At 56.1% G+C, this 57,671-nt stretch carries 49 protein-coding genes (2 of these 49 only partly in view); 16 read left to right on the forward strand and 33 right to left on the reverse strand.

Features of this window, described 5'->3' with window-relative positions; translation table 11 throughout:
• Positions 1–2,105: the 5' portion of a DNA topoisomerase (ATP-hydrolyzing) subunit A gene (gyrA, locus tag EoCCA6_RS04605; RefSeq protein ID WP_152081678.1), read on the reverse strand. The gene continues 532 nt to the left of window position 1, outside the view; 2,105 of the gene's 2,637 nt are visible here — the first part of the coding sequence; it begins with the start codon at positions 2,103–2,105; the stop codon falls past the left edge of the window.
• A 146-nt stretch (positions 2,106–2,251) separates the two neighbouring features.
• On the opposite strand from gyrA, the gene ubiG reads away from it, so the two are divergent.
• The 4 genes from ubiG to yfaE all read left to right on the forward strand — a co-directional run bounded on the left by ubiG (position 2,252) and on the right by yfaE (position 7,105).
• Positions 2,252–2,980, forward strand: coding sequence for a bifunctional 2-polyprenyl-6-hydroxyphenol methylase/3-demethylubiquinol 3-O-methyltransferase UbiG (gene ubiG / locus EoCCA6_RS04610; RefSeq protein ID WP_152081679.1), 729 nt, complete (start codon positions 2,252–2,254; stop codon positions 2,978–2,980).
• 347 nt (positions 2,981–3,327) lie between these two features.
• Entirely contained in the window at positions 3,328–5,613 is a 2,286-nt protein-coding gene (nrdA, locus tag EoCCA6_RS04615) for a class 1a ribonucleoside-diphosphate reductase subunit alpha (protein ID WP_152081680.1), read from the forward strand.
• A gap of 107 nt (positions 5,614–5,720) precedes the next feature.
• Complete coding sequence (nrdB, locus tag EoCCA6_RS04620; RefSeq protein WP_152081681.1) at positions 5,721–6,851, forward strand: class Ia ribonucleoside-diphosphate reductase subunit beta; 1,131 nt, start codon at positions 5,721–5,723, stop codon at positions 6,849–6,851.
• A complete protein-coding gene (gene yfaE / locus EoCCA6_RS04625; protein ID WP_152081682.1) occupies positions 6,851–7,105 on the forward strand; it encodes a class I ribonucleotide reductase maintenance protein YfaE in 255 nt (84 codons plus the stop codon). The genes nrdB and yfaE overlap by 1 nt, the downstream gene beginning before the upstream one ends.
• Before the next feature lie 83 nt (positions 7,106–7,188).
• On the opposite strand, the gene glpQ is transcribed toward yfaE, so the two are convergent.
• Positions 7,189–8,250, reverse strand: a complete 1,062-nt coding sequence (gene glpQ, locus EoCCA6_RS04630; RefSeq protein WP_152081683.1) for a glycerophosphodiester phosphodiesterase — start codon at positions 8,248–8,250, stop codon at positions 7,189–7,191.
• An 11-nt stretch (positions 8,251–8,261) separates the two neighbouring features.
• Positions 8,262–9,614: a glycerol-3-phosphate transporter gene (glpT, locus tag EoCCA6_RS04635; RefSeq protein ID WP_152081684.1), complete on the reverse strand. Its 1,353-nt coding sequence runs from the start codon at positions 9,612–9,614 to the stop codon at positions 8,262–8,264.
• A gap of 254 nt (positions 9,615–9,868) precedes the next feature.
• Here glpT and glpA point away from each other — a divergent pair, with 254 nt between their 5' ends.
• Genes glpA through glpC form a run of 3 tightly spaced genes read left to right on the forward strand, consistent with a single transcriptional unit; the run spans position 9,869 to position 13,891 of the window.
• A complete protein-coding gene (gene glpA / locus EoCCA6_RS04640) occupies positions 9,869–11,497 on the forward strand; it encodes an anaerobic glycerol-3-phosphate dehydrogenase subunit A (protein WP_152081685.1) in 1,629 nt (542 codons plus the stop codon).
• Positions 11,487–12,704 carry a glycerol-3-phosphate dehydrogenase subunit GlpB gene (gene glpB / locus EoCCA6_RS04645; RefSeq protein ID WP_152081686.1) on the forward strand — a complete coding sequence of 406 codons (1,218 nt, stop codon included), beginning with the start codon at positions 11,487–11,489 and terminating at the stop codon, positions 12,702–12,704. The genes glpA and glpB overlap by 11 nt, the downstream gene beginning before the upstream one ends.
• Positions 12,701–13,891, forward strand: a complete 1,191-nt coding sequence (glpC, locus tag EoCCA6_RS04650) for an anaerobic glycerol-3-phosphate dehydrogenase subunit GlpC (protein WP_152081687.1) — start codon at positions 12,701–12,703, stop codon at positions 13,889–13,891. The genes glpB and glpC overlap by 4 nt, the downstream gene beginning before the upstream one ends.
• A 30-nt stretch (positions 13,892–13,921) precedes the next feature.
• On the opposite strand, the gene EoCCA6_RS04655 is transcribed toward glpC, so the two are convergent.
• The 4 genes from EoCCA6_RS04655 to tctD all read right to left on the reverse strand — a co-directional run bounded on the left by EoCCA6_RS04655 (position 13,922) and on the right by tctD (position 17,957).
• Positions 13,922–15,121 (reverse strand): nicotinamide mononucleotide deamidase-related protein YfaY, encoded by a 1,200-nt coding sequence (locus tag EoCCA6_RS04655; RefSeq protein WP_152081688.1) that lies wholly within the window; start codon positions 15,119–15,121, stop codon positions 13,922–13,924.
• A 92-nt stretch (positions 15,122–15,213) separates the two neighbouring features.
• Complete coding sequence (locus EoCCA6_RS04660) at positions 15,214–15,756, reverse strand: YfaZ family outer membrane protein (RefSeq protein ID WP_152081689.1); 543 nt, start codon at positions 15,754–15,756, stop codon at positions 15,214–15,216.
• A gap of 130 nt (positions 15,757–15,886) precedes the next feature.
• The gene (locus EoCCA6_RS04665) at positions 15,887–17,296 is read right to left on the reverse strand and encodes a sensor histidine kinase (RefSeq protein ID WP_152081690.1); all 1,410 of its coding nucleotides are present in this window, start codon (positions 17,294–17,296) and stop codon (positions 15,887–15,889) included.
• The gene (gene tctD / locus EoCCA6_RS04670; protein ID WP_152081691.1) at positions 17,283–17,957 is read right to left on the reverse strand and encodes a transcriptional regulator TctD; all 675 of its coding nucleotides are present in this window, start codon (positions 17,955–17,957) and stop codon (positions 17,283–17,285) included. Before tctD ends, EoCCA6_RS04665 begins: the two co-directional genes overlap by 14 nt.
• Before the next feature lie 150 nt (positions 17,958–18,107).
• Between tctD and EoCCA6_RS04675 the strand changes: the two genes are divergently transcribed.
• From EoCCA6_RS04675 to EoCCA6_RS04685, 3 genes are read left to right on the forward strand one after another with little or no spacing between them, the layout of a single operon-like run.
• Positions 18,108–19,088 (forward strand): Bug family tripartite tricarboxylate transporter substrate binding protein, encoded by a 981-nt coding sequence (locus EoCCA6_RS04675; RefSeq protein ID WP_152081692.1) that lies wholly within the window; start codon positions 18,108–18,110, stop codon positions 19,086–19,088.
• Positions 19,089–19,099: 11 nt separating this feature from the next.
• Positions 19,100–19,531: a tripartite tricarboxylate transporter TctB family protein gene (locus EoCCA6_RS04680; RefSeq protein ID WP_152081693.1), complete on the forward strand. Its 432-nt coding sequence runs from the start codon at positions 19,100–19,102 to the stop codon at positions 19,529–19,531.
• A gap of 11 nt (positions 19,532–19,542) precedes the next feature.
• A complete protein-coding gene (locus tag EoCCA6_RS04685) occupies positions 19,543–21,057 on the forward strand; it encodes a tripartite tricarboxylate transporter permease (protein WP_152081694.1) in 1,515 nt (504 codons plus the stop codon).
• On the opposite strand, the gene menE is transcribed toward EoCCA6_RS04685, so the two are convergent.
• The 8 genes from menE to EoCCA6_RS04725 form a co-directional block, all read right to left on the reverse strand.
• The gene (menE, locus tag EoCCA6_RS04690; RefSeq protein ID WP_152081695.1) at positions 21,058–22,419 is read right to left on the reverse strand and encodes an o-succinylbenzoate--CoA ligase; all 1,362 of its coding nucleotides are present in this window, start codon (positions 22,417–22,419) and stop codon (positions 21,058–21,060) included.
• Positions 22,416–23,381 (reverse strand): o-succinylbenzoate synthase, encoded by a 966-nt coding sequence (gene menC / locus EoCCA6_RS04695; protein WP_152081696.1) that lies wholly within the window; start codon positions 23,379–23,381, stop codon positions 22,416–22,418. Before menC ends, menE begins: the two co-directional genes overlap by 4 nt.
• Positions 23,381–24,238: a 1,4-dihydroxy-2-naphthoyl-CoA synthase gene (gene menB / locus EoCCA6_RS04700; RefSeq protein WP_080328564.1), complete on the reverse strand. Its 858-nt coding sequence runs from the start codon at positions 24,236–24,238 to the stop codon at positions 23,381–23,383. Before menB ends, menC begins: the two co-directional genes overlap by 1 nt.
• Positions 24,235–25,005 (reverse strand): 2-succinyl-6-hydroxy-2,4-cyclohexadiene-1-carboxylate synthase, encoded by a 771-nt coding sequence (gene menH / locus EoCCA6_RS04705; RefSeq protein WP_152081697.1) that lies wholly within the window; start codon positions 25,003–25,005, stop codon positions 24,235–24,237. Before menH ends, menB begins: the two co-directional genes overlap by 4 nt.
• Positions 25,002–26,672: a 2-succinyl-5-enolpyruvyl-6-hydroxy-3-cyclohexene-1-carboxylic-acid synthase gene (gene menD, locus EoCCA6_RS04710; RefSeq protein WP_152081698.1), complete on the reverse strand. Its 1,671-nt coding sequence runs from the start codon at positions 26,670–26,672 to the stop codon at positions 25,002–25,004. The genes menH and menD overlap by 4 nt, the downstream gene beginning before the upstream one ends.
• A gap of 88 nt (positions 26,673–26,760) precedes the next feature.
• Positions 26,761–28,056, reverse strand: coding sequence for an isochorismate synthase MenF (gene menF, locus EoCCA6_RS04715; RefSeq protein WP_152081699.1), 1,296 nt, complete (start codon positions 28,054–28,056; stop codon positions 26,761–26,763).
• Between the two features lie 96 nt (positions 28,057–28,152).
• Positions 28,153–28,458: a stress response protein ElaB gene (elaB, locus tag EoCCA6_RS04720; protein ID WP_152081700.1), complete on the reverse strand. Its 306-nt coding sequence runs from the start codon at positions 28,456–28,458 to the stop codon at positions 28,153–28,155.
• Between the two features lie 53 nt (positions 28,459–28,511).
• The gene (locus tag EoCCA6_RS04725) at positions 28,512–28,973 is read right to left on the reverse strand and encodes a GNAT family N-acetyltransferase (RefSeq protein ID WP_152081701.1); all 462 of its coding nucleotides are present in this window, start codon (positions 28,971–28,973) and stop codon (positions 28,512–28,514) included.
• A 71-nt stretch (positions 28,974–29,044) separates the two neighbouring features.
• Here EoCCA6_RS04725 and rnz point away from each other — a divergent pair, with 71 nt between their 5' ends.
• Both rnz and EoCCA6_RS04735 read left to right on the forward strand, forming a co-directional pair.
• Entirely contained in the window at positions 29,045–29,962 is a 918-nt protein-coding gene (rnz, locus tag EoCCA6_RS04730) for a ribonuclease Z (protein WP_152081702.1), read from the forward strand.
• A gap of 64 nt (positions 29,963–30,026) precedes the next feature.
• Entirely contained in the window at positions 30,027–31,031 is a 1,005-nt protein-coding gene (locus EoCCA6_RS04735; protein ID WP_152081703.1) for a chemotaxis protein, read from the forward strand.
• Between the two features lie 99 nt (positions 31,032–31,130).
• Here EoCCA6_RS04735 and nuoN read toward each other — a convergent pair whose 3' ends face one another.
• The 14 genes from nuoN to lrhA form a co-directional block, all read right to left on the reverse strand.
• Positions 31,131–32,588 carry an NADH-quinone oxidoreductase subunit NuoN gene (gene nuoN, locus EoCCA6_RS04740; protein ID WP_114977649.1) on the reverse strand — a complete coding sequence of 486 codons (1,458 nt, stop codon included), beginning with the start codon at positions 32,586–32,588 and terminating at the stop codon, positions 31,131–31,133.
• A 6-nt stretch (positions 32,589–32,594) separates the two neighbouring features.
• Positions 32,595–34,124 (reverse strand): NADH-quinone oxidoreductase subunit M, encoded by a 1,530-nt coding sequence (gene nuoM, locus EoCCA6_RS04745; RefSeq protein WP_152081704.1) that lies wholly within the window; start codon positions 34,122–34,124, stop codon positions 32,595–32,597.
• Positions 34,125–34,283: 159 nt separating this feature from the next.
• Positions 34,284–36,125, reverse strand: coding sequence for an NADH-quinone oxidoreductase subunit L (gene nuoL, locus EoCCA6_RS04750; protein WP_014832758.1), 1,842 nt, complete (start codon positions 36,123–36,125; stop codon positions 34,284–34,286).
• On the reverse strand, positions 36,122–36,424 hold the full coding sequence (gene nuoK / locus EoCCA6_RS04755) for an NADH-quinone oxidoreductase subunit NuoK (protein ID WP_003861496.1): 303 nt from the start codon (positions 36,422–36,424) through the stop codon (positions 36,122–36,124). Before nuoK ends, nuoL begins: the two co-directional genes overlap by 4 nt.
• Entirely contained in the window at positions 36,421–36,975 is a 555-nt protein-coding gene (gene nuoJ / locus EoCCA6_RS04760) for an NADH-quinone oxidoreductase subunit J (RefSeq protein WP_006811379.1), read from the reverse strand. Before nuoJ ends, nuoK begins: the two co-directional genes overlap by 4 nt.
• Before the next feature lie 10 nt (positions 36,976–36,985).
• Positions 36,986–37,528 carry an NADH-quinone oxidoreductase subunit NuoI gene (nuoI, locus tag EoCCA6_RS04765; protein WP_010433353.1) on the reverse strand — a complete coding sequence of 181 codons (543 nt, stop codon included), beginning with the start codon at positions 37,526–37,528 and terminating at the stop codon, positions 36,986–36,988.
• A gap of 14 nt (positions 37,529–37,542) precedes the next feature.
• Positions 37,543–38,520, reverse strand: a complete 978-nt coding sequence (gene nuoH, locus EoCCA6_RS04770; protein WP_152081705.1) for an NADH-quinone oxidoreductase subunit NuoH — start codon at positions 38,518–38,520, stop codon at positions 37,543–37,545.
• The gene (nuoG, locus tag EoCCA6_RS04775) at positions 38,517–41,240 is read right to left on the reverse strand and encodes an NADH-quinone oxidoreductase subunit NuoG (protein WP_152081706.1); all 2,724 of its coding nucleotides are present in this window, start codon (positions 41,238–41,240) and stop codon (positions 38,517–38,519) included. Before nuoG ends, nuoH begins: the two co-directional genes overlap by 4 nt.
• 54 nt (positions 41,241–41,294) lie before the next feature.
• Positions 41,295–42,632, reverse strand: a complete 1,338-nt coding sequence (gene nuoF, locus EoCCA6_RS04780; protein WP_152081707.1) for an NADH-quinone oxidoreductase subunit NuoF — start codon at positions 42,630–42,632, stop codon at positions 41,295–41,297.
• Positions 42,629–43,129: an NADH-quinone oxidoreductase subunit NuoE gene (gene nuoE, locus EoCCA6_RS04785; protein WP_006176513.1), complete on the reverse strand. Its 501-nt coding sequence runs from the start codon at positions 43,127–43,129 to the stop codon at positions 42,629–42,631. The genes nuoF and nuoE overlap by 4 nt, the downstream gene beginning before the upstream one ends.
• Positions 43,130–43,131: 2 nt before the next feature.
• Positions 43,132–44,934: an NADH-quinone oxidoreductase subunit C/D gene (gene nuoC, locus EoCCA6_RS04790; protein WP_152081708.1), complete on the reverse strand. Its 1,803-nt coding sequence runs from the start codon at positions 44,932–44,934 to the stop codon at positions 43,132–43,134.
• Positions 44,935–45,023: 89 nt separating this feature from the next.
• A complete protein-coding gene (gene nuoB / locus EoCCA6_RS04795) occupies positions 45,024–45,698 on the reverse strand; it encodes an NADH-quinone oxidoreductase subunit NuoB (protein ID WP_003861482.1) in 675 nt (224 codons plus the stop codon).
• Between the two features lie 15 nt (positions 45,699–45,713).
• Positions 45,714–46,154 carry an NADH-quinone oxidoreductase subunit NuoA gene (nuoA, locus tag EoCCA6_RS04800; protein ID WP_014171000.1) on the reverse strand — a complete coding sequence of 147 codons (441 nt, stop codon included), beginning with the start codon at positions 46,152–46,154 and terminating at the stop codon, positions 45,714–45,716.
• Between the two features lie 631 nt (positions 46,155–46,785).
• The gene (lrhA, locus tag EoCCA6_RS04805; RefSeq protein ID WP_152081709.1) at positions 46,786–47,724 is read right to left on the reverse strand and encodes a transcriptional regulator LrhA; all 939 of its coding nucleotides are present in this window, start codon (positions 47,722–47,724) and stop codon (positions 46,786–46,788) included.
• 945 nt (positions 47,725–48,669) lie between these two features.
• On the opposite strand from lrhA, the gene alaA reads away from it, so the two are divergent.
• Both alaA and yfbR read left to right on the forward strand, forming a co-directional pair.
• Complete coding sequence (gene alaA / locus EoCCA6_RS04810; protein WP_008500204.1) at positions 48,670–49,884, forward strand: alanine transaminase AlaA; 1,215 nt, start codon at positions 48,670–48,672, stop codon at positions 49,882–49,884.
• A 118-nt stretch (positions 49,885–50,002) separates the two neighbouring features.
• The gene (gene yfbR, locus EoCCA6_RS04815) at positions 50,003–50,602 is read left to right on the forward strand and encodes a 5'-deoxynucleotidase (RefSeq protein ID WP_028013935.1); all 600 of its coding nucleotides are present in this window, start codon (positions 50,003–50,005) and stop codon (positions 50,600–50,602) included.
• A gap of 53 nt (positions 50,603–50,655) precedes the next feature.
• Here the strand turns inward: yfbR and EoCCA6_RS04820 are convergent, their stop codons facing one another.
• The 4 genes from EoCCA6_RS04820 to yfbV all read right to left on the reverse strand — a co-directional run bounded on the left by EoCCA6_RS04820 (position 50,656) and on the right by yfbV (position 54,288).
• On the reverse strand, positions 50,656–52,497 hold the full coding sequence (locus EoCCA6_RS04820; RefSeq protein WP_152081710.1) for an SLC13 family permease: 1,842 nt from the start codon (positions 52,495–52,497) through the stop codon (positions 50,656–50,658).
• Between the two features lie 77 nt (positions 52,498–52,574).
• Complete coding sequence (locus EoCCA6_RS04825; protein ID WP_152081711.1) at positions 52,575–53,234, reverse strand: sugar phosphatase; 660 nt, start codon at positions 53,232–53,234, stop codon at positions 52,575–52,577.
• A gap of 11 nt (positions 53,235–53,245) precedes the next feature.
• Complete coding sequence (locus EoCCA6_RS04830) at positions 53,246–53,740, reverse strand: YfbU family protein (RefSeq protein WP_152081712.1); 495 nt, start codon at positions 53,738–53,740, stop codon at positions 53,246–53,248.
• A gap of 92 nt (positions 53,741–53,832) precedes the next feature.
• Entirely contained in the window at positions 53,833–54,288 is a 456-nt protein-coding gene (gene yfbV, locus EoCCA6_RS04835; protein WP_061097539.1) for a terminus macrodomain insulation protein YfbV, read from the reverse strand.
• A gap of 337 nt (positions 54,289–54,625) precedes the next feature.
• Here yfbV and ackA point away from each other — a divergent pair, with 337 nt between their 5' ends.
• Both ackA and pta read left to right on the forward strand, forming a co-directional pair.
• Positions 54,626–55,828 carry an acetate kinase gene (gene ackA / locus EoCCA6_RS04840; RefSeq protein ID WP_152081713.1) on the forward strand — a complete coding sequence of 401 codons (1,203 nt, stop codon included), beginning with the start codon at positions 54,626–54,628 and terminating at the stop codon, positions 55,826–55,828.
• Positions 55,829–55,904: 76 nt separating this feature from the next.
• Positions 55,905–57,671, forward strand: the 5' portion of a protein-coding gene (pta, locus tag EoCCA6_RS04845; protein WP_152081714.1) for a phosphate acetyltransferase. It continues 375 nt past the right edge of the window; 1,767 of the gene's 2,142 nt are visible here — the first part of the coding sequence; its start codon is at positions 55,905–55,907; its stop codon lies off the right edge, out of view.

A 57,671-nucleotide genomic window follows, 5' to 3' on the forward strand; every position in this document is an offset into this window, starting at 1 on the left:
TTACCGGCCGCAGAGAACAGCATCACTTCATCAGAACCGGAGGTCAGATCCACGCCGATCAGTTCGTCACCTTCGTTCAGGTTCACGGCGATAATACCGGCTGAACGCGGACGGCTGAACTCGGTCAGCGCGGTTTTCTTCACGGTACCGCTCGCGGTCGCCATAAAGACGTTCACGCCCTCTTCGTACTCGCGTACCGGCAGGATAGCGGTGATACGTTCGTTCGCTTCCAGCGGCAGCAGGTTGACGATTGGGCGGCCACGCGCGCCACGGCTCGCTTCCGGCAGCTGATAAACCTTCATCCAGTACAGACGACCACGGCTGGAGAAGCAGAGGATCGTGTCATGGGTATTCGCCACCAGCAGGCGGTCAATAAAGTCTTCTTCTTTAATACGTGCCGCAGATTTGCCTTTACCGCCACGACGCTGTGCTTCGTAGTCGGTCAACGGCTGATACTTCACATAGCCCTGGTGAGACAGGGTGACCACCACATCTTCGCGGTTGATCAGATCTTCAATGTTGATATCAGAGCTGTTCGCAGTGATTTCAGTGCGGCGCTCATCGCCGAACTGATCGCGGACCAGTTCCAGCTCTTCGCGGATCACTTCCATCAGGCGCTCTGCGCTACCGAGGATATGCAGCAGCTCGGCAATCTGCTCCAGCAGCTCTTTGTACTCGTCGAGCAGTTTTTCGTGCTCAAGGCCGGTCAGTTTCTGCAGACGCAGATCCAGAATCGCCTGGGCCTGCTGCTCAGTCAGGTAGTACTGACCGTCACGCACGCCGAATTCAGGCTCCAGCCACTCAGGACGCGCCGCGTCATCGCCCGCACGTTCCAGCATCGCAGCCACGTTGCCCAGATCCCACGGACGGGCAATCAGGGATGCTTTCGCTTCTGCTGGCGTCGGCGCGCGACGGATCAGCTCGATGATCGGGTCGATATTAGCCAGAGCAACGGCCAGTGCTTCGAGGATATGCGCACGGTCGCGCGCTTTGCGCAGTTCGAAAATAGTACGGCGAGTCACCACTTCACGGCGGTGACGCACAAACGCGCTCAGGATCTCTTTCAGATTCATGATCTTCGGCTGACCATGGTGCAGCGCAACCATGTTAATACCGAAGGAGACCTGAAGCTGAGTCTGAGAGTACAGGTTGTTCAGGACAACCTCACCCACTGCGTCGCGTTTGATTTCAATCACAATGCGCATACCGTCTTTATCAGACTCGTCACGCAGGGCGCTGATACCTTCAACGCGTTTTTCTTTTACCAGCTCGGCGATTTTTTCAATCAGACGAGCCTTGTTCACCTGATACGGGATCTCATGAACAATGATGGTTTCACGGCCGGTTTTGGCGTCCGCTTCCACTTCCGCGCGGGCACGGATGTAAATCTTGCCGCGACCGGTGCGGTACGCTTCTTCAATACCGCGACGACCGTTGATGATCGCCGCCGTCGGGAAGTCCGGGCCAGGAATGTGTTCCATCAGGCCTTCAATGCTGATGTCTTCATCGTCGATGTAGGCCAGGCAGCCGTTAATCACTTCCGTGATGTTGTGCGGCGGAATGTTGGTTGCCATACCCACGGCGATACCGGACGAACCGTTCACCAGCAGGTTAGGGATTTTCGTTGGCATAACGTCAGGAATTTTTTCCGTGCCGTCATAGTTATCAACGAAATCAACCGTCTCTTTTTCCAGGTCGGCCATCAGCTCATGGGCAATCTTCGCCAGACGGATTTCCGTATAACGCATTGCCGCGGCGGAGTCGCCGTCGATAGAACCAAAGTTACCCTGGCCATCTACCAGCATGTAACGCAGCGAGAAAGGCTGCGCCATACGGACGATAGTGTCGTACACCGCGGAATCACCATGGGGATGGTATTTACCGATTACGTCACCAACGACACGGGCAGATTTTTTGTAGGCTTTATTCCAGTCATTGCCCAATACGTTCATGGCGTATAGTACGCGACGGTGTACCGGCTTCAGGCCATCGCGGACGTCCGGCAGCGCACGGCCAACAATGACCGACATCGCATAGTCCAGATAGGAGCTCTTCAGCTCTTCCTCGATGTTAACCGGTGTAATTTCTCTCGCAAGGTCGCTCATCTAACCGCTATCCCTCTACTGTATCCCGGATTCAAAGGTCGCAAATTATAACACAGCCGCGGTGATTGAGGTAAACCTATACGCTTTATTCACTCGCGTAGCCTGATATACTCCGAAGTCTTGCAAAATAAGGAGTAAAAGCGCCCATGAATGCCGAAAAATCCCCGGTGGCTCACAACGTTGACCACGAAGAGATTGCCAAATTTGAAGCGGTGGCGTCCCGCTGGTGGGATCTCGAAGGTGAGTTCAAGCCTCTGCATCGCATCAATCCGCTGCGTCTGGGCTATATCGCGGCGCGTTCCGGCGGTCTGTTCGGTAAGAAGGTGCTCGACGTTGGCTGTGGCGGCGGTATCCTCGCAGAGAGCATGGCGCGCGAAGGGGCCACGGTCACTGGCCTCGATATGGGTTTCGAACCGCTGCAGGTGGCGCGCCTTCATGCGCTGGAATCCGGTGTGCAGGTAGAGTATGTGCAGGAGACCGTGGAAGAACACGCGGCAAAACATGCCCACCAGTACGATGTGGTGACCTGCATGGAAATGCTGGAGCACGTCCCCGATCCGCAATCCGTGGTGAGTGCTTGTGCAAAACTGGTGAAGCCGGGCGGCCAGGTCTTTTTCTCCACCATCAACCGTAACGGAAAAGCCTGGCTGATGGCCGTCGTCGGGGCGGAATATGTCCTGCGCATGGTGCCGAAAGGCACACACGACGTGAAGAAATTCATCAAGCCTGCCGAATTACTGAGCTGGGTTGATCAGACGTGGCTCAAAGAGCAGCACATGACCGGACTGCATTACAATCCATTAACGGACAAATTCAAACTCGCACCGGGCGTGGATGTTAACTATATGTTGCATACAACCGCCAAAAACGACTAACGTCATAAACTATTCTTATAAAGATTGCGCGACATCATGTTGCGCAATTCTGACCTCTCGTTGAAGAAATCAGCACTCGATCAAATTTTGAATTTTTTTTCTTAATTATTGACATCTCTTCCAGGCCTTACGGTACGAGGACTTAGCCTTTTTTACCCTTTCACAACCTCAATTTAACCTCAAAATCAACTCTTGTACTGAAAAGAATCCTTACTAGAATACTCACCATATAGCGTTCTTCTTATCGCAAACCCCCTATATGTAGTATTTATCCACAGAGTTAGTCACAAGGCGGATCTGTGGATAAACGGGGGATATTTTTTATTTCACGGACAGGTAAAACCCACATGAATCAGAGTCTGCTGGTGACAAAACGCGACGGTACTACCGAGCGTATCAATCTGGACAAAATCCATCGAGTTCTCGACTGGGCAGCAGAAGGCCTGAACAACGTATCTATCTCCCAGGTTGAACTGCGATCCCACATCCAGTTCTACGACGGCATTAAAACGTCTGATATCCATGAAACCATCATCAAGGCTGCGGCGGATCTGATCTCCCGTGAAGCGCCGGATTATCAGTACCTCGCTGCACGTCTGGCGATTTTCCACCTGCGTAAAAAAGCCTACGGCCAGTTTGAGCCGCCAGCGCTTTACGATCACGTGGTGAAAATGGTTGAGCTGGGCAAATACGACACGCATCTGCTGGAAGACTATACGGAAGAAGAGTTCGAGCAGATGAACGGGTTTATCGATCACTGGCGCGACATGAACTTCTCCTACGCGGCGGTGAAGCAGCTCGAAGGTAAATACCTGGTTCAGAACCGTGTGACCGGCGAAATCTACGAGAGCGCTCAGTTCCTCTATATTCTGGTGGCCGCCTGTCTGTTCTCTAACTACCCGCGTGAAACGCGTCTGGAATACGTGAAGCGTTTCTACGATGCGGTGTCGACGTTCAAGATTTCTCTGCCTACGCCAATTATGTCTGGCGTGCGTACCCCGACTCGTCAGTTCAGCTCCTGCGTCCTGATTGAGTGTGGTGACAGCCTGGATTCCATCAACGCCACCTCCAGCGCCATTGTGAAATACGTCTCCCAGCGTGCCGGTATCGGCATCAACGCGGGTCGCATCCGCGCTCTGGGTAGCCCGATTCGCGGCGGTGAAGCGTTCCACACCGGCTGTATTCCATTCTACAAACACTTCCAGACTGCGGTGAAGTCCTGCTCGCAGGGCGGCGTGCGTGGTGGTGCAGCAACCCTGTTCTATCCGATGTGGCACCTGGAAGTGGAAAGCCTGCTGGTACTGAAAAACAACCGTGGCGTGGAAGGCAACCGCGTGCGCCACATGGACTACGGCGTGCAGATCAACAAACTGATGTACACCCGTCTGCTGAAAGGTGAAGAGATCACCCTGTTCAGCCCATCCGACGTTCCGGGGCTGTACGACGCATTCTTTGCCGATCAAGATGAGTTCGAACGTCTGTACACCAAATACGAAAAAGACGACAGCATCCGCAAACAGCGCGTGAAAGCCGTCGATCTGTTCTCGCTGATGATGCAGGAACGCGCCTCCACGGGCCGTATCTATATCCAGAACGTTGACCACTGCAACACTCACAGCCCGTTCGACCCGGTTGTTGCGCCAGTGCGCCAGTCTAACCTGTGCCTGGAAATCGCCCTGCCGACCAAACCGCTGGACGACGTCAACGACGAAAACGGCGAAATCGCCCTGTGTACGCTCTCTGCGTTTAACCTGGGTGCGATTAAGAGCCTGGACGAGCTGGAAGAATTGGCCGTGCTTGCCGTGCGTGCGCTGGATGCCCTGCTGGACTACCAGGATTACCCCATCCCGGCGGCAAAACGTGGTGCAATGGGCCGTCGTACCCTGGGTATCGGCGTGATCAACTTTGCCTACTGGCTGGCGAGAAACGGTAAGCGTTACTCTGACGGCAGCGCAAACAACCTGACCCACGAAACGTTCGAAGCCATTCAGTATTACCTGCTGAAAGCCTCTAACGAGCTGGCAAAAGAGCAAGGTGCATGTCCGTGGTTCAACGAAACCACCTACGCGCAGGGCATTCTGCCGATCGACACCTATAAGAAAGACCTGGATGCGATTGCGAATGCACCACTGCGTCTGGACTGGGAAGCACTCCGTGAGTCTATTAAAACTCACGGCCTGCGTAACTCCACGCTCTCTGCCCTGATGCCGTCTGAGACCTCTTCGCAGATCTCCAACGCCACCAACGGTATCGAGCCGCCGCGTGGTCACGTCAGCATCAAAGCGTCGAAAGACGGTATTCTGCGCCAGGTCGTGCCGGACTACGAACTGCTGAAAGACAACTACGAGCTGCTGTGGGAAATGCCAAACAACGACGGCTACCTGCAGCTGGTGGGTATCATGCAGAAGTTTATCGACCAGTCGATCTCTGCGAATACCAACTACGACCCGACGCGCTTCCCGTCTGGCAAGGTTCCGATGCAGCAGTTGCTGAAAGACCTGCTCACTGCCTATAAATTTGGCGTGAAAACCCTGTACTATCACAACACCCGTGATGGTGCGGAAGACGCGCAGGACGATATGGTGCCGTCAATTCAGGACGATGGCTGCGAAAGCGGCGCATGTAAGATTTAATAAATCCCCTCACCCTAACCCTCTCCCACAGGGAGAGGGAACTCTTTCCCCTTCTCCCTGTGGGAGAGGGCCGGGGTGAGGGAAATAACACCACAGGACTCACCTTAATGGCATACACCACCTTTTCACAGACGAAAAACGACCAGCTCAAAGAGCCAATGTTCTTCGGCCAGCCGGTCAACGTGGCACGCTACGATCAGCAAAAATATGACATCTTCGAAAAGCTGATTGAAAAGCAACTCTCCTTCTTCTGGCGTCCGGAAGAGGTTGACGTTTCCCGCGACCGTATCGATTTCCAGGCGTTGCCGGACCACGAAAAACATATCTTCATCAGTAACCTGAAGTACCAGACGCTGCTGGACTCCATTCAGGGACGTAGCCCTAACGTGGCGCTGCTGCCGCTGATCTCCATTCCGGAGCTGGAAACCTGGGTGGAAACCTGGGCGTTCTCTGAGACGATCCACTCCCGCTCATACACCCATATCATCCGCAACATCGTTAACGATCCGGCGGTGGTGTTCGACTATATCGTCACCAACGAACAGATCCAGAAACGTGCGGAAGGCATTGCGCACTACTACGACGAGCTGATCGAGATGACCAGCTACTGGCATCTGCTGGGCGAAGGCACCCACAACGTGAACGGCAAAACCGTTACCGTGAACCTGCGCGCGCTGAAGAAACAGTTGTACCTGTGCCTGATGAGCGTCAACGCGCTGGAAGCGATCCGCTTCTACGTGAGCTTCGCCTGCTCCTTCGCGTTTGCCGAGCGCAAACTGATGGAAGGCAACGCCAAAATCATTCGTCTGATCGCCCGTGATGAAGCCCTGCACCTGACCGGCACTCAGCATATGCTGAACCTGCTGCGCAGCGGCGTGGACGACCCGGAGATGGCGGAGATCGCCGAAGAGTGCAAACAGGAGTGTTACGATCTGTTCGTGCTGGCCGCGCAGCAGGAGAAAGAGTGGGCAGATTACCTGTTCCGCGACGGCTCCATGATTGGCCTGAACAAAGACATCCTGTGCCAGTATGTGGAGTACATCACCAACATCCGTATGCAGGCTGTCGGCCTCGACCTGCCGTTCCAGACGCGCTCTAACCCGATTCCGTGGATCAACACCTGGCTGGTGTCCGATAACGTGCAGGTAGCACCGCAGGAAGTGGAAGTAAGCTCTTACCTGGTCGGTCAGATTGATTCTGAAGTCAACACCGACGATCTGAGTGACTTCCAGCTCTGATGAGCCGTGTGACGCTACGTCTTTCCGGCACGGAAGTGCTGTGTCGGGAAGAGCACCCTTCTCTGCTGGTGGCGCTTGAAGCGCACCAGGTTGAAGTAGAGTACCAGTGTCGCGAAGGGTATTGCGGCTCCTGCCGCTGCCGTCTGGTCGCAGGCCAGGTGGACTGGCTGACCGAACCGCTGGCCTTTATCAGCGAAGGGGAAATTTTGCCCTGCTGCTGCCGGGCAAAAGGCGATATTGAGATCGAGATGTGATTGTGTCGGGTGGCGCTTCGCTTACCCGACCTACAAAACCGCAGTTCGTAGGCCGGGTAAGGCGCAGCCGCCACCCGGCAATTTCAGCGCTTATCTTTCAAAAAACTCACTGCTTTATCCGGAAAATCCGTAAACAATCCATCCACGCCCGCCTGGTTATACAGCACGTCGTAAAGCTGATTCACGTCCGTCGCATATTCCGGCAGTTGGTCCGCTCGTACCGTATACGGATGCACCTGCATCTTGCTGGCGTGCGCCTCTTTCACCATTGCCGTCAGCTTCACGTGGCCCGGCGTTGAGCCTTCCGCTACCAGCATATGGTAATCCGGCCCGATACCGTCGGCGTATTGGGCAATCTGCTTCATCGCGCCCGGCTTAAACATCCAGTCGTAGTTGTAGTTGACCCACTTCCCGTCCGGCTGTTTCTCCTGGGTTTCGTTCCAGTCGGTGTAGGCAATCAGCTGTACCAGATTGAGATCCATCCCCATCTTCGGCTCCAGCTCGGTTTTGATGCGCTTCAGCTCAGCGGCGTCAAAACACTGCAGGTAGACCTTGTCCTGCTTGCTGGTGTAGCCGTACTGTTTCAGCACCTCCAGCGTCTTCGCGGCTATGTCCTTCCCTTCCTGGTGGTGGAACCACGGTGCTTTGATTTCCGGGTAGATACCGATATTTTTCCCGGTTGAGTGGTTCAGCCCCTGAACAAACTCAATCTCCTCTTCGAAAGTGTGAATGCGGAAGTCAGACTTGCCCATCGGGAAACGTCCCGGATAGACCTGCACCTTCTTGCCGTTCTCAATCTCAAAACCTTCGGTAAACTTCAGCGAGCGAATTTCCGCCAGCGTGAAGTCGATGGCATAGTAGCGGCCATCCTTACGGGCGCGATCCGGGAAACGCTCTGCGACATCCGTCACGCGGTCAAGATAGTGGTCATGCAGGACGACCAGCTGGTCATCCTTCGTCATGACTAAATCCTGCTCAAGATAATCCGCGCCCTGCGCATAGGCCATCGCTTTCGCCGGAAGCGTGTGCTCCGGCAGATAGCCGCTCGCGCCGCGATGGGCGATGACGATTTTATCCGCCGCCAGCGCGGAGCCTGTCATCAGGCCCGCCAGCAGCAGACCCGTTGCTATGTGAGTCAGTTTCATCGCAATGCTCCTTATTGACGACGTGCCTGCACTTCGGCATGGTGACGTTTCTCACCGATCATCACGACAATCAGCAGCAGTACCGCCAGCACGCTACCGCCAATCATCACCATAAAGCCGCCGTCCCAGCCAAAGAAGTCAACGGTATAGCCCACAATCGCGCTCGCCGCGACAGAGCCGCCCAGGTAGCCGAACAGACCGGTAAAGCCTGCCGCCGTGCCTGCCGCTTTTTTCGGTGCCAGTTCCAGCGCGTGCAGACCAATCAGCATGACCGGGCCATAGATCAGGAAGCCGATGACGATCATACACGCCATATCCACGCCTGGGTTGCCCGGCGGGTTAAGCCAGTAAACAACGGTAGCAATGGTCACCAGCGTCATAAAGAAGACACCCGTTGCACCGCGGTTGCCTTTAAATACTTTATCCGACATCCAGCCGCAGATCAGCGTGCCCGGAATTCCCGCATATTCGTAAAGGAAGTAGGCCCAGGACGATTTATCCAGTGCGAAATGCTTCACCTCTTTCAGGTAGGTTGGTGACCAGTCAAGAATGCCGTAGCGCAGCAGGTAAACGAACACGTTCGCCACCGCGATGTACCACAGCAGTTTGTTTGGCAGCACGTACTTCATGAAGATCTGCTTTGCCGTCAGTTCTTCTTCATGCTGCTCGCTGTAATCATCCGGATAGTCGTTTTTGTACTCTTCAATCGGCGGCAGACCGCAGGACTGCGGCGTGTCACGCATCAGGGCAAAAGCAAAAATAGCCACCAGAATCGCGCCAAAGGCTGGCATGTAGAGCGCCGCGTGCCAGTCGTTGAACCAGGCCATCCCCAGCAGGAACAGCAGTGGCGGAATCCCCCCGCCAACGTTATGCGCGCAGTTCCAGACGGACACAATGCCGCCACGCTCTTTCTGCGACCACCAGTGCACCATGGTGCGTCCACACGGCGGCCATCCCATCCCCTGGAACCAGCCGCAGAGGAACAGCAGCACGAACATAATCGCAATGCTGGAGGTTGCCCACGGCACAAAGCCCATAAACAGCATCACCGCGGCCGCGAGGATCAGACCGGCAGGCAGGAAAACGCGCGGATTCGAGCGGTCCGACACCGAGCCCATAATGAACTTCGAAAAACCGTAGGCGATAGAGATCCCCGACAGCGCGAATCCCAGATCGCCACGCGAAAAGCCCTGCTCCACCAGATATGGCATAGCGAGAGCGAAGTTTTTACGTACCAGATAGTAAGCCGCGTACCCGAAGAAGATCCCCAGGAAGATTTGCCAACGCAGACGACGGTATAGCGGATCAATTTCTGCCTCAGGCAGACGCGCCCGATGCGGCGCAGGTTTAAAGATACTGAGCATGACAGCCTCCGTGGCCAGGTATTGAATTTTTGGGGTTTTACTGCCCCACACTCCAGAGAGGCGGCGATGTTAAAAAATCACGGTGATTGTTACTGTGAATCAACGCACAGATTGTTACAGAAATATGACAGTGTGCGCAAAAAGGCGCATGGAATCACATTTCACTTTCGAATAACGCTCGTTTATGTTCGAAATCAAACAAACCACAATTTCAGTGTGGCTAAATGATAAAAAACGAACATAGAGGGAAGACAATGACAATTCACGATCCTCGTTACAGCGATGTGATTATCATTGGCGGTGGCGCAACCGGAGCCGGGATCGCGCGTGACTGCGCCCTACGGGGTTTACGCGTCACGCTTCTGGAGCGTCATGATATTGCAACGGGTGCGACCGGGCGAAATCACGGCCTGCTGCACAGCGGCGCGCGGTATGCGGTGACTGACGGCGAATCCGCCCGCGAATGTATTGCTGAAAACCAGTTCCTTAAGCGCATCGCCCGCCACTGTATTGAGCCAACCGACGGCCTGTTCATTACGCTTCCCGAAGATGACCTCGCGTTTCAGCACACGTTTATTTCAGCCTGCGCAGCAGCAGGCATACCGGCCGAGGCCATTGATCCCGCGCAGGCGCGCCGTATTGAGCCTTCCGTGAACCCGGCACTCACGGGTGCCGTCAGGGTCCCTGATGGCACCGTCGATCCCTTCCGTCTGACCGCTGCCAATATGCTGGACGCCCGCGAGCATGGCGCGCGCATCCTCACCGGACATGCAGTGACCGGGCTTATCCGTGAAGGCCATCGCGTCCGCGGCGTGCGGGTTTTTGACACACAATATAACGAAGCTCACGACCTGTTTGCCGCCGTCGTCATTAACGCAGCAGGCATCTGGGGGCAGCGTATCGCTGAGTACGCTGACTTATCCATCCGCATGTTCCCGGCGAAAGGCTCGCTGCTGATCCTCGATCACCGCATCAATAACCACGTGATCAACCGCTGCCGCAAACCCTCGGACGCCGACATTCTGGTGCCGGGGGATACCATTTCACTCATCGGCACCACTTCAACCCACGTCGACTACAGCGAGATTGACGACAATAGGGTAACTGCTGCTGAGGTGGATATTCTGCTGCGCGAAGGGGAAAAACTGGCACCGGTAATGGCGCAGACCCGTATTCTGCGCGCCTATGCTGGCGTGCGTCCGCTGGTGGCCAGCGATAACGATCCGAGTGGTCGTAACGTCAGCCGTGGCATCGTGCTACTCGACCACGCAGAACGCGACGGCATGGACGGTTTTATTACCATCACCGGCGGCAAGCTGATGACCTATCGCCTGATGGCGCAGTGGGCAACCGATGCCGTCTGCCGCAAACTCGGCAACACCGAACCGTGCGTGACGGCGGAGCAGCCCCTGCCCGGCTCGCGACAGTCTACCGAAAAGACACTGCAAAAAATTATCTCACTGCCCGCTCCGCTGCGCGGTTCCGCCATTTATCGCCACGGCGACAGAACGCCTGCGTGGCTGGGTGAAGGTCGGCTGAGCCGCAGTCTGGTATGCGAGTGTGAAGCGGTAACCGCAGGCGAAGTGCAATATGCAGTGGAGAACCTGACGGTCAATAACCTGCTCGATTTGCGCCGCCGCACGCGCGTCGGCATGGGGACCTGCCAGGGTGAACTGTGCGCCTGTCGCGCCGCCGGGCTGCTGCAGCGTTTTCATGCCACCACCTCAACCCAGTCGCTTGCTCAGCTCAGCGAGTTTTTAAATGAGCGCTGGAAAGGTATTCAGCCTGTTGCCTGGGGTGATGCCCTGCGCGAAAGCGAATTTACCCGCTGGGTCTACCAGGGGCTTTGTGGTCTGGAGAAGGAGCAACACGATGAAATTTGATACCGTGATTATCGGTGGCGGGCTCGCGGGTTTGCTCTGCGGCATCAAACTTACACAGCAAGGGCTACGCTGCGCGATTGTCACCCGTGGTCAGAGTGCCCTGCACTTCTCGTCAGGCTCGCTGGATCTGATGGATGAAAATTACCGCGATAAACTGCCCCCGGAGCATCCCTGGCACCTGACAGGTGCGCATAATATTGACCGCTTTGCCCTGGAAACCGAAGCGCTACTGGCGAATTGCGGCGCACGTCTGAAGGGGAGCGCAAGGCAAAACCATCAGCGGGTCACGCCGCTCGGCACTCTGCGTTCTGCCTGGCTCAGCCCGGAGGAGGTACCCGTCGCGCCCTTCAACGCCGCGCATGTGCTGGTGGTCGGCATCAGCGGTTTTCTCGATTTCCAGCCGCATCTGGCGGCAGCCTCACTCAACAAACAGGGTATACACGCTGAAACGGCGGAGATTGACCTTCCTGAACTGGATGTGCTGCGCGAAAACCCGAGCGAATTTCGCGCGGTGAATATTGCCCGTTTTCTTGATTACGAGGAAAGATGGCCGCTGCTGTATGAAGCACTCAGGCCACTCGGCGAGAAGTGCGATACGCTGTTTATGCCCGCCTGCTTTGGCCTAACGGACAACCGGCTCTGGCGCTGGTTGTCCGACCGCCTGTCCTGCACCCTCTGGCTGTTGCCCACGCTTCCCCCTTCCGTTCCCGGCATTCGTCTGCATACCCAGCTTCAGCGCCAGTTTGTTGCTCAGGGCGGCGTGTGGATGGCGGGTGACGAGGTGAAAAAAATCACGCTGAATAACGGTGAAGCCAGCGATGTGTGGACACGAAACCACGGGGATATTCCTCTTCACGCACGTTACACGGTGCTCGCCAGCGGCAGCTTCTTCAGCAACGGACTGTTAAGCAGCCGGGACGGCATTCGGGAGGCCATTCTCGGGCTGGATGTCCGGCAAAGCCGCTCCCGCACGGACTGGTATCAGAGCGATTTCTTTACACCACAACCCTGGCAGCAGTTCGGCGTCATCGTGGATAACCACCTTCACCCACAACTTTCCGGGAAACCTGTTGAGGATCTCTACGCCATCGGCTCGGTTCTGGGCGGTTACGATCCCATCGCTCAGGGCTGTGGTGGTGGCGTCTGCGCGGTAACGGCGCTCCACGTTGCAGAGCAGATTATCCAGCGCATGGAGGCTGAACAATGAACGACACCCGATTTGAAAGCTGTATTAAATGCACCGTCTGCACCACGGTCTGCCCGGTTAGCGGCGTAAACCCGCGCTACCCTGGTCCGAAACAGGCCGGGCCTGACGGTGAACGTCTGCGCCTGAAAGACGGTGCGCTGTACGACGATGCGCTGAAATACTGCATCAACTGCAAACGCTGCGAAGTGGCCTGCCCGTCTGACGTCAAAATTGGTGACATCATTCAGCGTGCCCGCGCGCGCTACAGCACGCAAAAGCCAACCCTGCGCGATGCTATCCTCAGCCATACCGACCTGATGGGCAGCGTCTCGACCCCCTTCGCCCCGTTAGTCAATGCCGCCACGTCGCTAAAACCGGTGCGCCAGCTGCTGGATACAGCGCTCAAAATCGACCACCATCGCAGCCTGCCGACGTATTCCCACGGCACCTTCCGCCGTTGGTACAAATCAGTGGCTGCCGAACAGGCGCAGTTTGCCGGGCAGGTCGCCTTTTTCCACGGCTGCTATGTGAACTACAACCATCCGCAGCTAGGGAAAGATCTGCTGAAAGTGCTCAACGCGATGGGCACGGGCGTGCAGCTCCTCAGCAAGGAGAAATGCTGTGGCGTCCCGCTGATTGCCAACGGTTTTACCGATAAGGCGCGTAAGCAGGCCAAAAGCAACGTGACATCGCTGCGTGAGGCGATTATCGACAAAGGTATTCCGGTGCTGGCGACCTCGTCCACCTGCACCTTCACACTGCGCGACGAGTATCCGCATCTGCTGGACGTCGATAACACCGGCCTGCGCGACCACATCGAGCTGGCAACGCGCTTTCTGTGGCGCAAGCTGGATAGCGGGCAGACGCTGCCGCTGGGTAAATTGCCCCTGAAGGTGGTCTATCACACGCCGTGCCATATGGAAAAAATGGGCTGGTCGCTCTATACGCTGGAGCTACTGCGACTTATTCCGGGGCTGGAGCTGACGGTGCTGGATTCACGCTGCTGCGGCATCGCAGGCACCTACGGCTTTAAACGTGAAAACTACGAAACGTCGCAGGCGATTGGTGCGCCATTGTTCCGCCAGATTGAGGAGAGCGGTGCCGATCTGGTCGTGACTGACTGCGAAACCTGCAAATGGCAGATTGAGATGTCCACCAGTAAACGCTGCGAACACCCAATAACGTTACTGGCAAAGGCGCTGGGCTAAGTTTTGCCGGGGCGATCCCCGGCAAACCGGTTACTCCACGAACAGCGATTCCACGACATTAATCCAGCCATGTTCGCTGGCGACCTCTTTACCGTTCAGCCAGCGGCGCAGCATGTTCAGTGCCATCATGGCGCACACTTCCTGACGCACCGGCAGGCTGTGACGGGTAATACTCATTTTCACCCGCAGCGCATGGGTGCCTTCCGGCGTCGCCAGGGCAAAATTAAGATGCTCACCATCCACACCGCCAACGGCCAGCGCCAGCCCGGCGAAATGATTCACTCTGCGCTCTGACGCCCAACGCGCCGTCTGCGCCAGCGTCTCCTGCTGGAAAGGCACCACTTCACTGGCCAGCAGCGGCGCATTCGCACGCGAAAGCTGCAGCGCCAGCAGCCCGCCAGTGAACTGCTCGCTTAAAGTGACGCTCAGTTGACGAGACTGGAGGCACTGTGAAATCTGTGCAGGTAACCCTTCCGTTCCTTCAAAGATCAGGCTTTCACCCGCCACGCGCTGCACTTCCGGCCACAGCGCCAGCATGGCGGCTTTCTGCGTTGCCGGACCGGTCAGTTTCAGCTCAATAATCGGCATCGAGGAGCGATAGCCCATCGAGACACCCGGCGGTAGCGGCAGGTGGTCAAGGCTCTGAGCCAGATCGCTTTCCGAGCGGCCAAAGGTGGTCAGACGCAGGCACACCGGCGGCTCAGGCAGAGTAAACCGTTCACGCAGGCGTGGCAGGATCTGCTGTTCGACCATCACTTTAAATTCAGACGGTACGCCCGGCGTGAAGAACATCAGGCAGCGGTTCAGCTGAACGGCAAACCCGCAGGCAGTGCCAACCGGATTATCGACCAGTTCCGCACTGGCCGGAATTTCAGCCTGCTTGCGGTTGCTCGGGGCCATCACGCGGCCACGTTCTGTAAAGAAGCGTTCCATTTGAGCCAGCCACGCTTCATGCAGTACCAGCCCTTCACCTTTCGCGGTTGCGGCAGCCAGCGCACTGAGATCGTCACTGGTAGGCCCCAGCCCACCGTTCACAATCAGCACGTCGCACTGTTCGCTGCGCTCGCGCAGAATGCTGACCAGTGACTCAAGGTTGTCGCCCACCGTGTTGCGACGCGTTAACGGTAATCCCTGCTCAAAGAATAAATCGGCAAGCCAGGCGGCATTGGTATCAATAATTTGCCCATGCAGCACTTCGTCGCCGGTGGATAACATTTCCACGTTTATCATTGTGTTCTCCCACTTCGATGGTCAAAACACTATAGCGCAATTGCATGTGGGGAGACGAGAAACTGGCGCGACAGAACGCCGCGCCGGAGAGATTAGAAGCCTGCGCTCACACCCACGTATGGGCCGTCTGCCAGCGCGTTGTCGCGGTTGCCCTCTTTACCCGCCAGGTTCAGATAACGGTAGCCTGCTTCGATGGTAATCGGACGCATGATGGTCCAGCGCGCACCGGCGTTAGCCTCTTCATAGCTGTCGATTCCGCTGGAGAGCGAATCCGGGGAGTAGTAATACTCGCCAAACAGACCAAAGCTGTCGCCGATTTTCCACTGCAGGCCGCCGCCCACTGCCGCCGCGTAGCCTTCATCACCGTCGTTCGGGTTGGTGTAGATACCTTTACCGCCGACGGTCGCCAGGAATGGACCCAGCGGAATGTTCAGACCAAGGCCGAGGCTGGCGGCATCGCCGTCGTCATCGTTATGCGTCCAGCCGCCGGTCATCGCCAGGCCGGAGGTTTCCGTGCCCAGACCAAAACCCAGGTGGGTGTAATCTTCACCCGCCGAACCGTTGAAGGAAATCGCGTTTGCCGCTGCCGAAACAAACATCAGGCCGCCTAAGCCCAGTAATGCCACTTTTTTCATTGTCGTGATCCCGCACAATTTATGTAGAGTTGTCCCAAAACCGCGAGATTTTAACCTGAGTCTCTTCAGGATCAATGCACTCTGTGTGCGTCAGACAATTAGTTTGTAACGATTTGATACCCTCAGGTTTTTAGAGCATCGGCAAAAACCGCATTTTCACACTCAGCCCTCCCAGCGTTTCGCTGCGTGTTAGCTGCAGGTGGCTCCTGTGTAGCCGGGCGATATCGCTCGCCAGCGCCAGGCCAATGCCTGACCCGGCAGTGTCACCCACGTTATCCAGCCGGTGAAAAGGGAGCATCGCCTGAGAGATCTGATTTTCTGCAATCCCCGGTCCGCTGTCCTCCACGCACAGCTCAACGGCACCGTTATCCGTGCGCAGGAATACCGTCACGACGCCCTGCTCCGGCGTATATTTGATTGCGTTTTCCAGCAGGTTAGCGCAAAGCTCACCGAGCAAGACGTCATCCCCCTCAATCATCACCGGCTGGTGGAGCCCGTCATAGCCGAGATCGATACCTTTGCTGCGCGCCTGCGTCAGCCGGGAAAAACAGCAGTTTTGCACAATCTGCACCAGATCGACGGGGGCAAACTGACGTTCACCCTGCTCTTTACGCTTCACCGCCGAGAGCTGTAACAACCGTTCAGTCAGCAGAATCGTGTTATCCAGCGTCACGTTCATCGCCCGCAAACTCTCCAGCCACAGCGCCGGATCGTCCCGCGTCAGGGCAACAGAAACCTGCGTTTTCAGTACCGCCAGCGGCGTTTTGAGCTGGTGAGACGCATCGGCGTTAAAGCGCTCCTGGCGTGACAGCACTCCGCGTAATCGGTCGATATAGCGGTTAAATGCCACGATCAGCAGACGTGTCTCCGACCAGGGCAGCAGCTCGGGCAGCGGAGCCAAAAGCCCCGGCTCACGGCGTACCATCAGGGAAGAAAGCTGGCGCATCGGGCGCAGTACGCGGCGCAACAGCCAGGCCGTTAATACCAGCGTCAGCAGGACCAGCAGCCCCTGAGAAACCCAGGATGAGAAGAGCAACTGGCTGGCGAGATAGCGGCGGGACTGCAGGGTCTCGGCGACATAAATTTCCGCCATCCCGACAATATTGCCTTCGTTGACAGGCTGCAGCAGCTTCGCCACACGGATGGCCTGTCCGCGATATTCCGTATGATAAAACCAGGCCAGTGCCGGGTAGAGCGTGGTCCGCGAGGTTGAAGGCGGCATCTTTGGCAGATCGTCATAACCGGAGATCACCCGCCCGTCCGGGTCGACCACTTTGTAGTACAGCCGATCGTTCATATTCAGTTCAAAGCTGTCGAGTACCACCCAGGGGACATTCACCTCCAGCTTGCCATCGTGAACCACCAGCCGCTCCGACACCGTTCGCGCGGACGATAACAGCGTGCGATCGTATGCCTGCGTCGCCGCCTGCAGTGCGCTGACGTAGCTGTTAAAGGCCGATAATCCCCACAGCAACAGCAGTGGAAGCCCCAGAAAGAGGAGTAATTGCAGGTAGAGCGACTGCGGCTTAACCCACTTCATCACCGCACTCCAGCACGTAGCCCAACCCGCGCAAGGTGGTGATCCGCACCCCGCTGCCGGTGAGTTTTTTGCGCAAGCGGTGAATATACAGATCGATACTTTCCGGGCTGACGTCATCGTTCAGGCTAAACACCTGGTCAAAAAGCTGCTGCCGGGAGACGGGACGGGTCCGGCGGTGCATCAACACTTTCAGCAAAGAAAGCTCGCGCGGCGTCAGGGAAAGCGGCTCATCGCGCAGCAGAAAGAAGCCATCGTCATCGTACTCCAGCTCCCCCAGACGCTGCCGCTCCTGGGTTCGTCCTTCACTCCGGCGCAGCAAGGCGCGCAGCCGCGCATCCAGCTCCTCCAGCTCGAACGGCTTCGGCAGATAGTCATCCGCGCCGGCATTTAACCCTTTTACCCTGTCCGCCACGTTGCTGCGGGCGGTGAGAAACAGCACCGGTAGCGTCTGCCCGCGCTTTCGCAGGCGATGAACCACCTCCAGCCCGTCGAAGCCCGGCATACCGATATCGAGGATCGCAACCGCGTAGTTTTCCCCCTGTAGCAGATGATCCGCCGCGCGTCCGTCATGAACGCAATCCACGGCAAAGCCTCCCTGTACCAGCGCTTTCTCCAGCCAGTGAGCCAGCTCACGATTATCTTCCGCCAGTAAGAGACGCATATCACATCCTGTAAAGTTGGTGTCGCAGTGAAAGGGAAATGAAAGGTTAATGTTTTAACAATCACGCAACGGAACCGCTACAAGGTGGTTCACATAATCAGAAAAAAGACCTGTACCCGTACTCCCGGTTCACCGGCGTGAGGATAAACGATGAAAAAACAATTACTTTCGACCCTTGCTGCAAGCGTATTGATGTTGAATGCCTCTGTCGTCCAGGCGCAGGACGCCCCGTCCCGCACCGAGTGCATCGCTCCAGCCAAACCCGGCGGTGGTTTCGATCTGACCTGCAAGCTCATTCAGGTGAGCATGCTGGAGACAGGCGCTATCGAAAAACCGATGCGCGTAACCTACATGCCGGGCGGCGTGGGAGCCGTCGCCTATAACGCGATTGTCGCGCAGCGCCCTGCTGAAGCGGGCACCGTGGTGGCTTTCTCCGGCGGATCGCTGCTGAACCTGTCTCAGGGCAAGTTTGGCCGCTACGGGGTGGATGACGTGCGCTGGCTCTCTACCGTGGGTACGGACTACGGCATGATTGCCGTTCGCGCCGACTCTAAATGGAAAACGCTGAAAGATCTGCTCACCGCCATGGAGAAAGATCCTAACAGCGTGGTAATTGGCGCGGGCGCGTCGATTGGCAGCCAGGACTGGATGAAAGCCGCGCTGCTGGCGCAGCAGGCAAAAGTGGACCCGCACAAGATGCGCTACGTGGCCTTTGAGGGCGGCGGTGAGCCCGTCACGGCGCTGATGGGCAACCACGTGCAGGCGGTGTCCGGCGATCTCAGTGAAATGGTGCCTTACCTCAGTGGCGATAAAATCCGCGTGCTGGCCGTTTTCTCCGAAAACCGTCTGCCGGGCCAGCTGGCGAACGTCCCTACCGCCAAAGAGCAGGGCTATAACCTCGTCTGGCCGATCATTCGCGGTTTCTTCGTCGGACCGAAAGTGACCGATGCCGAATATCAGTGGTGGGTGGACACCTTCGCAAAACTCCAGCAAACCGACGAATTCAAAAAGCAGCGCGACCTGCGCGGGCTGTTTGAGTTCAACCTGAACGGTAAGCAGCTGGATGAATATGTCAAAAAACAGGTGAATGACTACCGCGAGCAGGCGAAAGCCTTTGGCCTGGCGAAATAACCGGAGGCGCTATGAGCGATCGTATTTTTGCCGGAATATGGCTGTTGCTCTGCATCGGCGGGCTGTTCGTCGCCTGGCAGATCCACAGCGAATACAGCTATGAACCCGTGGGGCCGCGCCCCTTTCCGATGGGGATTGTCGGCCTGATGCTGCTCTGCTCGGTCGCCCTGCTACTGCGTCATCCCGACGCCGTGGACTGGCCGCCTGGGCGCATTCTGCAACGCCTGCTGGTGATGGTCATTATGCTGCTGATGTACGCATGGGGTTTTGAGTGGCTCGGCTTCCCGGTTGCCACCGCCATTCTGACGATGGTGATCGGCATGTTGTTTAACGCCACGCTGCCCGCGGCGGGTCTCTCAGGGGCGGTACTGGGCATTTTACTGTGGTACGCCTTCGACCGCCTGCTGGATGTGACGTTACCCCTTGGCGCATGGTTTAACTAACGGAGCACGCTATGGATACCTGGATTTATCTCTCTCAGGGGTTCGCGGTAGCGATGACCCCGGAAAACCTGGTGATCGCCCTGATCGGCTGCTTCGTGGGCACGATCGTCGGCCTGCTGCCCGGCCTTGGTCCCATCAACGGTGTGGCGATTTTACTGCCGCTGGCCTTTGCCCTGCACCTGCCCGCGGAATCCGCGCTAATCCTGCTGGCGACGGTCTATATCGGCTGCGAGTATGGCGGGCGCATTTCATCAATACTGCTTAACGTGCCCGGCGATGCCGCCGCCATTATGACCGCGCTCGACGGCTATCCGATGGCGCAACAGGGGCGCGGCGGCGTGGCGCTCTCCATTTCTGCCGTCAGCTCGTTCTTTGGTTCGCTGATTGCCATTGGCGGGATTATTTTGTTTGCCCCTGCCCTGGCGCAGTGGTCACTGGCGTTTGGTCCGGCGGAATATTTTGCTCTGATGGTGTTCGCCATTGCCTGCCTCGGCAGCATGATGGCGCAGAATCCACTGAAGTCGTTTTTGTCCGCGCTGATTGGCTTAGGGTTAGCCACCGTCGGCGTGGATGCCAACACCGGGGTTTATCGCTTTACCTTCGACAGCGTTCACCTGTCTGACGGTGTACAGTTTATCGTCGTCGTGATCGGGCTGTTCTCTGTCTCAGAAATTTTACTGATGCTGGAACATACCAGCAGCGGGCAGACGCTGGTGCGCAAAACCGGCCGGATGCTCTTTAATGCCAAAGAAGGGGTACAGTGTGTAGGTGCCACGTTACGCTCATCGGTGATCGGTTTCTTCGTCGGCGTTCTGCCTGGCGCAGGGGCGACCATTGCCAGCGCCATCACCTACATGACCGAGAAAAAGCTGAGCGGTAACAGTGATAGCTTCGGCAAAGGCGATATTCGCGGCGTGGCAGCTCCGGAGGCAGCGAACAATGCCTCAGCCTGCGGCTCGTTCATTCCGATGCTGACGCTTGGCGTACCGGGCTCCGGCACCACGGCGGTGATGATGGGCGCGCTGACGCTCTATAACATCACGCCTGGCCCGGCGATGTTTACTGAACAGCCGGATATTGTCTGGGGTCTGATTGCGGCCCTGCTGATCGCCAACGTAATGCTGCTGGTGATGAACATCCCGCTGATCGGCCTGTTCACCCGCATGCTGACCATTCCACTGTGGTTCCTGGTGCCTGCCATTGCCGCCGTCTCTGCGGTTGGGGTGTATGCCGTACACAGCACCACCTTCGACCTGGTATTGATGGTGCTGCTTGGCGTGCTGGGCTACATCCTGCGCAAAATGCACTTCCCGATGTCGCCGCTGATTTTGGGCTTTGTGTTAGGTGAGATGCTGGAGCAGAACCTGCGCCGCGCCCTCTCCATCAGTAACGGTAACATGTCGATTCTGTGGGAGAGCAGCGTGACGAAGGTGCTGCTGGCGATGGCAATTATGGTGATCGTGGTGCCGCCGGTCCTGCGTCTGCTGCGTCGACGCCAGCGTAAGCCTCAGCCGGACATCGGCTGATTATCCTCTCAGAAGTGCATTGACCCACTGTTTCAACGCCTGGCGGGAGATTTTAATCCCGCCATTTTTTAGTTCAGCGGGCAGCGCAAGCCAGTGTACCGGCTGCTCAAAACGCGCCAGTTTTCCCTGCACCCAGTCAGGAAAAAGCGTGATATCCGTACCCGGTTCGCACTCCACCACCGCCACCGGACGTTGCCCGAACTCGGCGTCGTCCAGAGGAACGATAAACACCTGGCTTATCTGCGGATGCGTGGCGATAACGCGCTCCAGCGCTTCCGGCTGAATACCTTCTCCCCCGCTGAAAAAGAGATTGTCCATGCGGCCCAGTATGGACAGGCGTCCGTTACGCCACTCACCGCGATCGCGGGTGGCAAACCAGCCCTTATCGTTCGTCAGCGGCAGCAACGCCCCGTCCTGCCAGTAGCCCGCCGCCATGCTTTGCGCCTTGATCCAGACTTCACCTTCAACCACCTGCACCTCTCTGCCCGGCAGGGCAACGCCGACGTCCGGCTCGCCGTCCGCCTCTTTCGCGCAGACGGTAGAGGCAAACTCGGTCAGGCCATAGCCGCAGAAGGTCCAAATCCCCTGCTCGCGCGCCTTCTCTGTCAGTTCCACAGGAATGGCCGCCCCGCCGAGCAGAACGGCTTTCAGCGCGACGTTTTGCTGAGAATTCAGCAGACGCCACAACTGCGTTGGCACCAGCGATGCATGCGTACAGCCCTGTAATGACTGCTCCAGCGGCTGCTTCTCGCGAACAGTCAACCGCGCGCCTGCCTGCAGCCAACGCCATAAAATCCCCTGCCCTGAGACATGAAACAGCGGCAGAGACAGAAGCCAGTCATCGTCACCCCCGTAGGGCATCAGCGACAGGACGCCCTGTGCACTGGCAAGGTGCGCCGCGCAGGTATGGACAGCCGCTTTGGGTAAGCCAGTAGAGCCGGAGGTGAGCGTCATGGAGGCCAGGCGCTCCGGTTGCCACGAAGCAGCATCGTTACCGGAGTGTTCGCTCAGGACAAGTGAAGCGAGCCCGTCAAATGCACCGTCCAGCACCAGAGCATGGCGCAGCGTCATCTGCGGGAGCAACACGTCCAGCAGCGGTCGGGGTAACTGAGGGTTCACCGGCAGAATACGCGCGCCGCACTGGAGCAGCGCAAGCCACGCCAGCAGGGTTTGCGGGTGGTTATGGGCGAGCAGCATCACGCCGTCGCCCTCCTGCACACCCTGACGATGAAAACCCGCCGCGAGGCTGTCGATACGCGCGCACAGCTGTTGCCAGGTGAGAATATCGTCGTTCAGGCGTAATGCAGGTTTATCGGCATACTGCGCACGCCAGTGCCGCCAGGGCCAGTCGGTAAAGTTCATAACACCGGCTCCAGCGCCTCAACGCCAGGACACAGCAGTGTGCTTTCCGGCCACTGGCGGAGCAGCTGCGTTTGCATCAGGTTCAGCGTATCAAGGCCAGGGAGGGTGTCTGGCGTCAGCCAGGCGGCGATGCGCGCCAGTTGCGTCAGCCCAAGGCTGGACTCAATGGAGGAACTGATCACCGCCGTCAGCCCTGAGGCATGCGCCGCCGCGACCTGCTCCCGCACCTTCGCAAGGCTGCCCGTCAGCGTCGGTTTAATGATCACCGCACTCACACCGGGCTCTGCGACAAACTGGAAATCCGGCTCGCGCAGACTTTCATCCCAGGCAATCGCAATACCCGTTTCACGGGCAAAAGTGCGGGAGTCATCGCGGGTTTTGCACGGCTCTTCCAGAAACGCGATGCGGTCGCGATGTGCCGGATTGACGTACTTCGCGAACTGCTGCGCTTTAAGCGGCGTCCAGGCCCGGTTGGCATCGAGACGCAGGCGCAGATCGGGGATCGCTTCCAGCAGCAGGTTGGCGACCATTCCGTCACGTACCGCTTCATACAAACCGACTTTGATTTTCGCCACTTTCTCACCGGGCATGGCGGAGAGCAGCGCGAACAGTTCGTCCGGATCGCCGGTACAGAGCGGTGCAGCGCGGTAATTGGCTTCCTGTGGCAATGTGCCGTCAAGCTCCGCCAGCGCACAGCTGATACCGAACGCAGCGGAAGGCACCTCCGGCAGTGCCGGAGCGGCCCCTTCGCGCCATTCGCGCGCCCACGTCACCAGCGCGGATTGCGCGTCATCCAGCGACTCCTGGCTGAAGCCCGGAAGGGGCGAGATTTCGCCCCAGCCTTCGCACTCATCCTGCTGCAGATGAACGAAGAGTCCGTCACGGGTTTTTAACCGCCGTTCACGCAGCACCACGCCCGCGTCCATCGGTATCTGCCAGCGGTAAACCTGCGCGCGACGCATTACGGGTTCCGTTTGTATTTACTGAAGTCTGGCTGGCGTTTTTCGTTAAACGCGTTGCGTCCTTCCTGGCCTTCTTCGGTCATGTAGAACAGCATGGTGGCGTTACCCGCCAGCTCCTGCAGGCCCGCCTGACCGTCACAGTCGGCGTTCAGGGCGGCTTTCAGGCAGCGCAGCGCCATCGGGCTATTTTGCAGCATTTCGCGACACCAGCGCACGGTCTCTTTTTCGAGATCGGCAATCGGCACCACGGTGTTGACCAGGCCCATATCCAGCGCTTCCTGAGCATTGTACTGACGGCACAGGAACCAGATTTCGCGGGCTTTTTTCTGGCCGACAATACGCGCCATGTAGGACGCGCCCCAGCCGCCGTCAAAGGAGCCGACTTTCGGGCCGGTCTGACCAAAGATGGCGTTTTCAGCGGCAATGGTCAGGTCGCACATCATGTGCAGCACGTGGCCGCCACCGATGGAATAGCCCGCCACCATCGCGACAACCGGTTTTGGACAGGTGCGGATCTGGCGCTGGAAATCGAGCACGTTCAGGTGATGCGTACCCGCGTCATCCTGGTATCCGCCGTAGTCGCCACGCACTTTCTGATCGCCACCGGAGCAGAATGCTTTGTCACCTTCACCGGTCAGGACAATCACGCCGATGTTGTCGTCATAGCGCGCATCCGCCAGCGCCTGGATCATCTCTTTTACGGTCAGCGGACGGAACGCGTTACGCACCTGCGGGCGGTTGATGGTAATTTTGGCAATGCCGTCAGCCGATTTGTGGTAACGAATGTCCGTGTAGCCTTCGGAGCAGTCTTGCCATTCAACCGGCGCGTAAAGCATGTGTTCATCAGGATAGATCATAGAGTGTCCTTTGTTCGAAGACGCAGTATCTGAGCCAGACTAGCGACAACCGCATCAGGGTTTTCCCGATGGGCGTTGTGTCCGGCGTGAGGAATAACATGGCGTCCGGCATTCAGTTCAGCCGCAATAGCCGCGAACTTTTCGTCACGCTCGCCAAATAAATAATAGAAATCGCACGCCTTAAGCGCGGAACGTAAATCAGGCTGTACGCCGAGCGACGTCGCCTCAAGCATCTGCGCCAGATGCGCACCATTGTTCTGGCTGCGCAGGGTGATAAGGGCCTGGCGCTGCATGTCCGTAAGGGAAGCAAATACGGGCTGTTGATACCAGTCGGCAAAAACCGTTTCGAGTGCCTCAGTGCGAAAACGCGTCGCCCAACGGCTATCGGATGCAAACCGTGTCGCACGCGCATCGGCATCCTGGAGTCCAGGATGTCCGCCTTCCACGATCACCCCGCACAGCCCCTTTGGACGCTGGCAGGCATGGAACATCGCGATGCGGCCGCCGAGGGAGTAACCCACCAGCCAGTAGTTTAGTATGTTGTAACTAAGCAGGGTTCTTGCGAGCAAATCGCTCATTTCGTCGAAGCCTGATACGCCAGTATCAGCAGAATGACCATGACCAGGCAGATCGAGGTACAGCCGGGGATAATCATTCAGGGACTCCCCGACAACCTGCCATTCACGGCAATCACCAGAAAAGCCGTGCAGAAAAACCAGCCACGGGTAGCCTGATTTTCCGGTCTGCTGGACGCCCGAGAGGATCACAGCTGGCTCACCTGCGCCAGCAGGGTTTGTAGCTTCTGAGCACCCTCAGAATCATTCACCACCAGCTCAATAAGTGTGGCACCGGGCTGTCGCCACGCGGTACTCAGCGCCGCATCCATCTCTTCCCAGTTTTCCGGGCGATGATATTTAAGGCTGAACATCGCTGCCGCATGTTCAAATTGCACGTTTTGCGGCATCAGATAGAAGCGTTCGCGCTCACTCTGCGGCGTGGGCAACAGGGAGAAAATCTGCCCGCCATTGTTGTTGACCACAATCAGCACAAACGGCGCAGAAGCCTGACGCAACAGCGCCAGCGCGTTGAGGTCATACAGCGCGGAGAGATCGCCCACGATGGCGAGGGTGGATTTGGCGCTGGCACGCTGCACGCCTGCCGCCGTCGAAATCAAACCGTCGATGCCGCTTGCGCCACGGTTGCTGTAAACCGGATAGCCTGCAGGGAGCTGAGAGAAGGCATCAATCAGGCGCACCACCAGGCTGTTGCCGACAAACAGCTGCCCCTGCTCAGGCAGATACTGGCGAATTCGGTGCGCCAGCCCGGCTTCACCAAAACCTTCACACTGCGCTTTGGTGATGTCCCACGCCTGGCGCGAGAGTTCCGGGATCGCCACCGCCCAGGGTTTGCGTTTTTCAGCCGGATGCAGTTCCAGCCAGGCATCAATCTCGCTGACCAGACGACGACCGCGATGATGCGCCGGATCGAGCCGCCCTTCCAGCGGGTCAATCAGCCAGTATTCTTCTGGTTTACAGGTCGCCTGCCATTGCAGTAAGCGCTTTCCGGTGAGGCTTGAGCCAAGCTGGACAATAATCTGCGCCTGCGCCAGTTCCGTAACCGCTTGCGCATTACCGAGCCAGAGATCGACACACGGCAGCGGCTGGCCAGTCTGGGAAAGCACGTCGCCTATCAGCGGCCAGCCGAGAGTTTGCGCCCACTCCGCCACCCGTTTGCCTTCGGCAGCGCTCATGCGCCCGGCAATGATGACGCCGCGTTTCTGACGCCAGAAGAACCAGTCGCGCTGTTTTGCGCTTTCCAGATGCGTGTGCTCACGCAGCCACGGCTTTTCATTCTCCCACCAGTCGCCAAGCTGCTGCTGCCAGGCCAGACCGGTTTCGTTCAGTTCGCCATACAGCGGCTCGGCAAACGGACAGTTGATATGCAACGCGCCACTGCGCAGCGAGCCTACTGCGTGATCCAGCGTAGAGACCAGCCAGCTTGCCGGAATATCCTGGGTTGGACGCGGTAACGAGACCGTCTGCGAAGGGTGAGACGCGAAAATACCCGGCTGGCGAATAGCCTGATTAGCACCGCAGTCGATTAGCTCCGGTGGACGGTCCGCCGTCAGCACAATGAGTTTTTCACCGGTTAACCCGGCTTCGATGATCGCCGGATAGAGGTTCGCCACCGCCGTGCCGGAGGTAACAATCACCGCCACGGGTTCTTTGCTGACTTTCGCCAGCCCTAATGCCAGATGGCCCAGACCACGCTCGTCAAAATGGGTGTGATGAATCAGTGCCCGGTTTTCAGCCGCCGCCAGCGTCAGCGGAGTTGAACGAGAACCGGGTGCAATACACACGTGCCTGACGCCATGGCGGGTCAGGGCTTCAAGGATCACCGTCGCCCAGCGCCGGTTAAAAGAACTTACTGACATGAGGTTGTCCGGTATCAATAATGCGACACAGTATAAATAATAGAAAAAGTTGGAATTTTGATATGAATCGGGATTGCGCGAATCAGTATTAATCCCTAAGGAGCAAAGAACGCAGCCCGGCGGCTTTGTTTTCTATCTCCTGCCACTCCTGTTCCGGGTCGGAACCGCTGACGATGCCCGCGCCCGCATAGAGGCGTAGCGCGGCATCATGAACACGCGCAGAACGCAGCGCCACGCAAAATTCGCTTTGTTCGGGCGAGAGATAACCGGCCGATCCGGCATACCACTCGCGATAGAAAGGCTCAACGCTTTCGATAAATTCGCGCGCGGGTTGGCGCGGTAATCCTGCCACGGCTGCCGTTGGCTGCAGGGCGTACAGGCAAAGCTCGTCGTCGGCCTGTTTTAGCTCGGTCCAGATACAACGACGTAAGTGCTGCACCTTACGCAAGCGAACGACCTGCGCTGGCAGCACCTCCAGCGCGTGCGTGTGGTGCTGTAAACGCTGACAGATATCTTCCACCACCAGCATGTTTTCACGCTGATTTTTATCGTCGTTCATCAGCCATTCGCCCAGACGCTGGGCGTGTTTATCGTCGGTATGGCTGGCGACTGTCCCTGCCAGCGCTTCAGTACGCAGCAGATTTCCACGCCGCCGCCACAGGCGTTCGGGCGTGGAACCGAGAAACGCATTGCTGGCATCGAACACCATGCAGAAATGGTAGCAATTTAAATTCAGGGCGCGGCTGGCAGCCATCAGCGCAACAGCGTCGACGGGCTGGCTGAACTGCAGATCCGTTGCGCGTGCAAGCACCACTTTTTCAAAATCACCGCGTGCGAGGGTCTCCGTGGCCTGGCGAATAAGATCAAGCCATTGTGGTTTTTGCGGATGATGCGTTTCATGCAGAATCTGCGCCGACAACGGGCTAATCGGCTTAGCATCATTAAGCTGCTCTAAAAATTGCAGCGCGTGACGGGCATCATCCTGCAGGGAGGTTTCGCTCCAGAGCTGCAGGCGCAACGTGGCCCCCCCGGCGATACGCCGCCAGAGCAGGCGTGGTAAAAACAGGCTACCGTGAGCCGGGTTAAAGGCGTTAAGGCCACAGATGCGAATATCATTGGCTGCATTATGCGTATGCAAAAACTGCGAGGCGGCGGCAAGCGAATCAAATTGCGCTACGGCACCAAGGGCGGCAAGCTCTTCATCACCGCTACGCTGCTGCCAGTAGAATTGCGGATAACAATATTGAGCACCCAGCCAGGCCAGGGGATCGAAGGCGTCGTTTAACGGGAAAGAGACGTCGAAATGACGCAAACCAGGTGTAGCGGGTAACGCTTGCGCAAGCTGGCTGCGCAGATGTTCCAGCGCGATGGAAATCGAATGCACGCGAACCTCTCCCTGTAAAAACCTCACATTATACGGGGTACTGACCATAAATTGCAGTACCCGCGTACAGGGAGTGGTTAACCGTTTATTACAGGATTAGCGGCGGGCCAAAAGCAGACCAAGAACCAGCCCCACGGCAGCACCGACGCCGATGCCCTGCCACGGTTTTTCATGCACGTAATCATCAGCACGATAAACCGCTTTTTTGGCGCGGTAGTAGTAATTATCGGAAGCCTGGCTGACGCGCGATTTCACGTCATGCAGTGCCTTTTCGGCACGTTCTTTCAGCTCAATATACTTTTGGTCGGCAGGGTCGCCCGATGAACGTAACACCTCTTCCAGCGTTTCGCTCAGTAAAGCCAGGTCGTCATCGATACGGGTATCCCAGGATTGAAATGACATAATTTTCTCCATGTTAGTACACCAGTCCGCTAACTATAGACAACGACGAGCCATTACGCCTGTTTCGCTTCCCTTGCCATACCGATATGGGGAATACCATCTTCGTCGTACACCTCTGTCACCGGCGTAAAACCAAAATGGGCATAGAATGATTGCAGATGTGCCTGCGCACCTAAATATAACGCTTTGTCCGGCCACTGTTTTTCACAGGATGCCAGCGTTTTCTCCATCAGTTGATAGCCCAGCTTTTCACCGCGCGCTTTACTGCTGACGATAACGCGGCCGATGACGACAGGCTCATTATCATCCGCGCTTTTCAGAATCCTCGCATACGCCACCAGCGCGTTGTCTTTCCAGCCAAGGATATGGCGGTTGTCGCCGACCAGGTCATCGCCATCGATGTCCTGGTACGGACAGGTTTGCTCAACCACAAACACTTCGCAGCGCAGTTTAAGCAGCGCATACAGCGAATTAACGGTTAACTCACTATGGTGTAAATCTTGCCACTGGATCATGTCAGTCTCCTTCCTGGGGTTCATCACGTTATACTAAACCCCTCCCCATTCGGCAAAGGGCTGATTACGTTATGGAACTGATTTTTCTGGGTACGTCCGCCGGTGTGCCAACCCGCTCACGAAACGTGACGGCCATACTGCTCGATCTGCAGCACCCTACCCGAGGCGGGTTGTGGCTGTTCGACTGCGGCGAAGGCACTCAGCACCAGTTGTTACACACCGCTTATCATCCGGGTAAAGTGGATAAAATTTTTATCACCCATCTGCATGGCGACCATCTGTTTGGCCTGCCCGGTCTGTTGTGCAGCCGTTCGATGGCCGGGAATGCCAACCCGCTGACGATTTACGGGCCAGCCGGCATTGCCGAATTTGTGGAAACGACGCTGAGACTGAGCGGCTCGTGGACAGATTACCCGCTGGACGTGATCGAGATTGCAGAAGGTCTGGTCTTCAATGATGGGGACTATAACGTCACCGCTCAGCCGCTAAACCATCCGGTGGAGTGTTACGGCTATCGCATTGAAGAGCATGACAAACCCGGCGCGCTGAATGCCGCTGCGCTGATCGCAGACGGCGTGAAGCCGGGTCCACTGTTCCAGCGTCTGAAACAGGGCGACACGATTACGCTGGAAGACGGACGCGTGGTCAACGGAGAGGATTATCTCGCCCCACCTCAGCCAGGCAAGAAACTGGCGATTTTTGGCGATACCGCCCCGTGCCCTTCCGCCCTGCAGCTGGCTCATGGCGTGGATGTGATGGTTCACGAAGCCACGCTGGAAGCGGCGATGGAAGAGAAGGCCAACAGCCGGGGTCACAGCTCCACGCATCAGGCGGCACAGCTTGCCCGTCAGGCGGGCGTCGGGAAATTGATCGTCACCCACGTCAGCTCGCGTTACGACGCCCAGGGCAGTGAACGCCTGCTGGCAGAGTGTCGTGAGGTCTTCTCAAACTGTGAGCTGGCCGAAGATTTCACTCAGGTCAGCGTTTAGTCCTTCATTTTTCCCTCAGAGTGCCGATAACGATTAAAAGGTCAGCATTTCTCTTGAGGGTAGAATGGATAATTTCCAGAAAGATATTGATGACAGGGCGAATCTCACCCTGTCGAACCGTTTTGAACTGTTGCTGTTCCGTCTTGGCACCTCTTTGAACGAAAATAAATCCGAGCTGTTTGGCATTAACGTCTTTAAGCTGCGTGAAATCGTGCCGATGCCGGAGTTCACCAAACCGGCGGGGATGAAGTCCCCGTTGATGGGGATGGTGAACATTCGCGATCAGGTGATCCCGGTGATTGACCTGGCCGCCGTCGCGGGCTGCAAGCCAACAACCGGGCTGAACATTCTGCTGATCACCGAATATGCCCGCAGCGTGCAGGCGTTTGCTGTGGAATCGGTTGAGAACATCATGCGTCTCGACTGGAAGCAGGTTCACGCCGCTGAAACCGCCGTCAGCGGGCGCTATATTACCAGTATCGCCTGCCTGGACGAGAAGACCGATACCAACGATCTGGCGATGGTGCTTGACGTTGAGCAGATCCTGTATGACATCACTCCTGCAAACCACGATCTGCACGCCACCAACCTGCAGACCACCAAATTCAACATCAAACCGGGCTCTGTCGCGATTGTCGCGGAAGATTCGAAAGTAGCGCGCTCGATGCTGGAGAAAGGACTGCAGGCGATGGAGATCCCTGCACAGTTGTATATCACTGGTAAAGACGCGTGGGAGAAAATTGGCGTGCTGGCGGCACAGGCGCAGGCTGAGGGCGTGCCGATCACCGATAAGATTGCGCTGGTGCTGACCGACCTCGAAATGCCAGAGATGGACGGCTTTACGCTGACGCGCAAAATCAAAACCGATCCGTTCCTGAAAGATATTCCGGTGGTGATCCACTCTTCCCTGTCTGGCAACGCTAACGAAGATCATATTCGTAAAGTGAAGGCGGACGGGTATGTGGCGAAGTTTGAGCTGAACGAGCTGTCGTCGGTGATTGAGGAAGTGCTGGACCGGTCGATGAAGAAGATTGAGGGGCCGCTGATCAGTCGCAAGCAGCTGGCTTAGTCGGGTGGCGCTTCGCTTACCCGACCTACAAAACCCGTAGGCCCTGCAAGCGTAGCGCCGCTGGGCAATAAAAAACCCGCCGAGGCGGGTTTTTTGTTTTTACATCAGCGGCATCGCGTGCTGCACAATGTCGATCAGCGGCTGCGGATAGATACCGAAGATCAGCACCAGCAGCGCGGAAATCAGCACCACAATACCCCCGGCGCTATACTGCCAGTTGGTCGGCGCATCGCGGTTAAGCTGCTGAGGTGCGCTCAGATACAGACTCACCGCCACACGCAGGTAGTAGTACAGGCCAATCGCAGAGCCGATAACCACACCCGCCGTCAGCCACCACAGGTGTGCCTGCACACCCACAGCCAGCACGTAGAACTTACCGATAAAGCCCAGCGTCATCGGGATACCTGCCAGAGAGAGCATCATCACGGTCATTACGGCGGACAGAATCGGACGGTGCCAGAACAGACCACGGTAAGAGAACAGAGAATCGGCATCCGGCCCACGGTACGGGCTGGACATCAGGCTCACCACGCCGAACGCGCCGAGGCTGCTGAACAGATAACCGGCCAGATACACGCCCACGGTCTCCATCGACATCTCACCGCTCTGCAGCGCAATCAGCGCCACCAGCAGGTAGCCCAGATGGGAGATAGATGAATAACCCAGCAGACGCTTGATGTTGGTCTGGCTCAGCGCCATCAGGTTACCGAAGATGATGGAAACGAACGCGATAATGCCCAGCACGACGCGAACCGCTTCGCTGTCACCTACCGGCGCGTACAGGAACAGACGCATCACCACACCGAAGATAGCGATTTTACTCGCCGTCGCCAGGAAGGTAGACACCGGAGCTGGCGCACCCTGGTATACGTCTGGCGTCCACAGGTGGAACGGCACCAGAGAGAGTTTGAAGCCGAGGCCAACAATCATCATGCCCAGACCTGCCAGCAGCAGCGGCTCATGCAGCATGCCATCGCCCAGGCTCTTGCCGAGCGCCACGAAGGAGAGGTTACCAGACTGTGCATACAGCAGCGCGATACCGAACAGCAGGAACGACGACGCGGCAGCAGACAGGATCGTGTACTTGATACTCGCTTCCAGAGAGCGTTTCTGGCGGAAGGCATAACCAATCAGGCCGAACAGCGGCAGAGAGATCAGCTCAATACCGAGGAACAGCGCGGCCAGATGGTTCGCATTCGCCAGCAGAATGCCGCCCAGTGCGGCAATCAGTACCAGCAGGTAAAACTCTTCTTTATTGTCGTTATAGCCTTCAAGCCACGGATACGCAAAGGTACAGGTTGCCAGGCTCGCCAGCAGCACCAGTCCGGTGTACAGCATGGCATAACCGTCAACGCGCATCAGCGGCGTGACGTCCATTGCACCCGCTTGGCCAACAAACCAGAGAGAGACTAACGCAGCGTTCAGACCCAGAACGGACAGGGTCGCATTCAGGAAGTGATTGCGTCGCCACGCAATGGAGAGCATCACAACCACCACCGTCAATCCGACGATCAGCAGCGGTAGCAGCGCGATCAGTTGTTGTGGAGTTATTGTCATGGCGAATTACGGCCTTGTAGTAGAAGCAGAATTAACAAACCACTGCTGGATGTTACCCATCGCGCTGTGCGAGGTATCCAGAATCGGCTGTGGGAAGAAGCCCAGCAGCACCAGCAGTACGACCAGCAGCAGGATGATGAACAGCTCACGCAGCGACATCCCCGGCAGTTCTTGTGCAGCAATTTCGCTCTTCGCTTTACCGAAGTAGGCGCGGTGCAGCATCGCCAGCGAGTATACGGAAGCGAACACCAGACCAAAGGTGGAGATGACGGTGATCGTCGGCACCACTTTGAAACTGCCGAACAGAATCATAAATTCGCCGACGAAGTTACCGGTGCCCGGCATACCCAGAGTGGCCACAGCGAAGAACATGGAGAGCGCAGGCAGCCACTTAATTTTGCTCCACAGACCGCCCATCATACGCATGTCGCGGGTGTGCAGACGTTCGTACAGCTGACCACACAGGATGAAGAGACCGGCTGCAGACAGACCATGCGCAATCATCTGGATCACCGCGCCCTGGTACGCGAGCTGGCTGCCGGTGTAGATAGCAATCAGCACGAAGCCCATGTGGGAAACGGAAGTGTAAGCAATCAAACGCTTGATGTCGTACTGCGTGAAGGCCATCCACGCACCGTAGAAGATACCGATTACACCGAGCCACATGGCAATCGGCGCGAACTCAGCAGAGGCGTTCGGGAACAGCGGCAGTGCGAAACGCAGCAGACCGTAGGCCGCGGTTTTCAGCAAGATGCCTGCCAGGTCAACGGAACCCGCCGTTGGTGCCTGGGAGTGCGCATCTGGCAGCCAGCCGTGCAGTGGAACCACCGGCATTTTCACCGCGAAGGCGATGAAGAAGCCCAGCATCAGCAGGTATTCAACACCGTGAGACATCGGGGTCTTGAGCAGATCTTCATAATTGAAGGTCCAGACGCCGGTCGCATTGTGGTGAACAAACACCAGCGCCAGGATCGCAATCAGCATCACCAGACCACTCGCCTGGGTATAGATGAAGAACTTGGTTGCCGCCGTGATACGCGTTTTACCGTCGGATGCCTTGTGGCCCCACAGCGCGATCAGGAAGTACATCGGCACCAGCATCATCTCCCAGAAGAAGAAGAACAGGAACATGTCGATGGCAAGGAACACGCCGATTACGCCGCCCAGTATCCACATCAGGTTCAGGTGGAAGAAGCCCTGGTATTTTTCGATTTCTCGCCAGGAGCACAGTACCGCCAGAACGCCGAGCAGACCAGTCAGCACCACCATCAGCAGTGATAGACCGTCAATCGCCAGGTGGATGGTAATGCCGAAACGTGGTATCCACGGCAGGATGAACTCAGACTGCCACTGCGGAATGCCCGCAGACTGGGTCAGAGAGTAGCCACCCTGCAACCACAGTTGCAGGCCAAGCGCGAGCGTCAATCCCATGGTGATCAGCGCGATCCAGCGCGGCATCTTCACGCCAAAGCGTTCGGTCTGCCAGCACAGGAAGCCGCCGATGAAGGGAATTAATATTAGCCAGGGTAGTAACATGGCGATTTTTATTCCTTGTTAAAGTCCCTAAGGGACCGATTTTCAACAAATTCGACAAAATTCACGCGTTAGTGCGGTTTGTGGTGTCGGGTGGCGCTCACGCTTACCCGACCTACGGTCTCGTAGGCCCGGTAAGCGCAGCGCCACCGGGCAAAACCACTATCGCAACACCATCAGCAGCGCCAGCACGACAACCGCACCGATGCTCATGGACGCCACATACCAGCGCAGGTAACCGTTCTCGCTGTACAGCAGGCCTTTACCTGCAAAGCGGGAAAGGATCGCGGGGATATTCATCAGGCTGTTCAGTGGATCGCGCTTCAGCAGCCACGCAATGCCCAGGAACGGCTTCACGAAGATCATGTCGTACAGCCAGTCGAAGCCCCACGCGTTGTACCACCAGGTGCCCAGCAGACGGCCTGGCGCACTGTTGGCCACGGCAGTGACCAGCGTACGTTTACCCAGCCACAGCCATGCAGCAATCAGGATGCCCGCAATCGCGACCACACCGGAGGTGATTTCAAGCGTCAGAACGCGACCGTGCTCAAGCTCGGTGGTGTCTGGCAGTACGCCCTGCAGCGGTGGCACAATCATCGCGCCAACGAAGGTGGACAGTACCAGCAGTACAATCAGCGGCAGGTGGTGGGTAATCCCCTTCCCTGCGTGAGCGTGAATTTGTTCTTTACCGTGGAATACGATGAAAATCATACGGAAGGTATACAGGGAGGTCATGAACGCACCGACCAGACCCGCAACCATCAGATTGATATGACCATTCGCCATGGCACCCGCAAGGATTTCGTCCTTACTGAAGAAGCCCGCGGTAATCAGCGGCAGTGCCGCCAGCGCCGCGCCGCCCACCAGGAAGCAGACATAAACCAGCGGGATGGACTTGCGCAGTCCGCCCATCTTGAAGATGTTCTGTTCGTGATGGCAGGCCAGGATCACGGAACCGGATGAGAGGAACAGCAGCGCTTTAAAGAAAGCGTGCGTCATCAGGTGGAAAATCGCCGCGTCCCACGCCTGAACGCCCAGCGCCAGGAACATATAACCAATCTGGCTCATGGTGGAGTATGCGAGAACGCGTTTGATGTCGGTCTGCACCAGCGCGGCAAAGCCTGCCAGCACCAGCGTAACCGCACCGACGATACCCACCAGATGCAGAATTTCCGGAGTCATCAGGAACAGGCCATGAGTACGCGCAATCAGGTAGACACCGGCGGTCACCATGGTCGCAGCGTGGATCAGCGCAGAGACAGGGGTTGGACCCGCCATCGCGTCGGCCAGCCATGTCTGCAACGGCAGCTGTGCGGATTTACCCACAGCACCACCCAGCAGCATCAGCGTTGCCCACCACAGCATGTTATTGCCTGCGGCGAAGTGCGCCGGTGCCAGTTCCACCATTTCGCGGAAGTTCAGCGTGCCCAGTTCGTTGTAAAGAATGAACAGCGCAAAAGCGAGGAATACGTCACCCACACGGGTCACGACGAACGCTTTCATGGCCGCTGCGCCATTCTTCGGATCGGTGTAATAGAAACCGATCAGCAGGTAAGAGCACAGACCCACGCCTTCCCAGCCCAGATACATCAGCAGCAGGTTATCGGCCAGTACCAGAACCACCATGCTGGCGATAAACAGGTTGGTGTAGGCGAAGAAGCGGGAGTAACCCTCTTCACCGCGCATATACCAGGAGGCGAACATGTGGATCAGGAAGCCGACGCCGGTGACCACGGAGAGCATGGTCAGCGAGAGACCATCCAGCACCAGGTTGAAACCGATGTTGAAATCACCGACCGACATCCAGGTCCACAGCGGCACGCTGAAGGCCTGACGTCCGTTGTTAAAGAAGTCGATACCCGCATACGCTGTCACCAGCGCAGCCAGACCAACAGATCCCATGCCCACGGTCGCGGACAGATTCTCAGACCAGCGGCCGCGAGAAAACGCCAGCAGCACGAAGCCAATCAGCGGAAAAATAATGGTTAAGGCAAGCATGTTCATCCACGCAACTCACTTACTGAATCGATGTTCAGGTTCTGGCGGCGACGATGGAGCTGCAGCAACAGCGCCAGGCCAATACTCGCTTCGGCAGCCGCGAGGCTGATAGCGAGAATGTACATCACCTGACCATCGGTCTGGCCCCAGTAGCTCCCGGCGACCACAAAGGCCAGCGCGGAAGCGTTGATCATGATTTCCAGACCGATCAGCATAAACAGCAGATTGCGGCGGATAACCAGACCGGTCAGACCCAGAACGAATAAAATCGCAGCGAGGATCAGTCCATGTGTTAAGGGGATCATGCGCGTTCCTCCGTTTTTCTTTTCGCGCGGTCGTCAGTGCGGTTGCTCAGCACCTCGCCAGCACGCTCTTCACGGCCAACGTGGAAGGCGACAACCAGGCCCGCCAGCAGCAGCATGGAGGCCAGTTCAACCGCCAGAACGTATGGGCCGAACAGCGTAATGCCCACTGCTTTCGCGCTGATTGGCGTACCGTCGATGCCCTGGTCATTCACACCCAGAATGGCGTAAACAATTACCGCCAGCATGATGGCCGACAGAATCGCCGGGCCAATCCACACCTGCGGTTTTAACCACTGACGTTCCTGCTCAATTTCAGAGCCACCCAGGTTCAGCATCATTACCACGAACACGAACAGCACCATGATGGCACCCGCGTAGACGATGATTTCCAGCGCACCGGCAAAGTGCGCACCCAGCGCAAAGAACACCCCGGAAATGGCCAGCAGCGAAATGATTAAATACAGCAGCGCATGCACCGGATTGGTGTGCGTAATCACTCGCAGCGTAGCCAGGATGGCGATAAGGCCACAGATATAAAAAGCGAATTCCATTGCCCTCTCCTTACGGTAACAGGCTCTTGACGTCGATAGGCTTGGCTTCGTTCTCTGCTTCGCCCTTATCTTTGCCGTCGATTGCCATACCCGCCATCCGGTAGAAGTTATATTCCGGGTATTTGCCCGGACCGGAAATCAGCAGATCCTCTTTCTCGTACACCAGGTCCTGACGCTTGTACTCACCCAGCTCGAAATCTGGAGTCAGCTGAATCGCCGTGGTTGGGCACGCTTCTTCACACAGACCGCAGAAGATGCAGCGTGAGAAGTTGATGCGGAAGAACTCAGGATACCAGCGGCCATCTACCGTCTCGGCTTTTTGCAGAGAGATACAGCCTACCGGACACGCTACCGCACACAGGTTACAGGCAACGCAACGCTCCGAACCGTCCGGGTCGCGCGTCAGCACGATACGTCCACGGTAGCGCGGCGGCAGATATACCGGCTCTTCCGGATACATCTGGGTTTCGCGTTTGGCAAACGCGTGCAGGCCGATCATCCAGATACTGCGTACCTGAGTGCCGAAGCCTACCAATAATTCTTTTAAGGTCATGATCTCAAAGCCCCTTATGGCTGCTGCCAGAGAATGACAGCCGCCGTTACCAACAAGTTGACGAGCGTCAGCGGCAGGCACACTTTCCAGCCGAAGGACATTACCTGGTCATAACGCGGACGCGGTAAGGACGCACGAATCAAAATGAACATCATCATGAAGAACGCGGTTTTCAGCGCGAACCAGATGAACGGCGGTAAGAACGGGCCATGCCAGCCACCAAAGAACAGCGTTACCATCAACGCGGAAATGGTGACGATACCGATGTACTCGCCCACGAAGAACAGACCGAATTTCATACCGGAATATTCAATGTGGTAACCGTCGGCCAGTTCCTGTTCGGCTTCTGGCTGGTCAAACGGGTGACGGTGACACACCGCCACGCCCGCGATAGCAAAGGTAACAAAACCAAAGAACTGCGGGATAACGTTCCAGATGTCGGCCTGGTTGTTGACGATGTCGGTCATGTTGAATGAACCGGCTTGCGCCACCACGCCCATCAGGGAGAGCCCCAGGAACACTTCGTAGCTCAGCGTCTGCGCAGACGCACGCATCGCACCCAGCAGCGAGTATTTGTTGTTACTGGACCAGCCTGCGAACAGCACCGCGTAAACCGCGAGACCTGCCATCATCAGGAAGAACAGAATGCCGATGTTCAGATCAGCCACCACCCAGGTCGGGCTGACGGGAACGATAGCAAACGCCAGCAGCAGCGAGGTGAAGGCGATCATCGGTGCCAGAGTAAAGATCACACGGTCCGAGAAGCGCGGTATCCAGTCCTCTTTAAAGAACATCTTGATCATGTCCGCAACCAGCTGGAGTGAACCACCCCAGCCCACGCGGTTCGGTCCGTAACGGTTCTGGAACAGACCGAGCAGACGACGTTCACCAAAGCTCATGAACGCGCCGCAGGTGACCACCACCAGCAAAATCACAATCGCCTTCAGAATGCTCAGCAGGATGTCGATAAGATCCGGCGTTAACCAACTCATGCTTTTGCCTCCTGCAGATTATCAAGACGCGCACCCGCCAGTACCGGCGCGATGCCAGGCATACCCATTGGCAGACCGACCTGCCCTGCTGTCAGGCTTTCAGAAATGATCAGCGGCAGGCTGATTGTCTGACCGTCGTAGCTAAAGGCAATGTTCGCGCCCGCATTCACGCCCAGTTTCGCGGCATCTGCCGGGTTGAGCTTGATGTACGGCTGCGGCATACGGGCCTGGAATACCGGTGAACGCTGGGACATTTCGTCGCTACCAAACAGATGGTAGTACGGCGCAATACGCCAGTTCCCTTCCTGAGCCTGGAAGCTCGCCGGAACGGTCGTGAAGAAGTCCAGACCGGTTTCGGAGGCTTCAATCAGACGCACACCCGGATCGCCGTGGCGCAGAGATCCACCCACTTCAGCCTGGAACTTGTTCCATGCCTGCGGGGAGTTCCAGCCCGGAGCCCATGCAAACGGAACCTGGGAGCGCGGGGCAGACGGCTGGTTGTTCCCTTCCATGGAGAAGGCGAACATGGTGTCTTTATCCTGCGGCTGACGCGGTTCGTGCACGCTGATGTTGGCGCGCATCGCGGTACGACCGCTGTAGCGGTGCGGCTCACGCGCCAGTTTCTGGCCGCGAATACGGAAACTTGCGTCCGGCGCTGCATCTTTGATGCCCGCCAACTGAGGCAGTTTTTCCACCACTGCGTCGATAACATGATCGAGCTGCGTCCAGTCCACTTCACGGCTCTGCACGGTGCTGTGCAGAGAGTGCAGCCAGCGCCAGCTTTCCAGCATCACGGTGCTGCTGTCGTAGTAGGCCGGGTCATAAACCTGGAAGAAACGCTGTGCGCGGCCTTCGTTGTTGATCACCGTACCGTCGCTTTCTGCGAAACTTGCCGCAGAGAGCACCAGGTGCGCTTTGTCCATGATCGCGGTGCGCTGATGGTCGATTACCATCACCAGCGGCGCTTTGGAGAGTGCGGCGTCAACGCGTGCTGCAGAAGCGTGGCGATGCAGGTCGTTTTCCAGCACCACAACGGCGTCAGCAGCACCGGATTCCAGTTCGCTTAATGCTTCTTCCAGAGAGCCGCCGCCAATCATACCCAGACCGATGCTGTTGACCGCACGGGCAATCATGGTCACGCCAACGTCCGCACCACGGCCTTTCAGGGCTTTGGCAACGTTCGCTGCGGCCTGAATGATCTCGGCGCTACCGGCGTTCGTACCGGAAATAATCAGCGGTTTCTTCGCACCCGCCAGCGCCTGAACAATCACGTCGACCTTGTTTTGCAGGTCACGATCCAGTTCAACGGCCGGAGAGTTGTTGTCCAGGGCGTGTGCAATCGCAAAGCCAAGACGCGCCTGATCTTCAACCGGTGCGCAGTAGGTCCACGCGGCGATGTCGTCCAGACGGGTGTTGTCGACGTTAGTCACAAACAGCGGGTGCTTCGCGCGCTGGCCGATGTTGAGGATTGCCGCAATCTGCCAGTCAGCCACTTTCTGTGCCGCGGCCATTTCACGTGCTTTACCCTTCACCGCCTGACGAACCGCCAGAGCCGCGCGTGCGCCGGTCTGAGTCAGATCTTCACCCAGCACCAGAACTGCATCATAGGATTCAATTTCGCGCAGCGCAGGGGTATGTACACCACCTTCCCGCAGCACTTTCAGTACCAGCTGCAGACGTTCCTGCTCGCCCTGAGCGATACCGGTATAGAAGTTTTCCGCCCCAACCAGCTCACGCAGTGCGAAGTTGCTTTCGATGCTGGCGCGCGGAGAGCCGATACCGATCACTTTCTTCGACTGGCGCAGAATATCCGCCGCACCCTGCATCGCCTGTTCAGCGTTCAGGGTGATGAGGTCATCGCCACGGCGCTGAACCGGCTGACGCGGACGGTCTTTCAGGTTCACATAGCCATAGCCAAAACGACCGCGGTCACACAGGAAGTAGTGGTTAACGGTACCGTTGTAACGGTTTTCGATACGACGCAGTTCGCCGTAACGTTCACCAGGGCTGGTGTTACAGCCGAGGGAACACTGCTGGCAGATGCTCGGTGCAAACTGCATGTCCCATTTACGGTTGTAGCGCTCGGAGTGGGTTTTATCCGTGAACACGCCGGTCGGGCAGATTTCCACCAGGTTACCGGAGAATTCGCTTTCCAGCGTACCGTCTTCCGGACGACCGAAGTAGACGTTGTCATGTGCGCCATACACGCCCAGATCTTGACCGTCTGCGTAGTCTTTGTAGTAACGCACGCAGCGGTAGCAGGCGATGCAGCGGTTCATTTCGTGAGAGATGAACGGCCCCAGATCCTGATTACGGTGGGTACGCTTGGTAAAACGATAGCGACGGAAGCTGTGACCGGTCATCACGGTCATATCCTGAAGGTGGCAGTTACCCCCCTCTTCACAAACCGGACAGTCGTGCGGGTGGTTGGTCATCAACCACTCCACCACGCTTTCACGGAACTGTTTGGCTTCTTCGTCTTCAATCGAAATAAAAGTGCCTTCGGTGGCTGGCGTCATACAGGACATCACCAGGCGACCACGCGTGTCTTCCGCGTTTTGATATTGCTTCACCGCACACTGGCGGCAAGCACCGACGCTGCCCAGCGCCGGATGCCAGCAAAAATACGGAATATCGAGGCCAAGCGACAGACAGGCTTCCAGCAGGTTGTCCGCCCCGTTGACTTCGTATTCTTTGCCGTCTACATGAATCGTAGCCATTAGCATGCTTCCAGTTGGCTCGAATTGCTTCGAGCGTTAATCAAAATTCTGTCTTTACCAGCGCGCTTTCAGCAGGTTCGGCTGAATACCATTGATTGCATGGGTATTGCTGAACGGCTGCTTGATGCCTGCTTCGAATTCGTCGCGGAAATATTTAATCGCGCTTTGCAGCGGCTCGACGGCACCCGGTGCGTGGGCACAGAAGGTTTTACCTGGGCCCAGGAATCGACACAGTTGCTCAAGTGTCTCGATATCACCCGGCTGGCCTTCGCCACGTTCGATAGCACGCAGGATCTTCACGCTCCACGGCAGACCATCACGGCATGGCGTACACCAGCCGCAGGACTCGCGGGCGAAGAACTCTTCCAGGTTACGCACCAGCGACACCATGCCGATCTCGTGGTCGACGGCCATCGCCAGCGCCGTACCCAGACGGCTGCCTGCTTTACCAATGCTTTCGAATTCCATTGGCAGGTCAAGGTGGGCTTCGGTCAGGAAGTCCGTCCCTGCCCCGCCCGGCTGCCAGGCTTTGAATTTCAGGCCGTCGCGCATGCCGCCAGCGTAATCTTCAAGAATTTCACGTGCGGTGGTGCCGAACGGCAGTTCCCAGACGCCAGGGTTCTTCACGCGACCGGAGAAGCCCATCAGCTTAGTACCGGCATCTTTGCTTGAAGAGATGCCCTGATACCACTCCACGCCGTTCGCGAGGATAGCCGGAACGTTGCACAGGGTTTCGACGTTGTTTACACAGGTCGGTTTACCCCACACGCCGGAGCTTGCCGGGAACGGTGGCTTGGAACGTGGGTTCGCACGGCGGCCTTCCAGGGAGTTAATCAGCGCTGTCTCTTCACCGCAGATGTAACGCCCTGCCCCGGTGTGCACGAACAGTTCGAAGTCAAACCCGGTGCCCAGGATGTTTTTACCCAGCAGGCCCGCTTCGGTCGCTTCGGCAATCGCGCGACGCAGGTTTTCTGCCGCTTCGATGTACTCACCGCGCAGGAAGATGTAGCCACGGTACGCTTTCAGCGCGAATGCAGAGATCAGCATGCCTTCCACTAGCAGGTGCGGCAGCTGTTCCATCAACAGGCGGTCTTTATAGGTGCCCGGCTCCATTTCATCGGCGTTACACAGCAGGTAACGGATGTTCATGGATTCGTCTTTTGGCATCAGGCTCCACTTCAAACCAGTGGAGAAGCCCGCACCGCCGCGCCCTTTCAGGCCAGCGTCTTTTACCGCGTTGACAATGTCATCCGGTGCCATGCCGCCGAGGGCTTTACGCGCACCGGCATAGCCGTTTTTGCTCTGGTATTCGTCCAGCCATACCGGCTGTTTATCATCGCGCAAACGCCAGGTCAGCGGATGTGTCTCAGCAGTACGAATTACAGTTTTCATTTGTACTGCTCCAGCAGGTCAGGAATCGCTTCCGGCGTCAGATGGCTGTGAGTGTCCTCATCAATCATCATGGTCGGCCCCTTGTCGCAGTTACCCAGGCAGCAGGTTGGCAGCAGAGTAAAGCGACCATCGAACGTGGTCTGGCCCGGCTTGATATTGAGCTTCTTCTCAATCGCAGCCTGAATGCCCTGATAACCGGTGATGTGGCAGACAACGCTGTCACAGTAGCGGATCACATGGCGGCCTACCGGCTGACGGAAGATCTGGCTGTAGAACGTGGCTACGCCTTCTACGTCACTTGCCGGAATGCCCAGCACTTTTGCGATCTCGTAGATCGCGCCATCCGGCACCCAACCACGCTGTTTCTGTACGATTTTCAGCGCTTCAATGGACGCCGCACGCGGGTCTTCGTAGTGGTGCATCTCGTGCTCAATGGCGGCACGTTCTGCTTCACTCAGCTCAAAAGCCTCGGTTTGTGGTTGTTGATTCTCGTGCATAATTAGCGGTCCACATCTGACATAACAAAATCGATACTACCCAGATACACAATCAGGTCGGAGACCAGACTGCCGCGAATGGCGGACGGGATCTGCTGCAGGTGCGCAAAGCTCGGCGTACGCACACGGGTACGGTAGCTCATGGTGCTGCCGTCGCTGGTCAGGTAGTAACTGTTGATACCCTTGGTTGCTTCCACCATCTGGAAGGACTCTTGTGCCGGCATTACCGGGCCCCAGGAAACCTGCAGGAAGTGGGTAATCAGGGTTTCGATATGTTGCAGCGTGCGCTCTTTCGGTGGCGGCGTCGTCAGCGGGTGATCCGCTTTGAACGGGCCTTCCGGCATGTTGTTGAGGCACTGCTCAAGGATGCGCAGGCTCTGGCGCAGCTCTTCCACTTTCAGCATCACGCGGGTGTAGCAGTCGGAAACACCGCCGCCAACCGGGACTTCAAAGTCGAAGTTCTCGTAGCCAGAGTAAGGACGGGCTTTACGCACGTCGAAATCGATACCGGTCGCACGCAGGCCAGCACCCGTTGTTCCCCACTCCAGCGCTTCTTTCGCGCCGTAGGCAGCAACGCCCTGAGAACGGCCTTTCAGGATGGTGTTGCGCAGTGCGGCTTTCTCGTAGGAGGCCAGACGTTTCGGCATCCAGTCGAGGAATTCACGCAGCAAACGGTCCCAGCCGCGCGGCAGATCGTGTGCCACACCGCCAATACGGAACCAGGCCGGGTGCATACGGAAACCGGTAATCGCTTCCACCAGATCGTAGATTTTCTGACGGTCGGTAAAGGCGAAGAAGACCGGCGTCATCGCGCCGACGTCCTGAATGAACGTGGAGATGTACAGCAGGTGGCTGTTAATACGGAACAGTTCAGACAGCATAACGCGAATCACGTTAACGCGATCCGGCGTAACAATACCCGCGAGTTTCTCAACGGCCAGCACGTATGGCATTTCATTTACGCAACCACCGAGATACTCGATACGGTCGGTATACGGAATATAGCTGTGCCAGGACTGACGCTCGCCCATCTTCTCAGCACCACGGTGGTGGTAGCCGATGTCTGGTACGCAGTCGACAATCTCTTCACCATCAAGCTGAAGAATAATACGGAATGCACCGTGCGCAGACGGGTGGTTCGGACCGAGGTTGAGGAACATGAAGTCCTCGTTTTCAGTACCGCGCTTCATACCCCAGTCTTCCGGCTTGAAGGTCAGCGCTTCCATCTCCAGATCCTGCTTGGCTTTGGTCAGCTCAAACGGATCGAACTCAGTCGCACGTGCCGGGTAGTCTTTACGCAGCGGGTGGCCGGTCCAGGTCTGCGGCATCATGATGCGCGTCAGATGCGGGTGGCCGTCGAAGGTCATGCCGAACATTTCCCAGGTTTCACGCTCGTACCAGTTGGCGTTCGGGAAAAGTTTGGTGATCGTCGGCAGATGCATGTCGTTTTCAGACAATGCCACCTTGAGCATGATATCCGTATTACGGTCTATTGAGATCAGGTGGTAGAAAACGGAAAAATCCGCAGCAGGGAGACCCTGGCGGTGCGTACGCAGACGTTCATCCATGCCGTGTAAGTCAAACAGCATGACATAAGGTTTTGGCAATTTCTTGAGGAAATCGACAACTTCCAGTAATTGCTCACGCTTCACCCAAACAACGGGTACACCGGTGCGGGTGGCCTGAACAGTAAAGGCATCCGGCCCAAAACGGTTGCGCAGTTCGCCAATGACAGGGTCATCCAGATGATCCCGTGTTTGCCAGGCGGCTTCTTGCGCGGTTAAGTCGGTCATATTGTTCACCATTGCAAATGGTCCGTGGTGACTGTCAAGCCTGGCTTCGCGCTATTTGAGTAGTGATATGCGAAGGTGTTCTCCAGGCCAACAGGCGCAAATTAAATTTCGTCAGGCGTACGCAGATTGGTGACTGCAATACGTTCACCGCGTTTACGCTCGCGCTCTGACTGCATGTTGGCGCGATACACACCCTGGTCGCCAACAACCCATGAAAGTGGGCGGCGTTCTTTACCGATAGACTCCTGCAGCAGCATCAGCGCCTGCATGTAAGCCTCCGGGCGTGGTGGACAGCCTGGGATGTAAACATCCACTGGAATGAACTTATCTACGCCCTGCACGACGGAATAAATGTCGTACATACCGCCAGAGTTTGCACATGCGCCCATGGAGATAACCCATTTCGGCTCAAGCATCTGGTCATAAAGACGCTGAATAACCGGTGCCATTTTGGTGAAGCACGTACCGGCTACCACCATCAGGTCAGCCTGACGTGGGGATGCACGCAGTACCTCTGCCCCAAAACGCGCAACGTCATGCACCGCAGTGAATGACGTCACCATTTCAACGTAGCAGCAAGAAAGGCCAAAGTTGTATGGCCAGATGGAGTTCTTACGACCCCAGTTGACCATATCGTGCATGGCATGTTCGAGCTTGCCCATGTACACGCTTTTATTGACTTCTTGCTCAAGGGGGTCGGTTACGATCTCCTGTTTTTGCAGGGGGTAACGGTCATTCTCACCGTTAGGATCTATGCGGGTGAGCGTATAATCCATCTTATTGCCTCGCTGTTACTGCTGACGATTAGAGATACTGTTTTCCGGGTTGATGTGTTCACGACGTGAACGCGCAGGCGTCCAGTCAAGCGCGCCAATACGCACCAGATAAACCAGACCGGCCAGTAGCACTAAAATGAAAATTGCGGCCTCGACAAAGCCCACCCAACCACTTTCGCGGATGGAGGTCGACCATGCGAAAAGGTAAAGCGCTTCCACGTCGAAGATGACGAAGAACATGGCTACCAGGTAGAACTTGGCAGACAGGCGTAAGCGAGCGGAACCTACTGAATCAATACCTGATTCGAAAGGTGTGTTTTTGTGCCTTGCGCGGGCGCGACCGCCCAGGAACCAGCCGCCGACTAACATCAGGCAGCACAGGCCAATGGCTACAATAAGAAAGATTGCGAATGCCCAGTGATGAGCGATGACTTCTGTGGATGTTGACATACTCATTGCTTACTCATCAAAAGTGATACCGACGACACTGCTCTTGCTGGCAGATGGGCATCACATCGATTCATGGGGAGGAACAAAATAACCTTACACTAACTGTCAGAAATGAGACATAGACAGCAAAATGATGGGGTTTTTTACTCCTTTCTATAACCTTTTGTCAACTTTAACAAAGGTTTCTTCACATTAAATTACATCGAGCGATTCTCATTAACATTTGGTGCCCTTTAACCCTGGTGGGTACATGACTTTACGTCAAATGCATGCTGTTGAATCGTGTCCGTTTTGGAAGTAAAAAAAATAACCCTCCTATTTTGACAGGATTTGCCAACGATTCCTCCCCCCAAATAGGAGTATTTTCTTGATCTGAGACACGCTTTTGTTAATTCAATCAAAAAAACGGCAACATATTTCCTGTTTTTTTAACATAAGAAGGGATTGGAGGAGGATAGAACGGAATAAGTACAAAGGTTGAGCGAAAGCATTTACCATATTGATAAATAAAAGCTATTCTGATAAACCTTTCGTTGAGAAAGGGTATTAGTGGACAAAAAAAACCACTCCACGCAAAAAGCGCGTGAGTGGCCTTTTTTTACACTTACATTTTGTTACGAGAATTTTGAGTGATTGATCACTCGAAGTCCCCTTCGACGATCAGCGAGTCATCCCCCCCTTCCGGAGTAACATGCTCAAACTGCCAGGGGTTATGGTAGTTTTCCATCGCCTCAAACACCACTTTTGCCAGTTCGTTATTACCGGCCGTGTTATGGCACAGGAGATACTCTGTATCGGGCAGTGCAGGAAGACCATCGGTTTTGCCTAAGACGCGCAGATCCGGGCTCATCATCTCTACCGGACGGGCCGTAACGCCAAGCCCTGCTTTAACGGCAGCACGTACCGCTGGCAGCGTAGACGCCACATACGCCAGACGCCACGGAATGTTGGCCTCATTCAACGCCGACAGCACCATATCGCGGAACGGGCTCGGCTCATCCAGCAGAACCAGCGGCACCGGCTCACCTTTTTGCAGCACATATTCCGCTGCGCAATACCAGTGCGTTGGAGATGTGCGCAGCGTCAGGCAATCAAACTGGCCTGGACGGTGCGTGGTGACCACCAGATCGACCTCATTCTCTTTCAACATCTCAATCATAAACGCATTGCGCTTAACGCTAACATCCAGCGCAAGTTTCGGATAAACCGAACTAATTCGATTGAGAAGGAATGGCAATATCGTGTCCGCTGACTCATCAGATGCCCCTAATGTTAACACCCCCTGAAGGTTGCTAAACATTAATGACATACATGCTTCATCATTAAAGCGAAGTATTTTCCTGGCATAACCGAGTAGCTGAATACCGTGCTCAGTTAAGAGTTTATTACGCCCATGGCGAGCAAAAAGCTCTTTACCGACCAGTTGCTCAAGCCTCTGCATTTGTTGGCTAACGGCGGACTGGGTTCGGCATACTGCGGCAGCAGCTGCTGCAAAAGTGTTGAGATCGGCGACCGCAACAAACGTTCTCAGCAGATCGAGGTCGAGATTCATTATCGGACGATTTGCATTTATCATATCTTTTCACTTTCAGGTTGCTCGTGCGGAGCTGCCCGGGTTGAAGCTGTGTGTAACAGTTAAGCAATTCCCTCTGAAGGTTTCCCTCGCATCCCGGCCCGGCAGACTGCCTGACAGATAGTTATTGTGCTGTTGTATATCAACAGTCAGAAACCACGTTTCATGACGCTATTTTTATTCTCTTAACGTTCAGGATATTTAGACGTTTGCAGGTTTATGTAAATCCCATTAAAGGTAAGATACGTCCCCTGCCATCTTTATCGCAGCGCTGTCAGCGTAGCAAGATGTGAGTCAGACAATCCAGCCAGAGATAACTCTAACAATAACAATCGATTAATTTAGAAAACCAGATACAGATATACAGGACAGGCATATCTCTCCTCGGTTTCCCTGAAAGACATCTTAACCCAAATCCACTTTATTTATAAGTATTATTGCAATATTAAGGATTTAATGGTGTTGATAAGCAGCTAAACTAATTTTATTAAAATTAACGAAAGTTGCATTTTCGTCGGTAATAATAAATAAAGTTTAATTTAGATTAAGGCTATTCATTAATAACACTTAACATTATTTTCACATGAGTAACGTTTAACTCAGGCTGGCTATTCGTGCAACGTTTGTATGTGCATTCAGATTTTTCGAAAGGTCACTTCGGGTAACATCCAGCACATCTCTCTTGCTGGCGCGCTTCGCTTTATTTTTATCAGAACAATATTCAACATTAAGCTAACAAAAAAGCACAATAAACCAGAATAACGAAGCATAACACCACTTTAATTCATAAAAACCTTCTGCAGGCAGCAAGATAGATTTGCAGGGAATTAGCCCATTGCACAAAATCTTCTACTGCATGCCCTTCAAAACGAAACGAGGTGGGAGTACATTGTTCCGTGCTGACTTCCACGGCAGGGAGTGGCATTCACAGCAAAAAGGTTAAGGTTCATGTCCCCTATCGAAAAATCCAGCAAGCTAGATAACGTCTGTTACGACATCCGCGGCCCGGTTCTTAAAGAGGCAAAACGTCTCGAAGAGGAAGGCAACAAGGTTCTGAAACTCAATATTGGTAACCCCGCGCCGTTTGGTTTTGAAGCGCCGGATGAAATCCTGGTTGATGTGATCCGTAACCTGCCCACTGCACAAGGCTATTGCGATTCGAAAGGACTCTACTCCGCACGTAAAGCCATCATGCAGCACTACCAGGCGCGCGGCATGCGCGATGTTACCGTTGAAGATATCTATATTGGCAACGGTGTCTCTGAACTGATCGTGCAGGCGATGCAGGCACTGCTCAATAGCGGCGACGAAATGCTGGTTCCCGCACCGGACTATCCGCTGTGGACCGCGGCTGTCTCGCTCTCCAGCGGTAAAGCAGTGCATTATCTCTGCGACGAGTCTTCTGACTGGTTCCCGGATCTTGATGACATCCGCGCCAAAATCACACCACGCACGCGCGGTATCGTGATTATCAACCCGAACAACCCGACGGGCGCGGTCTACTCAAAAGAACTGCTGATGGAGATCGTCGAGCTTGCCCGCCAGCACAACCTGATCATCTTTGCTGACGAAATCTACGACAAGATCCTGTACGACGCGGCACAGCACCACTCTATTGCCGCGCTGGCACCGGACCTGCTGACCGTCACCTTTAACGGTCTGTCTAAAACCTACCGCGTGGCCGGTTTCCGTCAGGGCTGGATGGTACTGAACGGACCGAAGAAACACGCCAAAGGCTACATTGAAGGGCTTGAAATGCTGGCGTCGATGCGTCTTTGTGCCAACGTGCCGGCACAGCACGCGATCCAGACGGCACTTGGGGGCTATCAGAGCATCAGCGAGTTCATCGTTCCCGGCGGTCGCCTGTATGAACAGCGCAACCGCGCGTGGGAGTTGATCAACGATATTCCGGGCGTCTCCTGCGTCAAGCCAAACGGGGCGCTGTACATGTTCCCGAAAATCGACGCGAAGCGCTTTAATATTCACGATGACCAGAAAATGGTGCTCGATTTCCTGTTGCAGGAAAAAGTGCTGCTGGTTCAGGGCACCGCGTTCAACTGGCCGTGGCCGGACCACGTGCGTATTGTGACCCTGCCGCGCGAAGACGATCTCGAAATGGCCATCAGCCGCTTCGGACGCTTCCTCTCAGGTTACCACCAGTAATATTGCCTTTCTGCCGGGTGGCGCTGCGCTTACCCGGCCTGCAAAATCTGCAAATTTGCATCTTGCCTCCCCTCCCCGCACAATGAAGTCCTGTCGCAGTGAAGACAAAAGGTAACCTATGAGTCAGAGTCATTTCTTTGCCCACCTCTCCCGCCTGAAACTCATCAACCGCTGGCCGCTGATGCGCAACGTGCGTACTGAGAATGTGTCGGAACACAGCCTGCAGGTCGCCATGGTCGCTCATGCGCTGGCCGCGATCAAAAACCGCAAGTTCAACGGGCAGGTGAATGCTGAGCGCATTGCCCTGCTGGCGATGTACCACGACGCATCAGAAGTGCTGACCGGGGATCTGCCGACGCCGGTGAAATATTTCAATTCGCAGATTGCGCAGGAATATAAGGCCATCGAGAAGATTGCTCAGCAGAAGCTGATCGAGATGGTGCCTGAAGAGTTGCGCGATATCTTTGAGCCGCTGATCGACGAACATCAGTATACCGAAGATGAAAAATCGCTGGTGAAACAGGCTGACGCGCTGTGCGCGTATCTGAAATGTCTGGAAGAGTTGTCCGCCGGAAACAACGAGTTTTTACTGGCGAAAACGCGTCTGGAAAAAACGCTGGAGTCCCGCCGCAGCGAAGAGATGGATTACTTTATGCAGGTGTTTGTGCCGAGCTTCCATTTGTCGCTGGATGAGATTAGCCAGGATTCACCGTTGTAATTTTTTGCCGGGTGGCGGTTTCGCCTTACCCGGCCTGCGTTTCCGCGCTCATGCTAAAACGGGAATAAAACCGGAATTAACACCACGCATACCACCATCACCAGCACAGTGAACGGCACGCCAATCTTCACGAAGTCGCTAAATCTGTAGTTTCCTGGCCCCAGCACCAGCGTGTTAACCGGTGAAGAGACCGGCGTCATAAACGCCGCAGAGGCCGCCATCGCAACCATCATCGCGAAGGGATACGGCGACACGCCCATGGATTTTGCCATCGCCAGCGCGATGGGAGCCATCAGCACCGCTGTCGCAGTATTGGAGATAAACAGCCCTATCGACGCACACATGATAAACAGGCAGACCATCATCATATAGGGGCCATATCCCCCGCCGACATCCATTAGCCCTTTCACGATCAAATCCACACCGCCCGTTTTCTGCAGCGCAAGCGCAAAGGGCATCATCCCTACGATAAGAATAATGCTCGGCCAGTGAATGGCTTTATAGGCGCTTTCCGCATCGATACAGCGGAATTTCCCCATCAGCAGGCAGGCAATAATCGCCGCGACCGGATTCGGGATCTCATCGGTGAGCATCAGCGCTACCATCAGCACCAGGCAAAAAATAGCATGCGGAGCCTGGCTATGAGCAGGAGAAGCATCGCTCTCTTCGACAGGCATGTTGAGCACCACGAAATCGCGCCCTTTCTGCCCGAGCTGGCTTATCAGCTTCCAGTTTCCCACCACCAGGAAAATATCCCCCAGCAGCAGCGGCTCATCCACCACCGCCCCTTCCATCGCCACACCGTCACGCTTTAAGCCGACCACATTCAGGCCATAGCGGGTACGGAAGCCAATTTCACGCACCGTTTTACCTAACAGTTCAGACTCCGGAATGAGCGAGACTTCAGCCATGCCCACATCCAGCGCCTGGTCGGAGAAATACTCACCGCGAAGCACCATCGGCTCCAGCAATTGTTCGCTGCAAAATTCACGCAGATCCACATCCGCCGTGGACATATCGATCAGCAGAACGTCCCGCGCGCGGAATTCGGATACCCCGTTAACGTTCACGATCACCCGACGAAAGCGACGCCAGCGCTCCACACCAATCACGTTCGCACCGTAGCGTTCACGCAACTTCAGGTCGTCCAGGCGCTGGCCAATCATTGGCGAACCGGGGCGGATTGCCAGACGGCGCGCACGCCCTGTCAGGCGGTACTCTTTAATCAAATCGCGAAATGTGCGCCGCTTCCAGCCCTCTTTGCCCTCTTTGGTTTTATCCTGCTTTTCGCCCTTCAGCGCAAAGCGGGTGAGCAGCATGTAGACAACCCCCATCACCAGAATCACCAGACCAAGCGGCGTCACGCTAAAAAAGCTAAACCCCTCCAGCCCTTCGCGGATCAGCTCACTGTTGACGACCAGGTTCGGCGGCGTCGCCACCAGCGTCATCATGCCGCTGATAAGCCCGGCAAAGCTCAGGGGCATCATCAGGCGCGACGGTGAAACCTGCATCCTCATGGAGACGCTCAGCACCACAGGAATAAAGATCGCAACAACGCCCGTTGAGCTCATAAATGCGCCCAGCCCGGCAACCGTGACCATCAGGTAGATCAGCATTTTGGTTTCGCTGCTGCCCGCGACGTTAACCAGCCACGACCCCATGATGGTCGCCACGCCGGTCCGCACCAGCCCGTCGCCAATGATAAACAGAGCAGCGATCAGAATCACGTTAGGATCGCTAAACCCGGAAAAGGCTTCGGGTAGCGTGAGCGTGCCGCTCAGTACAAAGGCGACAATGACAAACAAGGCGACGGCATCCATGCGTACCTTGCCCGTCGCAAAAAGAATGATGGCGATTAAAAGCAGGCTCAGGACCCAAATCAGTTCACCGTTCACAACCTATCCTTGTCAGTGGAAAAGAGAAGGAATTCTGCCATAAAAAAGCCCCAGCAATGTGGGGCTAAATCATGGGATTACACTTTTAGCGAGACGGTTACAATGCCGTCCGGGGCCTTCGAGACGTTGATGGCAGTCAGTGTGGTAAGCACGAAATCTGCCTCGTCCAGCCGGGGCGAATCCGCCGGAACGTTGACGGCGATAACGTGGCTTCCTGCGTTCAGCCCGGCCAGCACGCCAGCCGCCGCATCTTCCACCACCACGCAGTCTGCCGGTGCGAGGCCCAGCAGTTCAGCGCCGAGTAAAAACGCATCCGGTTCAGGCTTACCGCGCGTAACGCGCTCAGCCGTGATGAATACCTCTGGCTTCGGTAAGCCTGCCGCCTTGTGGCGGGCATGAGCAACTGGAATCGAACCGGATGTAACGATCGCCCACGGGATCTGCGCTTCGTTCAGATGTTCAAGCAGTTCACGTGCGCCCGGCAGCGCGGTGATGCCGTCCGTATCGGTGGCTTCGATCTGCTCAAGGTATTTGAACTCCGCCTGAATCTCGTCCTCAGAACGTCCCGCGAGGAAGTGCCGCAATGAGGTAATGGCCTGTTTGCCATGGATGAAATTCAGTACGTCCTGATGGTCGATGCCATGCCTGTCGGCCCAATGGCACCAGGAACGCTCCACAACCGGCAGCGAATCCACCAGCGTACCGTCCAGATCAAACAGAAAACCTTTACACTGCACACGCACCTCCGTCAGGCATTAATGATTTGTTGAATTTCGTTGCTGCTTAAATGGTACTGACGCGGGCAGGAGTGCCACACGCTCAGCATGCGCTGGTATTTGTCCCACATTGGGGTCTGCGCGTTAAAGCCATGAGTGCCCGCATCAAAATGGGTATAACGCCCTTCGGTGTTCACCATAAAGCGGACATAGCTGAGATAGCGCGCTTCGGTTGCGGCATCGAAGCCCAGGAATGTCACACGGCGCTCGTCGATGGACTGCTGATCTTTGAGATTAGTCCAGGACACGTGCAGCGCATGGTACATCTCCATGATGTCGATAACGATGCGACAGGTTTCTTCTTTCAGCTCGCCAAACTCGCGATCCAGTTCGCGCATTTGCAAACCAAACCCGCGTTCAACGATGGTCTGCAGGCGGCTGTAGCGCGCAGCGTTATCGGGATCAAGCATTGTCATCATCTTGTACTGGTTAGACAAAATCAGACGTTGAGCATGGGTCATTTCCATCTTTCGACTCCTGTAGCGCATTGCACTTGAAAAAAAAGACACGGTAACGGTGTGTTACTGTGCCTTCTTTTGTTAGTCGTTTCGATGATCAATCACAAGTCATCGAGGAATGTTTTATCCAGTTGCTTAAAAGCGCGCTTTAACGTGTCCGCCAGCGCCTGATAATCCGGCTTGCCTTCAACGGGTGCCAGCGCCTGTCCTGCTTCCTCCAGTTTTCCACGCACTTCATAAAACCAGTGTAAAATAGAAGGCGGAAGTGGCGTGATCGAACGTTTACCTAACCACCACAATCCCTGCATCGGCAGGCTTAACGCGAAAAGCGCCGTGGCGACGGCCGGGCCAAGCTGCCCGCCCAACGCAATTTGCCAGCAGAGGGTAAAGATGGCGACAGGGGGCATAAAGCGAATCGCATAGCGCGTGGCGCGGATAGTGCGATTCTCAATAAACATCGGCGCGAGGCGCTTTTCCATCGGCCACGTCTTTGCGTAATGCTGTCCCCGACGAAACAGACTGAAAAAATTCACGGACGGGATTTCGGGTGTCGACATGGCTGTACCTCAACTTCACATATAAAAATTAAAATTTTTGTGCAAAACCACAACAGGCTATGACAACGTTCAAAATATTTTGTCATCGCTACCCCGTATCGGGTATTCTGTGCCAGCCTGATGGGGCCTTAGACGAGAATCGTTAACTCGTCAAATTATCGCATATTATGCCATTGTCTGAAAAATGTTCAAAATGGCATAAAATCATAGGTATTTCTTCCATCATGCCAGAATGTTCGTTTGGCATGATGTTAATCATAAATGTCTGGGTCAGCATGCGTTACGCTTTTAGACTCACTGACGTTTTTTTAGCCACGTATCAATAATAGGTACTTCCATGTCGAGTAAGTTAGTACTGGTTCTGAACTGCGGTAGCTCCTCACTGAAATTCGCCATCATCGATGCGCTCAACGGTGACGAGTACCTCTCTGGTTTGGCCGAATGTTTCCATCTGCCTGAAGCACGTATCAAGTGGAAGATGGACGGCAGCAAACAAGAAGCGGCTTTAGGTGCAGGCGCCGCTCACAGTGAAGCGCTGAACTTTATCGTTAACACTATTCTGGCACAAAAACCAGAACTGTCTGCTCAGCTGACTGCGATTGGTCACCGTATCGTCCACGGCGGCGAAAAATACACCAGTTCCGTCGTGATCGACGACTCTGTGATTCAGGGTATCAAAGACTCTGCGTCCTTCGCGCCGCTGCACAACCCGGCTCACCTGATCGGTATCGCTGAAGCGCTGAAATCCTTCCCGCAACTGAAAGACAAAAACGTGGCCGTGTTCGACACCGCGTTCCACCAGACTATGCCGGAAGAGTCTTACCTGTATGCCCTGCCGTACAGCCTGTACAAAGAGCATGGCGTGCGTCGTTACGGCGCACACGGCACCAGCCACTTCTATGTGACTCAGGAAGCCGCAAAAGTGCTGAACAAGCCGGTTGAAGAAGTGAACATCATCACCTGCCATCTGGGCAACGGTGGTTCTGTTTCTGCTATCCGCAACGGTAAATGTGTTGATACTTCCATGGGTCTGACCCCACTGGAAGGTCTGGTGATGGGTACGCGTTCCGGTGACATCGACCCGGCGATCATCTTCCACCTGCACGACACCCTGGGCATGAGCGTTGATCAGATCAACAAAATGCTGACCAAAGAGTCTGGCCTGCTGGGTCTGACCGAAGTCACCAGCGACTGCCGTTACGTTGAAGACAACTACGCAGAGAAAGAAGACGCTAAACGTGCAATGGACGTTTACTGCCACCGTCTGGCGAAGTACATCGGTTCTTACACTGCACTGATGGACGGTCGTCTCGACGCGGTTATCTTCACCGGTGGTATCGGTGAGAACGCAGCAATGGTGCGTGAACTGTCCCTGGGCAAACTGGGCGTTCTGGGCTTCGAGGTTGATCACGAGCGTAACCTGGCTGCCCGCTTCGGCAAGTCTGGCTTCATCAACAAAGAAGGCACCCGCCCTGCTATCGTTATCCCAACTAACGAAGAGCTGGTCATCGCGCAAGACGCGAGCCGTCTGACTGCCTGATTCCACACCGCCAGCTTAGCTGGCGGTGCTGTTTTGTAACCCGCCCAATGGCGGCGGTAACGAAAGAGGATAAACCGTGTCCCGTACTATTATGCTGATCCCTACCGGAACCAGCGTCGGCCTGACCAGCGTCAGCCTTGGCGTGATCCGTGCTATGGAGCGCAAAGGCGTTCGTCTGAGCGTCTTTAAGCCAATCGCCCAGCCTCGTGCCGGTGGCGATGCGCCAGACCAGACCACCACCATCGTGCGCAAGAACTCCAATCTGCCCGCGGCTGAACCGCTGAAGATGAGCCACGTTGAATCTCTGCTCTCCAGCAACCAGAAAGACGTGCTGATGGAAGAGATCATCGCTAACTACCACGCCAATGCGCAAGACGCAGAAGTGGTACTGGTTGAAGGTCTGGTCCCGACCCGCAAACACCAGTTCGCTCAGTCACTGAACTTCGAAATCGCTAAAACCCTGAACGCAGAGATCGTTTTCGTGATGTCTCAGGGCACGGATACCCCAGAGCAGCTGAAAGAGCGTATTGAACTGACGCGCAGCAGCTTCGGCGGTGCGAAAAACACCAGCATCACCGGCGTTATCGTTAACAAACTGAACGCGCCAGTGGATGAGCAAGGCCGTACTCGCCCTGACCTGTCTGAGATCTTCGACGACTCGTCTAAAGCGAAAGTGGTTAAAGTTGACCCGGCTAAACTGCAGGATTCCAGCCCGCTTCCTGTTCTGGGCGCGGTGCCGTGGAGCTTCGATCTGATTGCTACCCGTGCAATCGACATGGCGCGTCACCTGAACGCCACCGTGATCAACGAAGGCGATATCAACACCCGCCGCGTGAAATCCGTGACCTTCTGTGCGCGCAGCATTCCGCACATGCTGGAACACTTCCGCGCTGGTTCCCTGCTGGTGACCTCCGCCGATCGTCCAGACGTGCTGGTTGCAGCGTGCCTGGCGGCGATGAACGGCGTGGAAATCGGTGCCATCCTGCTGACCGGTGCTTACGAGATGGACCCACGTGTCAGCAAGCTGTGCGAACGCGCGTTCGCCACTGGCCTGCCGGTGTTCATGGTGAACACCAACACCTGGCAGACCTCCCTGAGCCTGCAGAGCTTCAACCTGGAAGTACCGGTTGATGACCACGAGCGTATCGAGAAAGTGCAGGAATACGTTGCGGGCTACATCAACGCAGACTGGATCGAGTCCCTGACCGCGACGTCCGAGCGCAGCCGTCGTCTGTCTCCTCCGGCCTTCCGTTACCAGTTGACCGAGCTGGCGCGTAAAGCTGGCAAACGTGTTGTTCTGCCAGAAGGCGACGAACCACGTACCGTTAAAGCGGCAGCTATCTGTGCAGAGCGCGGCATCGCGACCTGTGTGCTGCTGGGTAACCCGGATGAGATCACCCGTGTTGCAGCCTCTCAGGGCGTTGAATTGGGCGCGGGCATCGAAATCGTTGACCCTGAAGTGGTTCGCGAAAGCTACGTTGCCCGTCTGGTTGAGCTGCGTAAGAACAAGGGCATGACCGAAGCCGTTGCGCGTGAGCAGTTGGAAGACAACGTGGTGCTGGGTACGCTGATGCTGGAGCAGGACGAAGTTGACGGCCTGGTTTCCGGTGCCGTTCACACCACCGCGAACACCATCCGTCCGCCGCTACAGCTGATCAAAACGGCACCGGGTAGCTCTCTGGTTTCCTCCGTGTTCTTCATGCTGCTGCCTGAACAGGTTTACGTTTACGGCGACTGTGCGATCAACCCGGACCCAACGGCAGAGCAGCTGGCAGAAATCGCTATCCAGTCCGCAGACTCCGCGATTGCCTTCGGTATCGAACCGCGCGTGGCAATGCTCTCC

This window comes from Enterobacter oligotrophicus (assembly GCF_009176645.1).
GTDB classification, from domain to species: Bacteria; Pseudomonadota; Gammaproteobacteria; order Enterobacterales; family Enterobacteriaceae; genus Enterobacter; species Enterobacter oligotrophicus.

Excerpts from the sequence above, each read along its gene's own strand:
- ubiG (WP_152081679.1), top strand. The coding sequence starts at position 2,252 with ATGAATGCCGAAAAATCCCCGGTGGCTCACAACGTTGACCACGAAGAG.
- nrdA (WP_152081680.1), top strand. The coding sequence starts at position 3,328 with ATGAATCAGAGTCTGCTGGTGACAAAACGCGACGGTACTACCGAGCGT.
- nrdB (WP_152081681.1), top strand. The coding sequence starts at position 5,721 with ATGGCATACACCACCTTTTCACAGACGAAAAACGACCAGCTCAAAGAG.
- yfaE (WP_152081682.1), top strand. The coding sequence starts at position 6,851 with ATGAGCCGTGTGACGCTACGTCTTTCCGGCACGGAAGTGCTGTGTCGG.
- glpQ (WP_152081683.1), bottom strand. The coding sequence starts at position 8,250 with ATGAAACTGACTCACATAGCAACGGGTCTGCTGCTGGCGGGCCTGATG.
- glpT (WP_152081684.1), bottom strand. The coding sequence starts at position 9,614 with ATGCTCAGTATCTTTAAACCTGCGCCGCATCGGGCGCGTCTGCCTGAG.
- glpA (WP_152081685.1), top strand. The coding sequence starts at position 9,869 with ATGACAATTCACGATCCTCGTTACAGCGATGTGATTATCATTGGCGGT.
- glpB (WP_152081686.1), top strand. The coding sequence starts at position 11,487 with ATGAAATTTGATACCGTGATTATCGGTGGCGGGCTCGCGGGTTTGCTC.
- glpC (WP_152081687.1), top strand. The coding sequence starts at position 12,701 with ATGAACGACACCCGATTTGAAAGCTGTATTAAATGCACCGTCTGCACC.
- EoCCA6_RS04655 (WP_152081688.1), bottom strand. The coding sequence starts at position 15,121 with ATGATAAACGTGGAAATGTTATCCACCGGCGACGAAGTGCTGCATGGG.
- EoCCA6_RS04660 (WP_152081689.1), bottom strand. The coding sequence starts at position 15,756 with ATGAAAAAAGTGGCATTACTGGGCTTAGGCGGCCTGATGTTTGTTTCG.
- EoCCA6_RS04665 (WP_152081690.1), bottom strand. The coding sequence starts at position 17,296 with ATGAAGTGGGTTAAGCCGCAGTCGCTCTACCTGCAATTACTCCTCTTT.
- tctD (WP_152081691.1), bottom strand. The coding sequence starts at position 17,957 with ATGCGTCTCTTACTGGCGGAAGATAATCGTGAGCTGGCTCACTGGCTG.
- EoCCA6_RS04675 (WP_152081692.1), top strand. The coding sequence starts at position 18,108 with ATGAAAAAACAATTACTTTCGACCCTTGCTGCAAGCGTATTGATGTTG.
- EoCCA6_RS04680 (WP_152081693.1), top strand. The coding sequence starts at position 19,100 with ATGAGCGATCGTATTTTTGCCGGAATATGGCTGTTGCTCTGCATCGGC.
- EoCCA6_RS04685 (WP_152081694.1), top strand. The coding sequence starts at position 19,543 with ATGGATACCTGGATTTATCTCTCTCAGGGGTTCGCGGTAGCGATGACC.
- menE (WP_152081695.1), bottom strand. The coding sequence starts at position 22,419 with ATGAACTTTACCGACTGGCCCTGGCGGCACTGGCGTGCGCAGTATGCC.
- menC (WP_152081696.1), bottom strand. The coding sequence starts at position 23,381 with ATGCGTCGCGCGCAGGTTTACCGCTGGCAGATACCGATGGACGCGGGC.
- menB (WP_080328564.1), bottom strand. The coding sequence starts at position 24,238 with ATGATCTATCCTGATGAACACATGCTTTACGCGCCGGTTGAATGGCAA.
- menD (WP_152081698.1), bottom strand. The coding sequence starts at position 26,672 with ATGTCAGTAAGTTCTTTTAACCGGCGCTGGGCGACGGTGATCCTTGAA.
- elaB (WP_152081700.1), bottom strand. The coding sequence starts at position 28,458 with ATGTCATTTCAATCCTGGGATACCCGTATCGATGACGACCTGGCTTTA.
- EoCCA6_RS04725 (WP_152081701.1), bottom strand. The coding sequence starts at position 28,973 with ATGATCCAGTGGCAAGATTTACACCATAGTGAGTTAACCGTTAATTCG.
- rnz (WP_152081702.1), top strand. The coding sequence starts at position 29,045 with ATGGAACTGATTTTTCTGGGTACGTCCGCCGGTGTGCCAACCCGCTCA.
- EoCCA6_RS04735 (WP_152081703.1), top strand. The coding sequence starts at position 30,027 with ATGGATAATTTCCAGAAAGATATTGATGACAGGGCGAATCTCACCCTG.
- nuoN (WP_114977649.1), bottom strand. The coding sequence starts at position 32,588 with ATGACAATAACTCCACAACAACTGATCGCGCTGCTACCGCTGCTGATC.
- nuoM (WP_152081704.1), bottom strand. The coding sequence starts at position 34,124 with ATGTTACTACCCTGGCTAATATTAATTCCCTTCATCGGCGGCTTCCTG.
- nuoL (WP_014832758.1), bottom strand. The coding sequence starts at position 36,125 with ATGAACATGCTTGCCTTAACCATTATTTTTCCGCTGATTGGCTTCGTG.
- nuoK (WP_003861496.1), bottom strand. The coding sequence starts at position 36,424 with ATGATCCCCTTAACACATGGACTGATCCTCGCTGCGATTTTATTCGTT.
- nuoJ (WP_006811379.1), bottom strand. The coding sequence starts at position 36,975 with ATGGAATTCGCTTTTTATATCTGTGGCCTTATCGCCATCCTGGCTACG.
- nuoI (WP_010433353.1), bottom strand. The coding sequence starts at position 37,528 with ATGACCTTAAAAGAATTATTGGTAGGCTTCGGCACTCAGGTACGCAGT.
- nuoH (WP_152081705.1), bottom strand. The coding sequence starts at position 38,520 with ATGAGTTGGTTAACGCCGGATCTTATCGACATCCTGCTGAGCATTCTG.
- nuoG (WP_152081706.1), bottom strand. The coding sequence starts at position 41,240 with ATGGCTACGATTCATGTAGACGGCAAAGAATACGAAGTCAACGGGGCG.
- nuoF (WP_152081707.1), bottom strand. The coding sequence starts at position 42,632 with ATGAAAACTGTAATTCGTACTGCTGAGACACATCCGCTGACCTGGCGT.
- nuoE (WP_006176513.1), bottom strand. The coding sequence starts at position 43,129 with ATGCACGAGAATCAACAACCACAAACCGAGGCTTTTGAGCTGAGTGAA.
- nuoC (WP_152081708.1), bottom strand. The coding sequence starts at position 44,934 with ATGGTGAACAATATGACCGACTTAACCGCGCAAGAAGCCGCCTGGCAA.
- nuoB (WP_003861482.1), bottom strand. The coding sequence starts at position 45,698 with ATGGATTATACGCTCACCCGCATAGATCCTAACGGTGAGAATGACCGT.
- nuoA (WP_014171000.1), bottom strand. The coding sequence starts at position 46,154 with ATGAGTATGTCAACATCCACAGAAGTCATCGCTCATCACTGGGCATTC.
- lrhA (WP_152081709.1), bottom strand. The coding sequence starts at position 47,724 with ATGATAAATGCAAATCGTCCGATAATGAATCTCGACCTCGATCTGCTG.
- alaA (WP_008500204.1), top strand. The coding sequence starts at position 48,670 with ATGTCCCCTATCGAAAAATCCAGCAAGCTAGATAACGTCTGTTACGAC.
- yfbR (WP_028013935.1), top strand. The coding sequence starts at position 50,003 with ATGAGTCAGAGTCATTTCTTTGCCCACCTCTCCCGCCTGAAACTCATC.
- EoCCA6_RS04830 (WP_152081712.1), bottom strand. The coding sequence starts at position 53,740 with ATGGAAATGACCCATGCTCAACGTCTGATTTTGTCTAACCAGTACAAG.
- yfbV (WP_061097539.1), bottom strand. The coding sequence starts at position 54,288 with ATGTCGACACCCGAAATCCCGTCCGTGAATTTTTTCAGTCTGTTTCGT.
- ackA (WP_152081713.1), top strand. The coding sequence starts at position 54,626 with ATGTCGAGTAAGTTAGTACTGGTTCTGAACTGCGGTAGCTCCTCACTG.